Annotated in this window: 46 protein-coding genes (1 of these 46 running past the window's edge); 10 read left to right on the forward strand and 36 right to left on the reverse strand. The window is 63.4% G+C overall.

Annotated features, from left to right (window positions below):
* From D6Z24_RS20430 to D6Z24_RS20460, 7 genes are all read right to left on the reverse strand, one after another.
* Nucleotides 1–4,810, reverse strand: a 4,810-nt coding sequence (locus tag D6Z24_RS20430) for a retention module-containing protein (RefSeq protein ID WP_162605205.1), incomplete at its 3' end; no start/stop codon positions are given.
* 431 nt (nucleotides 4,811–5,241) lie between these two features.
* A complete protein-coding gene (locus tag D6Z24_RS20435; RefSeq protein WP_129127803.1) occupies nucleotides 5,242–7,239 on the reverse strand; it encodes a hypothetical protein in 1,998 nt (665 codons plus the stop codon).
* Nucleotides 7,211–8,320 carry a hypothetical protein gene (locus tag D6Z24_RS20440; RefSeq protein WP_129127804.1) on the reverse strand — a complete coding sequence of 370 codons (1,110 nt, stop codon included), beginning with the start codon at nucleotides 8,318–8,320 and terminating at the stop codon, nucleotides 7,211–7,213. The genes D6Z24_RS20435 and D6Z24_RS20440 overlap by 29 nt, the downstream gene beginning before the upstream one ends.
* Nucleotides 8,317–8,790 (reverse strand): hypothetical protein, encoded by a 474-nt coding sequence (locus tag D6Z24_RS20445; protein ID WP_129127805.1) that lies wholly within the window; start codon nucleotides 8,788–8,790, stop codon nucleotides 8,317–8,319. The genes D6Z24_RS20440 and D6Z24_RS20445 overlap by 4 nt, the downstream gene beginning before the upstream one ends.
* A gap of 9 nt (nucleotides 8,791–8,799) precedes the next feature.
* Nucleotides 8,800–9,375 carry a hypothetical protein gene (locus tag D6Z24_RS20450; RefSeq protein ID WP_129127806.1) on the reverse strand — a complete coding sequence of 192 codons (576 nt, stop codon included), beginning with the start codon at nucleotides 9,373–9,375 and terminating at the stop codon, nucleotides 8,800–8,802.
* 18 nt (nucleotides 9,376–9,393) lie between these two features.
* On the reverse strand, nucleotides 9,394–9,939 hold the full coding sequence (locus D6Z24_RS20455; RefSeq protein WP_129127807.1) for a hypothetical protein: 546 nt from the start codon (nucleotides 9,937–9,939) through the stop codon (nucleotides 9,394–9,396).
* Nucleotides 9,940–10,021: 82 nt separating this feature from the next.
* Nucleotides 10,022–12,286 carry an OmpA family protein gene (locus tag D6Z24_RS20460; RefSeq protein WP_162605161.1) on the reverse strand — a complete coding sequence of 755 codons (2,265 nt, stop codon included), beginning with the start codon at nucleotides 12,284–12,286 and terminating at the stop codon, nucleotides 10,022–10,024.
* A gap of 317 nt (nucleotides 12,287–12,603) precedes the next feature.
* Here D6Z24_RS20460 and D6Z24_RS20465 point away from each other — a divergent pair, with 317 nt between their 5' ends.
* The 3 genes from D6Z24_RS20465 (at nucleotide 12,604) to D6Z24_RS20475 (ending at nucleotide 16,674) form a co-directional block, all read left to right on the forward strand.
* Nucleotides 12,604–13,926 carry a TolC family outer membrane protein gene (locus D6Z24_RS20465; RefSeq protein ID WP_129127809.1) on the forward strand — a complete coding sequence of 441 codons (1,323 nt, stop codon included), beginning with the start codon at nucleotides 12,604–12,606 and terminating at the stop codon, nucleotides 13,924–13,926.
* 96 nt (nucleotides 13,927–14,022) lie between these two features.
* On the forward strand, nucleotides 14,023–14,697 hold the full coding sequence (locus D6Z24_RS20470; RefSeq protein WP_129127810.1) for a transglutaminase-like cysteine peptidase: 675 nt from the start codon (nucleotides 14,023–14,025) through the stop codon (nucleotides 14,695–14,697).
* A gap of 18 nt (nucleotides 14,698–14,715) precedes the next feature.
* Nucleotides 14,716–16,674, forward strand: a complete 1,959-nt coding sequence (locus D6Z24_RS20475) for a bifunctional diguanylate cyclase/phosphodiesterase (protein ID WP_129127811.1) — start codon at nucleotides 14,716–14,718, stop codon at nucleotides 16,672–16,674.
* On the opposite strand, the gene D6Z24_RS20480 is transcribed toward D6Z24_RS20475, so the two are convergent.
* Nucleotides 16,671–16,991, reverse strand: coding sequence for a hypothetical protein (locus D6Z24_RS20480; RefSeq protein WP_129127812.1), 321 nt, complete (start codon nucleotides 16,989–16,991; stop codon nucleotides 16,671–16,673). The genes D6Z24_RS20475 and D6Z24_RS20480 overlap by 4 nt on opposite strands.
* 166 nt (nucleotides 16,992–17,157) lie before the next feature.
* Here D6Z24_RS20480 and D6Z24_RS20485 point away from each other — a divergent pair, with 166 nt between their 5' ends.
* The 3 genes from D6Z24_RS20485 to D6Z24_RS20495 are packed head-to-tail and all read left to right on the forward strand — an operon-like array spanning nucleotide 17,158 to nucleotide 21,321.
* Complete coding sequence (locus D6Z24_RS20485; protein WP_129127813.1) at nucleotides 17,158–19,335, forward strand: type I secretion system permease/ATPase; 2,178 nt, start codon at nucleotides 17,158–17,160, stop codon at nucleotides 19,333–19,335.
* 12 nt (nucleotides 19,336–19,347) lie between these two features.
* Nucleotides 19,348–20,697 (forward strand): HlyD family type I secretion periplasmic adaptor subunit, encoded by a 1,350-nt coding sequence (locus tag D6Z24_RS20490; RefSeq protein ID WP_129127814.1) that lies wholly within the window; start codon nucleotides 19,348–19,350, stop codon nucleotides 20,695–20,697.
* A gap of 3 nt (nucleotides 20,698–20,700) precedes the next feature.
* Entirely contained in the window at nucleotides 20,701–21,321 is a 621-nt protein-coding gene (locus D6Z24_RS20495; RefSeq protein WP_129127815.1) for a helix-turn-helix transcriptional regulator, read from the forward strand.
* A 5-nt stretch (nucleotides 21,322–21,326) separates the two neighbouring features.
* Here D6Z24_RS20495 and D6Z24_RS20500 read toward each other — a convergent pair whose 3' ends face one another.
* The 8 genes from D6Z24_RS20500 to D6Z24_RS20535 all read right to left on the reverse strand — a co-directional run bounded on the left by D6Z24_RS20500 (nucleotide 21,327) and on the right by D6Z24_RS20535 (nucleotide 29,974).
* Nucleotides 21,327–21,971: a CAP domain-containing protein gene (locus D6Z24_RS20500; RefSeq protein ID WP_129127816.1), complete on the reverse strand. Its 645-nt coding sequence runs from the start codon at nucleotides 21,969–21,971 to the stop codon at nucleotides 21,327–21,329.
* Nucleotides 21,968–22,246 (reverse strand): hypothetical protein, encoded by a 279-nt coding sequence (locus D6Z24_RS20505; protein ID WP_129127817.1) that lies wholly within the window; start codon nucleotides 22,244–22,246, stop codon nucleotides 21,968–21,970. Before D6Z24_RS20505 ends, D6Z24_RS20500 begins: the two co-directional genes overlap by 4 nt.
* A 142-nt stretch (nucleotides 22,247–22,388) precedes the next feature.
* Nucleotides 22,389–23,090 carry an amino acid ABC transporter permease gene (locus tag D6Z24_RS20510; protein ID WP_129127818.1) on the reverse strand — a complete coding sequence of 234 codons (702 nt, stop codon included), beginning with the start codon at nucleotides 23,088–23,090 and terminating at the stop codon, nucleotides 22,389–22,391.
* A gap of 59 nt (nucleotides 23,091–23,149) precedes the next feature.
* Entirely contained in the window at nucleotides 23,150–23,854 is a 705-nt protein-coding gene (locus D6Z24_RS20515) for an amino acid ABC transporter permease (RefSeq protein WP_129127819.1), read from the reverse strand.
* A gap of 175 nt (nucleotides 23,855–24,029) precedes the next feature.
* Nucleotides 24,030–24,854, reverse strand: a complete 825-nt coding sequence (locus D6Z24_RS20520) for an ABC transporter substrate-binding protein (RefSeq protein WP_129127820.1) — start codon at nucleotides 24,852–24,854, stop codon at nucleotides 24,030–24,032.
* A gap of 66 nt (nucleotides 24,855–24,920) precedes the next feature.
* Complete coding sequence (locus D6Z24_RS20525; protein WP_129127821.1) at nucleotides 24,921–25,655, reverse strand: amino acid ABC transporter ATP-binding protein; 735 nt, start codon at nucleotides 25,653–25,655, stop codon at nucleotides 24,921–24,923.
* Nucleotides 25,656–26,489: 834 nt separating this feature from the next.
* Complete coding sequence (locus D6Z24_RS20530; RefSeq protein ID WP_129127822.1) at nucleotides 26,490–27,938, reverse strand: sigma-54-dependent transcriptional regulator; 1,449 nt, start codon at nucleotides 27,936–27,938, stop codon at nucleotides 26,490–26,492.
* Between the two features lie 302 nt (nucleotides 27,939–28,240).
* Nucleotides 28,241–29,974 carry a transporter substrate-binding domain-containing protein gene (locus tag D6Z24_RS20535; RefSeq protein ID WP_246014705.1) on the reverse strand — a complete coding sequence of 578 codons (1,734 nt, stop codon included), beginning with the start codon at nucleotides 29,972–29,974 and terminating at the stop codon, nucleotides 28,241–28,243.
* A gap of 280 nt (nucleotides 29,975–30,254) precedes the next feature.
* Between D6Z24_RS20535 and D6Z24_RS20540 the strand changes: the two genes are divergently transcribed.
* Nucleotides 30,255–30,749 (forward strand): hypothetical protein, encoded by a 495-nt coding sequence (locus D6Z24_RS20540; protein ID WP_129127823.1) that lies wholly within the window; start codon nucleotides 30,255–30,257, stop codon nucleotides 30,747–30,749.
* Here the strand turns inward: D6Z24_RS20540 and D6Z24_RS20545 are convergent.
* Together D6Z24_RS20545 and D6Z24_RS20550 are read right to left on the reverse strand one after the other, a co-directional pair.
* Nucleotides 30,746–31,045 carry a hypothetical protein gene (locus D6Z24_RS20545; RefSeq protein ID WP_129127824.1) on the reverse strand — a complete coding sequence of 100 codons (300 nt, stop codon included), beginning with the start codon at nucleotides 31,043–31,045 and terminating at the stop codon, nucleotides 30,746–30,748. The two genes, D6Z24_RS20540 and D6Z24_RS20545, sit on opposite strands and share 4 nt — an antisense overlap.
* An 18-nt stretch (nucleotides 31,046–31,063) precedes the next feature.
* On the reverse strand, nucleotides 31,064–32,344 hold the full coding sequence (locus tag D6Z24_RS20550; protein WP_129127825.1) for an NfeD family protein: 1,281 nt from the start codon (nucleotides 32,342–32,344) through the stop codon (nucleotides 31,064–31,066).
* Between the two features lie 266 nt (nucleotides 32,345–32,610).
* Here D6Z24_RS20550 and D6Z24_RS20555 point away from each other — a divergent pair, with 266 nt between their 5' ends.
* Nucleotides 32,611–33,048: a MarR family winged helix-turn-helix transcriptional regulator gene (locus D6Z24_RS20555; protein ID WP_129127826.1), complete on the forward strand. Its 438-nt coding sequence runs from the start codon at nucleotides 32,611–32,613 to the stop codon at nucleotides 33,046–33,048.
* Nucleotides 33,049–33,155: 107 nt separating this feature from the next.
* Nucleotides 33,156–33,752, forward strand: coding sequence for a YceI family protein (locus D6Z24_RS20560; protein WP_129127827.1), 597 nt, complete (start codon nucleotides 33,156–33,158; stop codon nucleotides 33,750–33,752).
* A 204-nt stretch (nucleotides 33,753–33,956) separates the two neighbouring features.
* On the opposite strand, the gene D6Z24_RS20565 is transcribed toward D6Z24_RS20560, so the two are convergent.
* The 14 genes from D6Z24_RS20565 to D6Z24_RS20630 all read right to left on the reverse strand — a co-directional run bounded on the left by D6Z24_RS20565 (nucleotide 33,957) and on the right by D6Z24_RS20630 (nucleotide 52,525).
* Nucleotides 33,957–36,194 (reverse strand): PAS domain-containing hybrid sensor histidine kinase/response regulator, encoded by a 2,238-nt coding sequence (locus D6Z24_RS20565; RefSeq protein ID WP_129127828.1) that lies wholly within the window; start codon nucleotides 36,192–36,194, stop codon nucleotides 33,957–33,959.
* Between the two features lie 50 nt (nucleotides 36,195–36,244).
* Nucleotides 36,245–36,736, reverse strand: coding sequence for a chemotaxis protein CheW (locus D6Z24_RS20570; protein WP_129127829.1), 492 nt, complete (start codon nucleotides 36,734–36,736; stop codon nucleotides 36,245–36,247).
* 16 nt (nucleotides 36,737–36,752) lie between these two features.
* Complete coding sequence (locus D6Z24_RS20575; RefSeq protein ID WP_129127830.1) at nucleotides 36,753–38,387, reverse strand: methyl-accepting chemotaxis protein; 1,635 nt, start codon at nucleotides 38,385–38,387, stop codon at nucleotides 36,753–36,755.
* A 284-nt stretch (nucleotides 38,388–38,671) separates the two neighbouring features.
* Nucleotides 38,672–40,039, reverse strand: a complete 1,368-nt coding sequence (locus D6Z24_RS20580) for a sigma-54-dependent transcriptional regulator (RefSeq protein WP_129127831.1) — start codon at nucleotides 40,037–40,039, stop codon at nucleotides 38,672–38,674.
* 78 nt (nucleotides 40,040–40,117) lie between these two features.
* The gene (locus tag D6Z24_RS20585; RefSeq protein ID WP_246014706.1) at nucleotides 40,118–41,194 is read right to left on the reverse strand and encodes a protein-glutamate methylesterase/protein-glutamine glutaminase; all 1,077 of its coding nucleotides are present in this window, start codon (nucleotides 41,192–41,194) and stop codon (nucleotides 40,118–40,120) included.
* A 4-nt stretch (nucleotides 41,195–41,198) separates the two neighbouring features.
* Entirely contained in the window at nucleotides 41,199–42,047 is an 849-nt protein-coding gene (locus tag D6Z24_RS20590) for a CheR family methyltransferase (protein WP_129127833.1), read from the reverse strand.
* Nucleotides 42,044–44,374, reverse strand: coding sequence for a HEAT repeat domain-containing protein (locus tag D6Z24_RS20595; RefSeq protein WP_162605162.1), 2,331 nt, complete (start codon nucleotides 44,372–44,374; stop codon nucleotides 42,044–42,046). Before D6Z24_RS20595 ends, D6Z24_RS20590 begins: the two co-directional genes overlap by 4 nt.
* Nucleotides 44,375–44,390: 16 nt before the next feature.
* Complete coding sequence (locus tag D6Z24_RS20600; RefSeq protein WP_129127835.1) at nucleotides 44,391–45,329, reverse strand: CheR family methyltransferase; 939 nt, start codon at nucleotides 45,327–45,329, stop codon at nucleotides 44,391–44,393.
* Between the two features lies 1 nt (nucleotide 45,330).
* Nucleotides 45,331–47,637, reverse strand: a complete 2,307-nt coding sequence (locus tag D6Z24_RS20605) for a methyl-accepting chemotaxis protein (RefSeq protein WP_129127836.1) — start codon at nucleotides 47,635–47,637, stop codon at nucleotides 45,331–45,333.
* Nucleotides 47,638–47,666: 29 nt separating this feature from the next.
* On the reverse strand, nucleotides 47,667–48,209 hold the full coding sequence (locus tag D6Z24_RS20610) for a chemotaxis protein CheW (RefSeq protein WP_129127837.1): 543 nt from the start codon (nucleotides 48,207–48,209) through the stop codon (nucleotides 47,667–47,669).
* Nucleotides 48,210–48,247: 38 nt separating this feature from the next.
* Nucleotides 48,248–49,888: a chemotaxis protein CheA gene (locus D6Z24_RS20615; RefSeq protein ID WP_129127838.1), complete on the reverse strand. Its 1,641-nt coding sequence runs from the start codon at nucleotides 49,886–49,888 to the stop codon at nucleotides 48,248–48,250.
* Complete coding sequence (locus tag D6Z24_RS20620; RefSeq protein ID WP_129127839.1) at nucleotides 49,878–50,294, reverse strand: response regulator; 417 nt, start codon at nucleotides 50,292–50,294, stop codon at nucleotides 49,878–49,880. The genes D6Z24_RS20615 and D6Z24_RS20620 overlap by 11 nt, the downstream gene beginning before the upstream one ends.
* Nucleotides 50,295–50,357: 63 nt before the next feature.
* Complete coding sequence (locus tag D6Z24_RS20625; RefSeq protein WP_129127840.1) at nucleotides 50,358–50,774, reverse strand: response regulator; 417 nt, start codon at nucleotides 50,772–50,774, stop codon at nucleotides 50,358–50,360.
* Between the two features lie 341 nt (nucleotides 50,775–51,115).
* Nucleotides 51,116–52,525 carry a sigma-54-dependent transcriptional regulator gene (locus D6Z24_RS20630; protein ID WP_246014707.1) on the reverse strand — a complete coding sequence of 470 codons (1,410 nt, stop codon included), beginning with the start codon at nucleotides 52,523–52,525 and terminating at the stop codon, nucleotides 51,116–51,118.
* Nucleotides 52,526–52,677: 152 nt separating this feature from the next.
* Between D6Z24_RS20630 and D6Z24_RS20635 the strand changes: the two genes are divergently transcribed.
* On the forward strand, nucleotides 52,678–55,299 hold the full coding sequence (locus tag D6Z24_RS20635; RefSeq protein WP_129127841.1) for a PAS domain S-box protein: 2,622 nt from the start codon (nucleotides 52,678–52,680) through the stop codon (nucleotides 55,297–55,299).
* A gap of 46 nt (nucleotides 55,300–55,345) precedes the next feature.
* Here D6Z24_RS20635 and D6Z24_RS20640 read toward each other — a convergent pair whose 3' ends face one another.
* The 4 genes in view from D6Z24_RS20640 to D6Z24_RS20655 are tightly spaced (at most 12 nt apart) and all read right to left on the reverse strand, a layout consistent with a single transcriptional unit that may run on beyond the window.
* Nucleotides 55,346–56,011, reverse strand: a complete 666-nt coding sequence (locus D6Z24_RS20640) for a HesA/MoeB/ThiF family protein (RefSeq protein ID WP_129127842.1) — start codon at nucleotides 56,009–56,011, stop codon at nucleotides 55,346–55,348.
* A 1-nt stretch (nucleotide 56,012) separates the two neighbouring features.
* Nucleotides 56,013–56,297 (reverse strand): MoaD/ThiS family protein, encoded by a 285-nt coding sequence (locus D6Z24_RS20645; RefSeq protein ID WP_129127843.1) that lies wholly within the window; start codon nucleotides 56,295–56,297, stop codon nucleotides 56,013–56,015.
* A gap of 12 nt (nucleotides 56,298–56,309) precedes the next feature.
* Nucleotides 56,310–57,536, reverse strand: a complete 1,227-nt coding sequence (locus tag D6Z24_RS20650; protein WP_246014708.1) for an NAD(P)/FAD-dependent oxidoreductase — start codon at nucleotides 57,534–57,536, stop codon at nucleotides 56,310–56,312.
* A 10-nt stretch (nucleotides 57,537–57,546) separates the two neighbouring features.
* Nucleotides 57,547–57,671: the final stretch of an aldehyde ferredoxin oxidoreductase family protein gene (locus D6Z24_RS20655; protein ID WP_129127844.1), read on the reverse strand. The gene runs 1,678 nt beyond the window's last position; only the last 125 of its 1,803 coding nucleotides appear in the window; its start codon lies beyond the right edge, outside the window; its stop codon occupies nucleotides 57,547–57,549.

Below are 57,671 nucleotides of genomic sequence, written 5' to 3' on the forward strand. Positions count from 1 at the left end.
CTTCGGTGACGTACCCGGAGTCGGCGCCACTGAAGGTCGGAATGTCGTTGGTCCCGTTGATCGTGATGACGATGTCGTGGCTGGTGCCGTCGACGCTCTGGACAGTGAAGGTTTCGACTTTGGTTTCGCCATTGCCGAGATACTGCACGTCGGCGTTGGCAACGCTGTAAGTCCAGTGACCGGCGCTGTCGATGGTGATGTGGCCCAGAGCGCCTTCGCTGGCGACAGGCGCGACCGCCGTGTTGATCGCCGACTGGTGCTGATCCGCATCGGCAACTACCAGTGTGCCATTAGTGGACAACGTAACGGTCTCAGCACTCGGGGTGTCTTCGGTGACGTACCCGGAGTCGGCGCCACTGAAGGTCGGGACGTCATTGGTGCCGTTGATCGTGATGACGATGTCGTGGCTGGTGCCGTCGACACTCTGGACAGTGAAGGTTTCGACTTTGGTTTCGCCATTTCCCAAGTACTGCACATCGGCATTGGCAACGCTGTAAGTCCAGTGGCCCGTGCTGTCGATAGTGATGTGACCGAGGGCGCCTTCGCTGGCGACAGGTGCGACGGCAGTGTTGATCGCCGACTGGTGCTGATCCGCATCGGCAACTACCAGCGTCCCGGCGGTAGTCAGATTGACAGTTTCGGCGCTCGGAGTGTCCTCGGTCACGAAGCCGGAATCGGCGCCACTGAAGGTCGGGATGTCATTCGTCCCGTTGATCGTGATGACGATGTCGTGGCTGGTGCCGTCGACACTCTGGACAGTGAAGGTTTCGACTTTGGTTTCACCATTGCCGAGGTACTGCACATCGGCATTGGCAACGCTGTAAGTCCAGTGGCCCGCGCTGTCGATAGTGATGTGACCGAGGGCGCCTTCGCTGGCGACAGGTGCGACGGCAGTGTTGATCGCCGACTGGTGCTGATCCGCATCGGCAACTACCAACGTCCCGGCGGTAGTCAGATTGACAGTTTCGGCGCTCGGAGTGTCCTCGGTCACGAAGCCCGAGTCTGCCCCGGTGAAGGTCGGGATGTCATTCGTCCCGTTGATCGTGATGACGATGTCGTGGCTGGTGCCGTCGACACTCTGCACGGTGAAAGTTTCAACTTTGGTTTCACCATTGCCGAGATACTGCACGTCGGCGTTGGCAACGCTGTAAGTCCAGTGACCGGCGCTGTCGATGGTGATGTGGCCCAAGGCGCCTTCGCTCGCAACCGGGGCAACGGCAGTATTGATTGCAGACTGATGCTGATCCGCGTCGGCAACTACCAGTGTGCCATTAGTGGACAACGTCACGGTCTCAGCACTCGGGGTGTCTTCGGTGACGTACCCGGAGTCGGCACCGCTGAAGGTCGGAATGTCGTTGGTGCCGTTGATCGTGATGACGATGTCGTGGCTGGTGCCGTCGACGCTCGGCACCGTGAAGGTTTCAACTTTGGTTTCACCATTGCCGAGATACTGCACGTCGGCGTTGGCAACGCTGTAAGTCCAGTGCCCTGCGCTGTCGATGGTGATGTGACCCAGGGCGCCTTCGCTCGCAACCGGGGCAACTGCAGTATTGATTGCAGACTGATGCTGATCCGCGTCGGCAACTACCAACGTTCCAGCGGTAGTCAGGTTGACAGTTTCGGCACTCGGAGTGTCCTCGGTCACGAAGCCGGAATCGGCGCCACTGAAGGTCGGGATGTCATTCGTACCGTTGATCGTGATGACGATGTCATGGCTGGTGCCGTCAACGCTCTGCACCGTGAAGGTTTCAACTTTGGTTTCACCATTGCCGAGATACTGCACGTCGGCGTTGGCAACGCTGTAAGTCCAGTGACCGGCGCTGTCGATGGTGATGTGGCCCAAGGCGCCTTCGCTCGCAACCGGGGCAACTGCAGTATTGATTGCAGACTGATGCTGATCCGCGTCGGCAACTACCAACGTTCCAGCGGTAGTCAGATTGACAGTTTCGGCGCTCGGAGTGTCCTCAGTCACGAAGCCGGAATCGGCGCCACTGAAGGTCGGGATGTCATTCGTACCGTTGATCGTGATGACGATGTCGTGGCTGGTGCCGTCGACGCTCTGCACCGTGAAGGTTTCAACTTTGGTTTCACCATTGCCGAGATACTGCACGTCGGCGTTGGCAACGCTGTAAGTCCAGTGACCGGCGCTGTCGATAGTGATGTGACCGAGTGCACCTTCACTGGCGACAGGTGCGACGGCAGTGTTGATGGCCGACTGGTGCTGATCCGCGTCGGCAACTACCAACGTTCCAGCGGTAGTCAGATTGACAGTTTCGGCGCTCGGAGTGTCCTCAGTCACGAAGCCGGAATCGGCGCCACTGAAGGTCGGGATGTCATTCGTCCCGTTGATCGTGATGACAATGTCGTGGCTGGTGCCGTCGACGCTCTGCACGGTGAAGGTTTCGACTTTGGTTTCACCATTGCCGAGGTACTGCACATCGGCGTTGGCAACGCTGTAAGTCCAGTGACCGGCGCTGTCGATGGTGATGTGGCCCAGGGCGCCTTCGCTGGCGACAGGTGCGACGGCCGTGTTGATGGCCGACTGATGCTGATCCGCATCGGCAACTACCAACGTTCCAGCGGTAGTCAGGTTGACAGTTTCGGCGCTCGGAGTGTCCTCGGTCACGAAGCCGGAATCGGCACCGCTGAAGGTCGGGATGTCATTCGTCCCGTTGATCGTGATGACGATGTCGTGGCTGGTGCCGTCGACACTCTGGACAGTGAAGGTTTCGACTTTGGTTTCGCCATTGCCAAGGTACTGCACATCGGCGTTGGCAACGCTGTAAGTCCAGTGACCGGCGCTGTCGATGGTGATGTGGCCCAAGGCGCCTTCGCTCGCAACCGGGGCAACGGCAGTATTGATTGCAGACTGATGCTGATCCGCGTCGGCAACTACCAACGTTCCAGCGGTAGTCAGATTGACAGTTTCGGCGCTCGGAGTGTCCTCAGTCACGAAGCCGGAATCGGCGCCACTGAAGGTCGGGATGTCATTCGTACCGTTGATCGTGATGACAATGTCGTGGCTGGTGCCGTCGACGCTCTGCACGGTGAAGGTTTCGACTTTGGTTTCGCCATTGCCAAGGTACTGCACGTCGGCGTTGGCAACGCTGTAAGTCCAGTGACCGGCGCTGTCGATGGTGATGTGACCCAGAGCGCCTTCGCTCGCAACCGGGGCAACGGCAGTATTGATTGCAGACTGGTGCTGATCCGCGTCGGCAACTACCAACGTTCCAGCGGTAGTCAGATTGACAGTTTCGGCGCTCGGAGTGTCCTCAGTCACGAAGCCGGAATCGGCACCGCTGAAGGTCGGGATGTCATTCGTCCCGTTGATCGTGATGACGATGTCGTGGCTGGTGCCGTCGACACTCTGGACAGTGAAGGTTTCGACTTTGGTTTCGCCATTGCCAAGGTACTGCACATCGGCGTTGGCAACGCTGTAAGTCCAGTGACCGGCGCTGTCGATGGTGATGTGGCCCAGGGCGCCTTCGCTGGCGACAGGTGCGACGGCCGTATTGATCGCCGACTGGTGCTGATCAGCATCGGCAACTACCAGTGTGCCATTAGTGGACAACGTAACGGTCTCAGCACTCGGGGTGTCTTCGGTGACGTACCCGGAGTCGGCACCGCTGAAGGTCGGAACGTCGTTGGTGCCGTTGATCGTTATGACGATGTCATGGGTGGTGCCGTCAACGCTCTGCACCGTGAAGGTTTCAACCCTGCTCTCGCCGCTGCCAAGGTACTGGACGTCGGCGTTGGCAACGCTGTAAGCCCAGTGGCCGGCGCTGTCGATCGTGATGTGGCCAAGAGCACCCTCGCTTGCAACAGGTGCGACTGCCGTATTGATTGCAGACTGGTGCTGGTCCGCATCAGTTACAACCAACGTCCCGGTGGTAGTCAGATTGACAGTTTGAGCGCTCGGGGTGTCTTCGGTCACGGAGCCATGGTCGGCACCGGTGAAGGTCGGGATGTCGTTGGTGCCGTTGATCGTGATGACGATTTCGTGGGTGGTGCCGTCAACGCTCTGCACCGTGAAGGTCTCGACTTTTGTCTCTCCATTGCCGAGATATTGAACGGCGGAATTGGAAACGCTGTAAGTCCAGTGCCCCGCACTGTCGATCGTGATGTGGCCCAAGGCACCCTCGCTAGCGACAGGTGCGACAGTCGTATTAACGCTGTACTGGTTACCATACACATCAGAAACGGTTAGCGTCCCAGTAGTGGAAAGATTGGGGTTCGATGCATCTTCGGAAACGGATCCGTGATCAGAACCAAGGCCAGGCCCTGTAAGAGCGGGGGACTGTACGTCTGCGGCCGCCGCCTCGATGGTTCCCGTGGCGCCGAAAGTAACGCCGGTGGTCGTCACACCACTTGTGGGGGTGACTTCCGCGCCGGTCGGCGCTACGACGAAGATCGGATGGGTACCGCCGGCGCTGGCGGGACCACCGGCTGCCGGAGCTTCGAGCTCGATGGGCTGATCGCCGGTCAGAAGGGCCTGCTGAATCTGCTCTACTTCTGACACCGCATCGGATACCTCTTCGGGGGTCACCGTCGCATATACATCATGGTCGATGGTCACATTGGTCATACGCCCCAGATCCAGATGATTCTCCTGCGCTCCGTCAAAAACGATCGAGGCGCTGCCGTCACTCTCGGTGACGATACGATCATTCGCATAGATCGGGCTGTTCGGCATGAGGAGTCTTACCGCTCCATCCGGGGATATCGCTTTCACCGTCCCGTACAGAATCACAACCTTACCAACCACCTGGTTCCCGGCGCCTGCCGTTGCTGCGTGAGTGTTCTGTGCCATGACCATTCTCCACTGTTAGATTTATTGGCTGAAGGGGGCTTGTCTAAATTCGGTTAGCGTAAACATATCTCTCAGGCAGGACTATGTCTATTGTACCTTGGTACTAGATTGACATAGTGATTAAGATTACACGGAGCTCATTCACCTTCAGTCGTCCTGTATATCTGCTGCCGTGACAACGGATAATTCGTCTGCCAGAACCGCTGCCTTTGGACTGACAAGAAAAGCCCTCCTTGAGACAGAGGGCTTTTTTTATGATTGAGGGGCAGAAGCAAATCCCCCCTGCCCCCCCTTCGCAAAGGGGGGAACGTGTGTTCGCATACGGCGCTGCGTAGATACTGTTACTGCACTTCCCCCGACATTCTTCGAAGAACCTGCGCCCAAAAGGAGATCTCTGGTTCACAAACAGCGCTTCGTAGCACAGCCTGAAATCAGAACGGCCGATCCAGTCGGTTGGGCTCCTTCACGAGTTTCGTGAAGTTCGAGTTCTTCTGGATCTCCTCCAGGTAGAAGAGCTTCAACAGGTTGTGGGTCGGATGATCGGGGTTTCTCTGCATCTCTTCGCGCATGCTCTGGAACGACGCGACGAGCTGCGTGTCGGTCGGTACGTCGGCCGGGGCCGTGCCGGCGAAGAGCTTGTCTACCGCGTTTATGTAGGCAAGGCTCGACGTCGCCGTCTCGGGACGCTGCGCGCTCACCCATTTCTTGATCGCCGGGGACTGCTTGATCCGGCTCGCCAGCGGCAGGAAGTAGTCGAGGTACAGGTTGTAACGCCCGTCCTTCTTGAGCGCCGCCGAGGTCTGGCGCACCTCGCGCAAGGAGAGCGGGAAGAGCTCGGCCGAAAGCAGGCGGTGCGTGAACCACAGGTTGTAGGCGCCGTTGTCCGTGCTGAATTCGCTCACCCTGCGGTAGGCATAGGAGACCTTGTCGGAGGCCTCGAAGGCCCCGAAGTACGCCGAATCCGGGATGACGTCGTTGAACCCCCTACCCTGCTGCGCGGTGAGGAAGTTCAGGTAGGAGTTGAGCGCCATCTGCATCGAGGTGGCGTAGCTCTGGATGCTCTGCGCGTCCTGCGTCGTGTTGAGCTTCACGAGGTAATAGTCGCCGGTCCAAAGGGAGAGCTCCATGATGGCCCGCCAGAGACGGTGCGTCGACTTGAGGTACAGCTCCCGGCTCTGGTAGCCGGCACGCTCCCACCCTCCCGCGGAGTACGGGGCGATGTCGTTGAAGATCGCCATCGACTTCAATAACGCGGTGCGCCCCTCCTGGTCGGGGAGGGTCGAGAAGAACTTGTAGGCGGCCGCGTTCTCGTTGTCGGCAAGGCGCGGAATGGCGAAACTGGTCATGTCGAGGTAGTCCACCGCCGCCATGACCACGCCGCTCGACCTGGGTCCCGCAGCCCACTTGAAGCAGAGGTCGTTGAAGGTCTTCGCCCGCTCGTAGGTCTTCTGCACCGACTCGGTCATCCCCTCGGCGTCGAGTTTGGAACTTGCCACCTGCTGCAGGCGCTTCGACTCGATCGCCGCGACGGTGAAGTTGAGCCGGTAGCGGTCCGAATCCGGAGCGCCAAGCCCGTCCACGATGCGCTGCACCAGCGTCTTCGTGTACTTCCCTTCGCTGTCCTTCTCTCCGAGGTTCCTGTCGTTCATCATGACGAACAGGGGCCCCAGCGCGTTCAGACCGTCCAGCTTGCGGGCGATGATGGCCCGGTTCACCACGAGGTTGATGAGGTTTCGATAGTAGAAGGGGGTGTTGGTCGGCACCGCGCCGCTCGTCGCCCCGGTGGCGATCTCGTTCTTCTCGATGTAGAGGATCGACCCGTTCCAGATGCCGTAGACCTGCGCCACGAAATCATCGGCGTCGTCACGCTCCAGGGCCTGCAGCGCCTTCACCATGCCGCTCCAGTAGGCGATCTCGGGCATGGAGGCCTTCCCTTTCAGGCTCTCGATGGTCTTCGCCGCGGCGGCGAGGCTCTCCGGGTTGTCGCTTTGCAGGTAATCGATGGTCTGGGCGATGGCGAGCCTCAGGTAGTCGCGGTCGCGAAAGAGCTGCGGCTGCTCCCCGTGACGCTCGGCTCCCTTTTGCCCGGGCGCCAGTTTTCCGCTCCAGGTGGCGATGTAGGAGGCGAGGGTCTCGCCGATCTCCTGGTCGCGTTTTTCACGCCAATCCTTGATCTCGTTCTTGTCCCAGTAGGTCAGCTCGTAGGCGACATCGAGATACGGCCCCCACTCCCTGATCTGCGGGGCGGCAACCGGGGCGGCGACCTTGGCCGGGGTCGTCTTGTGTTCCTTCTTGGCCGGTGCGGCGTGCCCTTTTTTCTTGGTGGCGCCCCAGGAGGGTGCGATCGCCAGCAAAAGGCAGATGGCGCAGAAGATGATGAATGACAGTATCCGTTTCGGGCTAGTTTTTCCTAAGGCAGTCGTACGCATATTCCAACTCCTCGCATCGCTGGGATGGCTCTCGTCCCCTGGAGGGGAAGATGATGAGGTTGAAGGACGATACCCGTTTGGTTCCCTTGAACTGGAACTCACCCTTGTCATTGGTGCAACTGTGGCGCGAGCCGACGACGCTCAGCACCGCCTTGATCGCTTCCTCCTGTTGTAACGCGCTGTCGCAGATCTTGAGGCTCATAAGGGACACCCCGCGCGACAACGAGACGTCGGAGCCGGCAGCGGCACTTCCCGCCGGGCTCTTGCTGCGCTCCCGGGCAGCCGGGGACGTTTTTGCCTTCGGCTCCTCGATGGTCGCCTCGGATACACTTCGTACCGCGGCGACACGCGGCGCCGGGGCGCTCGCAGCAACCTCGACCGGCCTGGTCGGGCGCTGCGGCGAGAGGGCCGGTTCGCTGGCCGAGGGGAGTGCGGCCGTGGGTCCTCCGCGCACGCGGTAGATATAGGTACTCTTCGTCGAAGGGCGCGCCCCCACCTCCGCGGTCGCCTCCTTCCTCAGCCTCGTCGCCGGGGTGCCGATGCTGCCTGCGGCGGCCGGCTCGAATCCCTCGGGGGCCTGACGCTCGCGGGTGACCACCGGGGAAACCGAGACTTCGGACCCGCTCTGGTACCCGTAGGACCGGGCGACGACCGGGTAAGGCGCCTCGGCAGGGTAATTCGCCTCGTGCCGCTTTGCGGCTTTGCCGGGTGAGGTCGCCTCCGGGCGCCTCCCCTCTTCCACCGGCGCGTTGTACTGCGGCGGCTTGGCATCCAGGGCGTACACGGTGCGCTGCCGCTGGACCTTTTCCGCGACCGGATGCTCAGGCGGCACCTGCTTTTTCGGTTGCGCCGGGGGGGCCTTCAGATCCAGTTTGCTCACGTCCATGATGGTGCGTTTCGACACCGGTACGCCCGGCATCTGGAACCGGCTCACGCAAAGCGCGACCGTTGCGAGCACGAGGGCGACGAAGAGACGCAGCCAAGACGGGACCGGGGGGCGCAGCTCATGGTCCGCGCAAACGAGGATCCGTTTCAGCCGCGTGCCGCCATAGCCGCAGGTGCTCTGGACGCGCGCGCTCATCTTTTATCACCGGTGCGCGAGGTCCGCACCACCGCAAGGCCGTCCGCACTCCAGTACTTGCTCACCACCGCCGCCGCGGACAACAGATCACTGCTGTACGATTCGGGAAGCGGCACCACCACCGGGCGCGGATGTTCCCGGTTCGTCTCCTGGAGGTTTTTCAGCGCGGAGCAGAGTTCGTCGTAGGAAAGCAGCGCGGTCCTCGCCGCCTCCTTGCCGCGCACGACGTGCACGAGGCAATAGGGCCTCGCGCCGTGCCGGTCCACGAGAAGCTGATGGTAATCGGGGTTCGACTGCATCGCCACGAGCTCGGGGCTTCGCTCCACCACCGGGGCGGGGAGGTTCATCTCGGCGACCTGGCTGCTGGAGGTGTCCATCCTCGACATCTGGGTGAAGACCAGAAGGAGCAGAAAGGCGACGTCGGTGAAGGAGATGAGCCATTGGTTCCTGGATGTTCCGACGGTGCGCATGGCGTCCCCCTAGATCTTCACCTGCAGGCCGCGGTTGATCGAGCGTTTCGCGACGACGTCGAGGCAGACGCAGATCCCCTGCAGCAGCACGTAGTACATGAGGGCGAAATAGGTGGACCAGAGCTTCGCGCCGATGGCCCCGTTGTTGATGGCGCTCCCCGGGTCGCCGGTATAGAGGAAGATGACGATCATCCCCGCCACGGTGCCCCAAAGCCCGATGGGGGGGAGCAGGTTCGCGCACATGTAGATGCGGTTCACGAAAAGGCCGTTGAAATTGTTCTGCGCCACCTCGCGGGTGGCATCGTAGAGGAACTCCTTCGGCGCCGGCTGCCCCGCGGCCCCTTCACTCTGGCTTGTCGCCCAGAGCATCTTCGCGACACTCTCGGAGAGGGTGTCCTGCGGCGAGGCATGCTTGTCCTTCACGCTGTCCAGGTGCTTGTGGTCCAGCGACTTCGCGTGGATGAACGCACGCACCGCGAGGACCATGGCGATGATGAAGATGCTGGTGGTCAAGGTGAGCGAGATCCTGAGCGACCAGATGTTGAAGCTCATGGGGTTGATGGTGATGAGGCCCAGAATGTCCATGTCGTCGGCTCCTTGGCGTTATTTCTTGGCGATGCGCGCCAGGTCGCTGTCCAACTGGCGGATGGCTTCGTCCAGCGTGGTGGTCTTGCCCTGGATCTGTACCGACATCTTCTGGTAGGGGGCGTACAGCCTCTTCATCTCGGCGAGTACGCTCCCCGCATCGTCCCGGTAGTTGAGCACGATGAGAAGGCGCGTCTTGACGAGGGCGATCTCGGCCGAGAGCTGCGTCATCTCGATGTTGGAGCCGTCCACCGCCTGCGTCACCAGATAGTCGACGTGCCTTCTCAAGTAGTCGTCAAGCGGTGCCTGGAGCTGCGCCGCGGTCTTGGTCTCGCCGCTCGCGATGAAATGCTCGGCGAAGTTGAGAAAGACAAGCAGATCCTTCTTCACCGTCTGCAGCCTGAGCTCGAGCCCTAGGTCGTTCGCCTGCTCCGAGGTCGGCTCCTGAACGGGCGCGGCAACGCCCTGCGGCTCGGCGGCGAAAAGCGCCGAGGCGTTAAGAAGTGACACCACTGCCGTCACCACGACGGCCGTTTTCCATCGTAATGCAACGCTGTGATCCATATCCGACTCCTCTCACGAATGAGCTTTTGCGAGCTCATCTATCGTGATCCACTGCCCGGAGCGGCATCGCGCCCCGCGCCGGTCAGGGTCCTATGTGATGGGTACTTCTCGGCTTGATGTTGATCCTCAACCCCGTGTCGATCTTGAAGGTGCGGTACGGGATGATTTCCTCCCGGCCGGCGTCGAGGGTGATCTGGAGATAATCGGGGAATTCGCGGAAGCGGACGTTGGTGAGGTCGAACTTGTCGACCGCAGCGCCTTGAGCCCCCATGCCGTTCACCGCACCGATGAGGTCGATGACCAGGCTGTAGGGCTCCACCATGGTGATCACGCGGAAGTCGCTGACCTTGCCGTTGGTGAAGAGGCTCAATCCGTTCTTGTCGATGGTGACCCCGGTCAGGGCGATCTTTCCCTCGGGTGTCGGCGTTGATGGGGCGCCCTTGAGGACGAAGGGTTCCTCGTCGGGGAGGGGCGGCACCGGCTCCTGCTTTCTGAGCGCGGACGAGACCGGCTCGGCTTCCGGAACGGGAACGAGCAGCGGTACCTCCGGTGCGGCTACAGCGGGGAGCGTCGGCTGCGGTGCGGCGGGAGTATCTGCGGCGGGGGCGGTCACTTCCTTTGCCCTTTGTGCAGAGGGGAGTTCAGGCGGCAGTTTCGCCGCGGCAACCTCCCCGGGGGCAGGTTCTCCCTCGGCAAGCGGGGCAGGCTGCGGTGCAAGCTGCGCCGCGGGGAGCGCCGCGGGTGCCGCGGCACCCTGCGGGGCGGCCTCTACGGGACGGTCCACGTAGGAGGAGTCGATTTCCTTCTTGCGCTGCGCCGAGGGGAGCGGAGGGGGGACGGCCCCCTCCGCTACTGCGGTTGTCGGCGCGGAGGGGAGCAAAACCGCTTCCGTCTCCCCCTTGCGCTGTGCTGCGGGCAGGTCGGCCGCGCCGGCCTGCGGTACGAACAGTTTTTCCGGTTCACCCTGGCGATAGGCCGGGGTAACGCCGCCGTCAAGCGGTGCGTTACCCTTCGCTGTCTCCAGGGCTAAGGGCTTTTTTCCGAGCGAGCTCTCCTTTTGCACGGCGGCAGGTGCCGGAGCCGTCACCGGTAGGGCTTCCCTTTTCTTGCACACGAGGTTCGCCTCGATGCGCCTGTTCTTCGCGCGTCCCACGGCGGTCTTGTTGTTCGCTATGGGGCGGCTCTTGCCGTAACCCTTGGCGGTCAACCGCTTGGGATCGATGTGGAAGTTCTTCACGATGTAGTCGCGCACCGCCTGGGCGCGCCGCTCGGAGAGCCGCTGGTTGTGGTCGACGCTGGCGGTGCCGTCGGTGTGACCGGAGATCTCACCGTACGCCTCGGGGAACTCGTTCAGGAAGTCGCCCACCGATTTGAGCTCGGCGTGGTACTGCGGCTTCACGTTCCACTTGTCGGTGTCGAAGTTGATCATGAGCACCGCGGGCTGGTTGCAGAACCTCTTTTCGGCCTTGGTCGGCTGGGCCACCATGACCGCGGCGTTGGCGGCGCCGGTCCCCCCCTTGCCCGTGCAGGTCAGGGAGTAGACGGTGTCGACCGCCGGGGTCACCGTCATCGAGCCGTTCACGGCGACATCACCCAGGTCCGGGCGCATCTCGCAGTTGTCGGCGCGCTTGCTCTTCCAGCTCAAGATGGAGCGCTCCCCCTTCTTGATCGAAGTGGGGGAGGCGGCGAGCGCCACCTCGGGAGCCGCGACCACGACCGGAGGAGGCGGAGGCGGAACGGTCAGGTTCAGCGTCGGTTGCGCCTGCGGCATGGTGCGGGGCGCCGACTGCGGCGGAGCCGGCGGCTCGGGAAGCTTGGCAACGGCAGGAGCTCCGCCGAAGGGGATGTACAGCCCCGTGGTGTACTCGACCACGTAGTCGTCGAGCTTGTTGTTGTAGAAGATGCCGCGCACGTCGCCGCGCCAGGCGACGTCCTCGGTCACGAAGTACTTGAAGCCCCCGCCAAGATCGAAGGCCCCCTTGGTGCCGGGAGGAAGCTGTACGCCCGCGTAACCTGCGGCGAGGTTCGGGACGAACTTCTCATTAGGGCGGAAGTTCCACAAAAGGTCAGCGCCGTAGCGGTTGAAGTCGTGCTCGCTGCCGTTGCGGCTGTTTCTGAGCTTCGCGTAGTCGTAGAGCGCTTCGAGCTCCAGGTTTTTCGTGAAGTTGTAGCCGGCACGCAACCCGAAGACCGGAGAGGTTTCCAGGTGTTCCTTTCCGGCGAAGGAAACACCGCCCACCATCGGTGAGATGGAGAAGGGTGAGGTCGTAGCTGCTGACACGGTCCCGGGGAGGGAGGCGGCGCATAGCAGTGCTGCAGTCATGATGGCCAATGAATTCGTTTTCAAGTCACGTCTCCGTTTCGGTTTCTGAATGAGCCCCGGAGGCGCACTGTCACTGGGATAGCGTGCCTGCCTCATAGGCTTGCCATAAGGTACTACTAAGCTACTATCAAATTCTGCCATGTCAAATGCTCCCGTTTCTTAGAAATTTTTATACTTGACTACTGGGCGCTTTGCATATAATTAACCATACAAAATTACCATTTGCAAATTTATTATTCACATATAATATGTGTGTCAACATGAGTTGCTCCATTTGTCATGCGGTTTGTGAAGCATGTGCAATGGTGGTTAGCTTGATACCACGAACAGGAAGGTAGTTTATGGCACTGAACAGGAAGGTAATGACCGTTGTGGCGCTTGGCATGTTAACCTCTGCGGCGGGCACGGCCCACGCCGAGACACTACAGGACGCCGTGAAGTACATGTTGCAATCCAACCCCGAAGTACGGGCGCAGTACTACAACAAGGTGGCGCGCGAGAAAGAAGTGCGCCAGGCCAAGGCAGGGTACCTCCCCACCATCGACGCATCCGCGTCGGCGGGCGTAGCGCGCCAGCATGAGCCCATCTTCAACACCGTCGCCCCCGCAACCGCCGTGGTGAGCGTGCGCCAGAACGTCTTCCGCTTCTTCGGCACGCAGCACGAGGTGGAGCGCCAGGAAGCGCGGGCGAGATCCCGCGAGTACCTCCTCGGGGGGACCGCCGAGAACAACGCCCTGCTCGCCTCCAGGGTGTACCTGAACGTGCTCAGAAACGAGAAACTCCTGGCGCTCGCCCAGGAGAACCTGACCAACCACCTGAGGATCCATGACCAGGTGCGGCTCAGAAGCGAGTCCGGCGTGGACCGCCGCGCCGACTTCGAGCAGGTGAAGGGGCGTCTGGCCCTGGCGCAGTCCAACGTCGCCGCAGCACAAGCGAACCTCGACGACAGCCTCGCCGATTACCAGGCCGTGGTAGGCTACCTCCCCGGCGAACTGGCCGAGCCCGCATCGGTCGCGGCGGAGCTCCCGAAGAGCAAGGAAGAGGCCGAGGAGCTCGCCGTACAGGGTAACCGGACCCTGAAGTCGGCAGGCGCCGACCTGCAGGAGAGAAAGGCACAGCACGAGGCCGCGAAGAGCCTTCTCTACCCCACCCTCGATCTCGCCCTTGATTATCGCTGGCAAAAGGATTACAACGACTTGCCGGGACGCCGCGAGGAGTTCCTCGGCACCGCCACCATCTCCTTCAACATCTTCAACGGCGGCTGGAACAAGGCGCGCCTTGGGCAGACCAGAAGCGAGGTGTACGAGGCGGAGGAGATCCTCAACAACACGAAAAGGCAGACGGTGCAGTCGATCCGTCTCTCCTGGGACGCGAACAAATCCGCGCAGGAGCGCCTGAAGTTCCTCGACGACTACGTGAAGGCCGCCGCCCAGACCGCCGACGCCTTCGCGGCCCAGTGGTCCATCGGCAGAAGGACCATGTTCGACCTTCTCGACACCCAGGCCGAGCTCATCAACGCGAAGGCAAGCCTGGTGAACGCGCAATACGACCAGAGGTACGCCGAATACCGGATTCTGAACGGGATGTCGCGCCTTCTGCCAACCCTCGGCCTGCAGGCGCCGGACGCCGGCGGGAAGGTGACCACGGCAAGCAGCGCGCCGTAGCCTCCCGCCAACAGACGTGACACAGAGTCCCGGATCGCCGCGAGTCACCGACGGTCCGGGCTTTTTTTTAACAAAAGGGGCTTTCCCTGGAGCGCCGTGGGCATCTACCTTAAACGACTACTATCGCTGTCCCTGGCCGCCTTTTTGGCGGCGCTTTGCGTTGCCGGCACCGTCTTCACCGCCGGCAACTTCAGCGTCGACCGGCAGCTATTGCAGCAGGCGGAAAAGAAGTACGGCCGGGAGGCCTACCAGCGCCTGGTCGCCTGGGAGGAGCTCATCGCACGCGACAGGAGCCGCCACGACCGGGAGAAACTCGAGAAGGTGAACCGCTTCTTCAACGAGCGGATCCGTTTCGCTTCCGACCGCGAGGTGTGGGGCGTAGAGGACTACTGGGCGACCCCGGTGGAGTTCCTGGCCAAGGGGGCCGGCGACTGCGAGGACTTCGCCATCGCCAAGTACTTTTCCCTCAAGGCGATGGGGGTCGACGACGACAAGCTGCGCATCACCTACGTCAAGGCGCTGCGCTACAACATCCATCACATGGTGCTCACCTACTACAGCGACCCCGAGGCCGAGCCGCTCGTGCTCGACAACCTGGTCGACTCCATAGACCACGCCTCCAAACGCTCCGACCTCATGCCGATCCTGAGCTTCAACGGCTCCGGGCTGTGGCTCGCGAAACAAAGGGGCAAGGGTAAACTCGCCGGCAAGTCGAACCGGCTCAGGCTCTGGCAGGATCTTTTGCAGAAGATGTCCGAGAACAAACTGTAACGGGCAAAGGAAAAACATATGACTCTGTATCGACAGCTCATCATCTTCACCGTCGTCCTTTTCCTGCTCCTCTTCACCGGGACCTGGTACGCGAAGCTCGCCAACACCCGCACCTTCCTGACCGACCAGTTGGAGTCCCACGTGCAGGATACCGCGACCTCGCTCGCCCTCTCCATCTCCCCCCACGTGGCGCAAAAGGACCTCACCACGGTGGAAGGCATGATCAACGCCCTATTCGACCGGGGCTACTACCAGAAGATCACCTACACCGGCCCGCGCGGCGAGGTGCTCATCGACAGGACGCTCCCGGTGAAAGTCGAGGACGTGCCGCAGTGGTTCGTGAAACTCGTGCCGCTCAAGACCCCCGAGGCGGAGGCCGACGTGATGGCGGGTTGGAACCAGGGGGGAACCATCCTGGTGAAGAGCCACCCGGGCTACGCCTACGAGACGCTCTGGAACGAGGTCATCTCCATGACCGTCTGGTTCGCCGGCTGCGCCGTCTTCATGCTTGCCGCGGTCGGCATAGGGCTCAAGCTCCTATTAAAGCCGCTTGCCGCCGTGGAGCGCCAGGCGGACGCCCTGGGGCGCGGCGAGTACGAGCTGCAGGATCCCCTCCCGCGCACCCGCGAATTCAAGAGCGTTGCCGAGGCGATGAACCGGATGACGGTGAAGGTGAAGGAGATGTTCGGGGAACAGGCGGCGAGGGCCGAGGGGCTGCAGGAGCGGGCCTACCACGATCCGCTGACCGGCATCGGAAACCGGCGCTTCTTCGAGACCCAGGTGGGAGCCGATCTTACCGAGGGGCAAGGGCGCGGCCTGCTCATGCTGGCCCGCGTGCATGCCCTTGAGGCGCTCAACACGGAGCGCGGACTGCAAGCGGGGGACGAGCTTTTGAAGCGGGTCGCCGTGCTTTTGCAGGAAGCGGTTTCGGGCTACGGCGAAGCGGTACTGAGCAGACTCACCGGCGGCGACTTCGGCATCTTCCTGCCGCACCACTCCTCTTCCGAAGCGGAAATCATCGCCACCGAGATTGCGAACGACTTAGGGCGCCTCGCCCGCGAGAGGCTCTCACTCTCCGACAACATCGCCAACCTGGGCGTTGCGGCCTACGAGGGGAGCATCACCCTGTCGCGGCTTCTCTCCGAGGCGGACCTGGCGCTCTCGGCGGCGCAAAGCAAAGGGGCGAACGGTTGGGAACTGCGCGCGGTGAGCGGGGAATCGGCGCTCCCCATGGGGCAGCAGCAGTGGAAGGAATCGCTCGTGCAGGCGCTCGAGGAGCGGCGCGTGACCCTGGACGCCCAGGCGGTCATCGCGAACACAAAGGAGCGCAAGGTAAAGCAGCTGGAGCTCTTCGCCCGCATAGCGCAGGAGGACGGCACGGCACTCGACGCCGCCCTCTTCCTGCCGATCGCCGAGCGCCTGAAGCTTGTTTCCGCCATCGACCGGATGGTGATCGAGGAGGCGCTGCGCTTTGACTTCCGCACCATCGGCGTCGAGCGCATCGCCGTCAACATCTCCCCCACGTCGCTCGAGGACGAGGCGTTCCGCGGCTGGCTGCACGGCTACCTGAAGGGGCTTCCCTCCGGCTCACCGCACATAAACTTCGAGTTCTCCGAGTTCGCCGCGGTGCAGCATCTGGAACTGATCAGGGAGTTCGCCGCCGCGGTGCGTGCCTGCGGACACGGCATCGGCCTCGACCACTACGGCAGGAGCTTCTCGAAACTCGGCTACCTGAAGTCGCTGCGTCCCGAGTACGTGAAGATCGACCGTGCCTACACCGGGGAGCTCTTGAGCGGGGAGAACGACAGCGGCTTCTACGTCGCCTCGCTCTGCAGCGTGGCGCACAGCATCGACATCGCCGTGGTGGCGGAAGGGGTCGAATCCGAAGAGCAGGCGGCGGTGTTGAAGGAGCTGAACCTCGACGCCATGCAGGGTTACTTCTTCGGCAGGCCGAAGCCGCTCTCTTCATTCACCTAGATGATGTCGTGCACGAGGAGGTCGCTGGCGGAGATCTTCTCGCGCAGGCTCTGGCGCGTCTTGATCCTCTGCTGCGCCTGTTCGGGAAGCTCGGTGAAGTTGATCACGTTCTTTCTGACCAAAAGGTCGACAAGGTCCTCGATGACGCGGACCGTGGCGGCGTCGGAGAAGGCGAGCGACTCGCCCCAAGCGCCGGACTCGTTCAAAAAGGCGAGCACCTCCGGGTCCATGAGCGGCTTCTGCTCCGCGGTCTGGTTGACGGGGGTCTGATGCAGGGCGACGATTTTGCCGTCCTCTCCTCTCTCTATGTAGAGCATGCGTTTTCCTCTCTGTGATCTGCGGGCGAAGGCATTAGTCGAAAATCATTGACACCGGACAACAGGCCCAAGTATAACGCAAAACGATTACCAATGTGAAATCTATTATGCTACAATAATCCACCTTTTTGTTTTTGACGGCTTGTCTGCATAAAGAGGAAACGACGTGCAAGAGACAGATAGAACCGCCCCTGAAACACAGTGGAACCTTGGCGAGGACATGGATCGTCACGACGATCCCCTTCTCGACGCGCTGATGCTGGTCGCCAAGCTGCACGGGCTGCCGGCTTCGCGTACCGGCATCGTGGCGGGACTGCCGCTCGTGCAAAATCGCGTCACGGTGGAACTTTTCCCCCGCTGCGCCGAGCGCGCCGGTCTCTCCAGCCGCGTCGTCAAGCGGCCGCTGAACCGCATAAGCCAGTTGCAGCTCCCCGCCGTCCTGCTTTTGCATAACCGTCAGGCGGTGGCGGTCGTTGAGCGCGACCTCGAGGAGGACACCTTCAAGATCCTTCTTCCCGAGGCGGGGACGGGAGAAAAGAGCATCACCCGTGCCGAGCTCGAGAAGCTCTACGCCGGTTTCGCCATCTTCGTCCGCCCCAAGTACCGCATCGGGCGGGAGGGGGGCGTCGCCCGCGAGGCCGAGGGTACGGGGCACTGGTTCTGGGGCACCCTCACCTCCTCCTGGCGCATCTACCGCGACGTCATCGTCGCCTCCTTACTCATCAACGTCTTCGGACTCGTCAGCACCTTCTACGTCCTGAACGTCTACGACCGGGTCATCCCGAACAGCGCCTTCGAGACCCTCTGGGTGCTCTCCATAGGTGTCACCGTCGTCTACCTCTTCGGGGTGCTGATGCAGGGGCTGCGCGGTTACTTCATCGACGAGGCGGGGAAAAAGGCGAACCTCAGGATCTCCTCGGTACTTTTGCAGCGCGTCCTCAACCTGCGCCTCGAGGTGAGGCCGCAGTCGGTCGGCTCCTTCTCCAACAACCTGCGGGAATTCGAGTCCATCCTCGACTTCATCACCTCATTCTCCATCACCACCCTGATCGACGTCCCCTTCATCATCCTCGGGCTCGGGGTGATCTGGTACATCGGCGGCGAGGTCATCCTCGCCATCTTCATCGCCAGCATCGTCATCATGATCGCCTACGCCGCCTGCATCCAGGCGCCCCTGCGCCGCGCGGTGGAAAACACCTTCGCCGCCTCCAGCCAGAAAAACGCCATCCTGGTCGAGGGGCTTGCCGGGCTCGAGACCGTGAAGATGCTAGGTGCCGAATCCCACGTGCAGCGCAGTTGGGAGGATGCCGTCGGCTACATCGCGACATGGAGCGCGCGCTCGCGCTTTCTCTCCTCCTCGGTGAACCAGGTCGCCTACCTCGTGCAGAACCTGGCCGTCGTCGCCCTCGTCGTCGCCGGTGTCTACGCCATCTCCGTCGGCAAGCTCACCCAGGGGGGACTCGTCGCCCTCGTGATCCTCTCGCGCCAGGTGGTGGCCCCGGTCGCCCAGGTCGCGAACCTCGCCACCCGCTTCCACCGCGCCAAGGAGGCGTACAAGACCCTCGACGACATCATGAAGCTCCCGGTGGAGCGCCCGGCAGGCAAGACCTTCCTGCACCGCACCCGCTTCCACGGAGGGATCGGCGTGCGCGGGCTCTCCTTTGCCTACCCCGGCCAGTCGGTGAACGCGCTCAACAACATCACCCTGAACATCGAGGCGGGGGAGAAGGTCGGCATCATCGGCCCGATCGGTTCCGGGAAGACCACGCTCGGCAAGCTGCTTTTGGGGCTCTTCGAGCCGGGAAGCGGCATGGTGACCATGGACGACACCGATCTCAGGCAGATCGACCCCGCCGAGCTGCGCCACTACGTGGGGTACGTTCCGCAGGACATCTCGCTCTTCAAAGGGACGGTGCGCGAGAACCTGACCCTCGGTGCGGACGACGTCGACGACCATTCCATCATGCGGGCCGCGGAGCTTGCCGGGGTCGGCGAGTTCGTGAAGAAACACCCGCTCGGCTTCGACATGGAGGTTGCGGAGTTCGGCCGCGGGCTCTCCGGCGGGCAGCGCCAGTGCGTCGCCATCGCCCGGGCGCTCCTTCTCGACCCGCCGGTCCTCGTCCTCGACGAGCCGACCAGCAACATGGACAGCCGTTCCGAGTTGAGGCTCAAGAACAACCTCGCCGAAGGGGCGAAGGAAAAGACCATGATCCTGATCACGCACCGCGCCTCGCTGCTCGAGCTCGTGGACCGCATCATCGTCATCGACAACGGCACCGTGGTGGCCGACGGCCCGAAAGGGGCGGTCCTCGAAGCGCTGCAACGCGGGCATCTGAACATCTAGCGGAGAACTGTCGTGGAGATAAACAAGAACAAGGCGAACGGGGTGTTCCGCAGGATGCCCGAAGAAGAAGTCGATTTCGTGACCGACATCAAGACCTCGATCCTGGTGCAGTCCCCGCGCGGGGGGCGCGCCATCCTCTGGTCGACCCTGCTCCTCTTCGTCATTTTCCTCGTCTGGGCCGGCTATTCCGAGGTGGAGCAGACCACGCGGGGCGAAGGAAAGGTGATCCCGGCAAGCCAGGTGCAGGTGATCCAGAACCTGGAGGGGGGCATCCTCTCGGAACTGCACGTGAAGGTGGGCGACACGGTTAAGAAGGGGCAGCTCCTTTTGAAGATCGACGAGACCCGCTTTGTCTCCTCGCTCGAGCAAAGCCAGGCGAAATCCGGTGCCAACAAGGCGAAGGCCGCCCGTCTGCGCGCCGAGGCGGCGGGAAGTACCAGCTTCACCCCGCCCGCCGACGCCCCCCCGGCCATCGCCGCCAGCGAGCGCGCCCTGTTCGAATCGCGCCGCGCCGAACTGAAGAACTCCCTCGACGTGAAACAGTCGCAGATCGACCAGCGCCAGGGGGAATTGAGGGAGCTGAACACGAGGCTCAAGGAGCTCAGCCAGACCTACTCCCTTTATCAGAAGGAGATCAACATCACGAGGCCGCTGGTCGCCAAGGGTGCCGTCTCCGACATGGAACTTTTGCAGCTCGAGCGCAAGGCGAGCGAGATGAAGGGGGAGATCGAGACCATAAAGCAGTCGATCCCGCGCATCCAGTCGAAGATCAGCGAGAGCTATTCCGCGATGCGGGAGCTGAAGCTCAATTTCGCGAACAAGGCGAAGACCGAGTACAACGAGGTCGCGGCACAGCTGGGCGAGGAGGCCGCCTCCTCGATGGCGCTCAAGGACCGCCTGGACCGCACCCTGGTGCGCTCTCCGGTGAACGGCACGGTGAACCGCATCCTCGTCAACACGATAGGGGGCGTGATCCAGCCCGGCATGAACATCGTGGAGATCGTCCCGACCGAGGGGACCCTCCTCATCGAGGCGAAGATAAAGCCGGCCGACATCGGCTTTTTGAAGCCGAACCAGAAGGCGATGGTGAAGTTCTCGGCCTACGACTACACCATCTACGGCGGGCTCGATGCGCGGCTGGAACAGATCGGGGCCGACAGCATCACCGACGAAAAGAAGGAGAGCTACTACCTGGTGACGCTCAGGACGGACCGCAACTACCTGGGCACCAAGGAGAAGCCGCTCCCCATCATACCGGGCATGGTCGCCACGGTCGACATCCTGGCCGGTAAACGCACCATCCTCTCGTACATCCTCAAACCGATCCTGAAGGCGAAGTACAGCGCACTGCGCGAGAGGTAACGCATGATCATCCTGCTGGCAAGCGCAAGCGGAACCGTCCTCACCCGTTGGCAGGGACTGCTTGCCGATGGAAACGAGATCTTACAGGTCCGCACTCTCGATGAGCTGAGGCGGACGGTCCCTTCGGCAAGGCCCGACCTGGTCATGCTGCACCGCGACCTGGTGGACCAGGCGGAGTGCGCCGCCCTGCGCACCGCGTCGCCTGCGACCAGGCTCTTTCTCCTCTCCGACCGGCCGGAACCGGACGAGGGTCTCGCCTTTTTGAAGGTGGGGATCGTGGGATACGCCAACACGTACATCTCGGCGGAGCGCCTGAAGGAAGCGCTGAACGTGATCGACGGGGGCGGGGTGTGGCTCGGGCAGCAGGTGATCCAGCAACTGATCCTGGAGGCGGCGCAAAACGCCGCGGCGGGAAGGGAGAGGCGGCTCGACGAACTCCTGGCGCCGCTTAGCCCCATGGAGCGCAAGGTGGCCGAACTGATCGCCGGGGGGAGGACCAACCTCGAAATAGCAGCCGAACTCGGCATCGTGGAGCGCACCGTGAAGGCGCACCTCACCTCGATCTACGGCAAGCTGCCGGCCGGAAACCGGCTGAGCCTGGCACTCCTCATCAACCGGGGGTAGCGCGGCTAGCGCTCCTTGAAGGCGCCGGCGAAGTCCATGACGCAGACGGTGCGGTACACCGGATGCGGCCCGCATGCGGCGCCCGCCGTGGCGAAGGCGCGGTTGAAGATGTTTTTGCGGTGTCCCCGGTTCGGGACCCCGTCGTCTATGATGAGCCCCATCACCACCATGCGTGCGGTGTCGGGGCCGTAGCTTATGTTCTCCCCAATGGTCGAGGTCCAGGAACCGTGCCCCTCGATCCTCCCCTTTAGTCCTCCCGCTTCCCCGTGCCCCGTCTCACCCGACTCGGTCTGCACCCGCACCAGGTCGGCTGCGGCCTCGGCAAGCCCGGACGACCAGGAAAGCGCCGGCACCGGGCGCTGCCGCGCTAAATAACGCAGCGCCTCGTCCAGGGCCTTCGTCCCCTCCGAGGTCATCACCATGTTGTAGGTCCCCGGCACCCGGTACGCCTTCCCGACGAAACTCTTCCGGAACTCCCGTATGTAGTTCGCGTAGCGCTGCGGAGCGGTGCGCGCGAGGTTGGTCTCGGCGAGCACCTGACGCGCGAGGTCCGCTTCTCCCGCCTGCGCGCCGAAAGCGACGCCGCCTCCGACCGGGAAAATTGCGGTCATGCAAAAAAGGAAGATGACACCCTGCAGTATCCTTCTCATCGTCTTTTCCCCTCCAAAAGCGCGAGTCTCTCCTCGAAAACCTTCAGGGCATCGGCGAGGGTCGCCTCGATGTCGTCGCCGTAGACGGTGAAGTAGAGGTAGTCCCCGGAGTAGTGGTGCCAGTTCAGGTCCTCGACGAGGAGCGGCTCCAGGTAGCGCTCCATCTTCTCGTACGGGTAAAACGGATCGCCGTTGGGCCAGGTGCGCCTGAGTTTCTCCGCCTGCACCTCGGTAAGCGGGATGCGGTAGCGCACCGAAACGACCTCAGCCTTCATGATCTCCCCTCCCCTGCCCTCACATTAGCCGATATCGGCCAGCCAAAGGATAAGACAGACCGTCCAGCTTGGCAAGGGTCCACGAAAAACGCCCCCCTTGGCGGACCAAGGGGGGCGTTCGGAAACGTTGCGGCAAAGAGGACTAGATCGACTTTCTCCAGGCGAGCCTTCCCTCGAGCCAGCGCGAGAAGCTGGTGAAGGCGAAGCAGAGCACGAAGTAGACCGCGGCGATGAAGATGAAGATCTCGGTCGGATACGCCATGGTGCGGTTGTTGATCTGGGTGCCGACGTGGGTGAGCTCGGAGACCCCGACGATGAAGGCGAGCGAAGTGTCCTTGATGAGCGAGACGAACTGGTTCACGAAGGACGGGATCATATTCCTCAACCCCTGCGGCAGGATGATGTAGAGCATCGCCTGCCAGGGCTTGAGCCCCGTGGAGATGGCCGCCTCGGTCTGCCCCTTCGGTATCCCCTGGATGCCGGCGCGCACGATCTGCGACATGTAGGCCGAGGTGAAGATGGTGAGTCCCATGATGACCGTGGTCGCCTCGGGCACCGTCTTGCCCATCAGGGCCGGGAGCAGGAAGTACATCCAGAAGATGACCATCAAAAGCGGGATGCCGCGCACCGCGTTGATGAAGAGGTTCACCGGGTGCCGGATCCAGGCGTGGCGCGACAGGCTCAAAAGGCCCAAGATGAGTCCCCCGAAGAAGGAGAGGACGCAGGAGACCACCGCGAGGTACATGGTGAGCCCAAGCCCCCCGAGCGGGCCGTTGGGGTAGCGCCCGATCATGAAGTAGGTCAAGTTGTCGATGATTACCTGAAAGTTAAGTGCTTCTTCCATTTATGTTCTCCATTTCCCGCAGGAAAATCTGCCGTTTTCGATCCCGAAGCGAGCGCGTCCTAGGCGCGGTGCGGGTTGAGCACCTTCTTGTTGTAGAGGTCCATGAGCGCCGTGATGACCACGGAGAGCGCCAGGTACACCACGGTGGCCGCGGTGAAGGCCTCGAACCCCTTGAAGGTGTAGCTTTCCACCTGGCGCGCCTGGTAGGTGAGTTCCATGACGCCGATGCTCATGGCGAGCGAGGAGTTCTTGGCGAGGTTCAGGAACTGGTTCACCAGGGGAGGCACGGTGATGCGCACGGCCTGCGGCAGGATGATGTACTGCATGGAGCGCAGATAGGAGAACCCGGCGCTTCTCGCCGCCTCCATCTGCTCCTTGGGAATGGAGAGGATGCCGGACCGGATGTCCTCGGCGATGAAGGCCGAGGTGTAGATGGTGAGCGCGATGGCTGCCGCCGCGAACTCGAAGTTCGTGCTGTTCAGCCAGTCGTTCACCACCGCCGGAAGCACCTTATAGGAGCCGAAGTACCAGAAGAAGATCTGGACCAGAAGCGGCGTGTTCCGGAAGAACTCGAGGTACGCGGTGGCGATCCAGCGCACGGGACGGAAGTGGCTCATCCTTAAGACCGCGATGATCAGCCCCAGGATGAAGGCGCAGACGATACCGACGGCGGAGAGCTCCAGGGTGACCTTGAGCCCGGATACCAGCCATTCGAAATACTTGCCGGAAGTGACGATGGACCAGTCAAATGAGTACTTTAGCACGTAAAACCCCTTGAAGGCAGGTTGCGGTTAAGGTCAAGTTGAGAGAAAGGCTGACAACTAAATCCCCTTCTCTCGACTAAAGCTCAGCGACAACCTGGTTTACTGTTAAACGACAGGTCAAGGTTGAGAGCCGTGTGATTTTTCTCGACCCCGACCTCAACCTTGACCTGTTTTTTTACTTGTCAGCCACGATCTTGAAGGTTCTCTTCAGCGCGAACGGGGTCCCTTTGCCGAACCACTTCTCGAAGATGCGCTTCGCTTCGCCGCTCTTCTCCATCTCGAGGATGGTCTTGTTCACGAAGGCGATGAATTTGGCGTCTTCCTTCCTCATGCCGAGGCCGTACGGCTCGTTGGAGATCTGGACGTTCGGGATCTCGAACTTCGCCTTGTTCGGGGCCTTGGCGAGGATGCCGGCCAGGATCGCCTCGTCGGTGGTCACCGCGGCGACCTTGCCCTGCTGCAGCGCGAGGAACGCCTGCGGATAGTCGTCGAAGGAGAGCACGGTGGCGGTCGGGATGGCGGTCTTCACGTTCTGCTCGGAGGTGGAACCTTTGGCGGTGCCGATCTTCTTGCCCGCGAGGTCCTTCAGGCTCTTGACCTTACCCTTCACGGTGATGAACTTCTGGCCGGTGGCGAAGTAGGTGTGGCTGAAGCCTATCTGCTTCGCGCGCTCCGGGTTCTTGGTCATGGTGGCGGCGATGATGTCGATGTTCCCTTCCATGAGTTGCGGCATGCGGGAAGCGGAGGTTACCGGCTTCAGCTCGACCTTGACGCCCAGCTTCTTGGCGATCGCCTTCACGAAGTCCACGTCGTAACCTACGATCTCGCGGCTTTTCTCATCGACATAACCAAAAGGAGGGAGGGAATCCTTAACGCCCGCCACGAGAACGCCTTTCTTCTTTACCTCGGCGAGGGTGTCGGCCGGAGCCGCGGCGATCGCCTTTCCGAAAGTCCCCATGAGCGCAGCCAGACCAATAACAACAGCAGCCAATCTTTTCACAGTGAATCTCCTTTTGATGTTCGGTATTTAACAAGCGCCTCCGGCAGGTCCGAAGACAGGCAAGTTCTAGTGCATCGGCGACAGCAGCTGCTTCAAGAACTGCTTGGCGCGGTCGTGCTGCGGGTTGCGGAAGAATTCTTCCGGCTGGGCCTCCTCGAGGATCACGCCGTGGTCCATGAAGACGACGCGGTCGGAGACCTCGCGGGCAAAGCCCATCTCGTGGGTCACACAGACCATGGTCATGCCGGAAGATGCCAGGTCCTGCATGACGGAGAGCACCTCCCCGATCATCTCGGGGTCGAGGGCGGAGGTCGGTTCGTCGAAGAGCATGATGCGCGGCTTCATGGCGAGCGCGCGTGCGATGGCGACGCGCTGCTGCTGACCGCCGGAGAGCTGGGTCGGGTAGGCGTCGCGTTTCACGGCGAGACCAACGCGCTCGAGAAGCTCCATCGCCTGCTCCTGTGCTTCCTTCTTCGAACTCTTACGGATCTTGATCGGAGCCAGCGTGATGTTGTCGATCACCGAGAGGTGCGGGTAGAGGTTGAACTGCTGGAACACGAAGCCGACCTCGGCGCGCAGCTTGTTGATATCGGTCTTCTTGCTCCTGAGGTCCATGCCGTCAACGATGAGGCCTCCCTCCTGGATGGGTTCCAGCTGGTTGATGGTGCGGATCAGGGTGGATTTGCCGGACCCCGACGGACCGCAGACAACGACCACCTCCCCCTGCTTGACGTGGAGGTCAATCCCGTTGAGCACGTGAAGCTTTTTGAACCACTTGTGGACCCCTTCAAACTTGATCATCTGCTGCTCCTTTTCTATTTGTTGCCAATCGAGTCAGTCGAAGCTGCTGCACAGGATATGGGCAGTTCCGCCTTTAACGCCCGGCGCGAACCACCGTTTCACCGCCGGCCTCGGCAGTATGCTAATGAAGCGACCTCATATATAGCAAGGGGGGTGCCAACGCGGGCGTAAACGGCTAAGAACTCGGATTAATATCCGAATACAGGACTTTGAAACGTCGCATTAGAAACAAAGGGGTATAACCGTTAGCAGAAAGACGTTTCAGAGAAAAGGGAAAGGGACCAAGAAAGGGCGGTTTAGCAGGGGTATAACAATTCTCATAGAGTTAACAAAAGTTATACCCCATGCAGACGACGGTAAGGCGGGAGGTTCATACGGTGCCGCGGCGGCCCGGGAGGGGTTGCTGAAAAAGGAGGCAAAAACAGCGCTTGCCCCTCGGCAAGGGAGAACGACACGGGGAAGGACGCTGCCTGCAAGTTAGGCAGATCGGCCGCAGCACAACGCACAGGGGCCGGCGCCAGTCCCTCTCCCTCCGGGAGAGGGTGCCCGGAGGGAGGGTGAGGGCGTTGCCACGAAAAGACCAGATTGCAGCTGCCGGTGCCCTCACCCCGCCCCTCTCCCGGGGGGAGAGGGAGGATGGACCGTCAAAAGGAAGTAATGCCACGGCCGCCAAAAGGTTGGAGGGGGCGCGAAGCGGCTCGATCCGGCTTCCCCCCTCCCGACCGCCCCCCTCCGGGGGGAGGAGAATGTGCCCCTTGCGGGTAAAGAGACGGACGCGTCAATCGTCAATCGTCAATCGTCAATCGTCAATCGTCAATCGTCAATCGTCAATCGTCAATCGTCCTTATCCCTTCCGCTTCTTTGCAGCTTGAGCCGTTTGCTCAGCGCAGGCTGGGAAATGCCGAGCATGCGGGAGGCCATGCTCTGGTTGTTGTCGGCGCGTCGCATCGCTTCGATCACCAGCTGTTCAACCGCGGAACTGAGCGTGGGGATCTCACACAGGGAGGCGAAGACGTTTTGTTCACCGCTCACGGCACCACGATCCGGCACCGTCGTCTCACCATGCTCCCCCCCTTTCACCTCCATCGCCTGCCTGAAGCTGTTCATCGAAAGCATGCGCGAGGAGTGGACGCTCATCGCGTCAAAGACCATGGAGCGCAATTCGCGCAGGTTGCCCGGGAAACCGTAGTTGGCGAGGAGGGTCAGAAGTTCCTTCGGGTAGCTCGGCACCTTCTTCCCGAAGACCTCCGCACTTTCCTTCAGGAAGTGATCGAGCAAAAGCGGGATGTCGTCCTTTCGCTCGCGCAAAGGGGGTATGTGCACGTGGTGCGCCCGCAGACGGAAATAGAGGTCCTTACGGAAGCTTCCCGCGTCCTTTTTCCGCGAGAGGTCGTGGTGCGTAGCCACCACGATGCGGGCACGCAGCTGCTTGGGCTGGTCGCTCCCAAGCGGGTAGTACTCCCCCTCCTGCAAGAGCCTCAGGAGCTTCACCTGGCAGGCAAGCGAGAGGTCGCCGATCTCGTCGAGGAAAAGGGTCCCCTCGGCGGCCTGCTCCACCATGCCGCTGCGGCTCTCGTCGGCGCCGGTGAAGGCCCCTTTCTTGTGCCCGAAAAGCGTGTCGGTGAATACGTTGTCCTCGAGCCCGGCCACGTTCACCGGGACGAGCGGCCCGTCGCCGCGGCTCAAGGTGTGCACGGCGCGTGCGATGAGCTCCTTTCCGACGCCGCTCTCGCCGGTGATCAGGATCGGCTGCGTGCTCTTCGCGACCGCCTCGATGTATTGGAAGATGGAGCGCATCGCCTTGTTGTTCGTCACAAGCGGCGCGAACGCCTCGGGGCACTCGAGCCGGTCGTTCAAAAAGCGGCGCCGCATCTCCTTGTTTTCCAGCTGCAGCTCCTGCATCCGGATCGCGCGCCGCACCGAGTCGAGGATCCGGTCCTCCTCGTCGGTCTTCACGAGGTAGTCGAAGGCGCCGAGCCTCATGCAGGAAACCGCCGTCTCGATCTGGTTCAGACCGGAGAGGATGACCACTGTCACCTCGGGGTGTTCCTCGGCGATGCGCGCCAGGAGCTCCTGCCCCGAGAGGTACGGCATGGTGAGGTCGAGGAGCACGAGGCCGATGTGCCCCTTGTCCAGCACCCCCATCACCTCGCGGCTGTCGGTGAGCGTCATGATGTTGCTGATCGCCCCCGGCCCCTCCAGGGTCATGCGCAGGCTGCGCAGCCACGGCGCCTCATCGTCAACTAAAAGCACGCCGAAGGCCGGATAAAGTGCTTCGCTCATTGCAACTCCTCGCGGAAAGAAATCGTTCCCACGCTCCAGCGTGGGAATGCAATCGGGAGACGCTCCCGCGTCTCGTACTGCGGACGCTGGAGCGTCCGGGGCTTTCGTTCCCACGGTGGACCGTAGGAACGATGCCCCACTGCAGATCCGGCTGGACCGTGCATAGGAGCCCCTCCCCCCGGAGGGGGGAGGATGGGAGGGGGGAAGCCCGACAAGACGCTGCGCGCCCCCTCCCAGCCCTCCCCCTCCAGGGGAGGGGACGTTTGCATCCGACGCGCTAAAGGCTAGCGGGAAGTCCGCCATTACCCCTCGCCCCGTCCCCTAAGCGCCGGCAGCTCCATGGTCACCGTGGTGCCGAAGCCCGGCTGCGAGTCGAAGATCAGCGTCCCGCCGTGCTGCTTCACGATCCCCGCCGAGATGGAGAGGCCGAGCCCGCACCCCCCTTCCTCGCGCTTGGTGGTGAAGAAGGGATCGGTAAGCCGCGCCAGGTGCTCCGGCTCCACCCCCCTCCCCTCGTCCCGCACGCTCAAGAGCACGAGGTCGCGGAAACGGTCGTGCCTCGTGGCGACGTGGACGCTCTTGCCGCTCCCTTGAAGCGACTGGCTCGCGTTCAAAAGCAGATTCACGATCACCTGCTCGATGCGCTGGCTGTTCCCTTTCACCGGCGGCAGCGCGTCGGAGAGGTTCACGACGATGTCGTGCGCGCTCTTCACCACGGTGTTCTCCACCAGCCGCAACGCCGCCTGGGCACACTGGTTCAGATCCACAAGCTCGGTGAGATCGGCGCTGTCGCGGCGCGCGAAATCCTTCAGCTCGGTGACGATACGCTTGATCCTCTTCGCCGCGTCCTGCGTCTCCGACAGCATGTGCGGCAACTCTTCGCGCAGCCGGTCGTAGCTGTGCCGCCCGAGCTTGAAGTCGCCGTGCCGCTCGCGGTATTCGTCGAGGATCGGCTGCGAGCCGCGGAACACCTCCTCGAACCGGGGAAGGTTCAACAGGATCAGGCCGTTCGGGTTGTTGATCTCGTGGGCGACCCCGGCGACCAGCACGCCCAGCGAGGCCATCTTGTCCGCCTGCACCAGTTGGTCCTGGTGCATCCTCAGTTTCTCCAGGGCCGCCTGCTTCTCGGCCACCTCGCGCGCGAGCTCCTCGGTGCGCTGCGCCACCTTCTTCTGCAGGGTCCGCGACCAGACCACGGTCCCCAAAAGGATGATGAGAAGCGGCGCCGCGACGAGGGTCACGTAGCGCACCACGCGCGCCCACGACACCGGCTGCGACTCCATAACGCCGAGCCACTTGTTGTGGATCTCCTGGAACTGTCCGGAGCGCTTCAGGATGGCTAGCCCCTCGTTGAAGCGGGCGAGCACCTCGGCGTTTCCCTTCTTCACCGCGTAGCCGTAGGCCTGGGTCATGATCGGCTCGGCCACCGGGATGATCCTCTTCAGCCCCAGTTCCTTCTCCAGGTACATGCCGGTCAGCCGCGAGACGAGCGCACAGTCCCCCCGCCCCTGGTTCAAAAGTCTCAGCGCCTCGGCAAGGGTGTCGGTCAGGATGAGCTTCGAGGTGGGGGCGTAACTCGTCATGAAATCATGCATGATGCTGTTCTTCATCACGATGACCTCTTTGCCGCGCACGTCCTCGATCGACCTGATCTTCCGGCTGTCACGCCTGATCCAGATGGACTGGAACAAAAGCGCGTGAGGCGTGGAGAAGTCCACCTCGTTCGTGCGCTCCTGAGAGAAGGCCATTCCCTGCAGGATGTCGACGTCCCCACGGTCCAGGGCACGGCGCATGCCGTCCCAGGGCCCCAGGGTGATCTCCACCTTGAAACCCATCACCTCGGCGATGGCCTTGGTCAATTCCACGTTGAAGCCGGTCGGCTTCCCTTCGTGATCGACAAACTCGTAGGGGGGGTAGTTGTAATCGCCGCCGACTACGACCACGCCCTTGCCTCCCCCACCGGGTCCCGCAGTGTCGGCGTGCAGCGCGGGGGCGAAACCGAGCAGCAGGAAGAGCAGCGAAGCCCAGATGGCCACGACTGCGCCGGGGCGCTTCGCACCGCCTGTGGAGGGCTTTTCCCTATGGAAGGTAAAAAAAGGCAAGGACAGGGCACCTTTACTGGGGATTAACCGGAGCGGACAATGGGAAATTAATGACATAGACCGGGCAGCGCTGTCAATCGACTTCGCCTGAAACACTGCCGGCAAAACCTCCGAAAGAGGCCGGGATAATTGCGGTCGGTCACTTGCTTTTTACGGAGTGTCGGTATTATTTTTATTGTGTGGTTCGTTGAACTTCCTACTCACAGGTGACCATATGCGGCTCTCACTATACCTCGAACACGGCGAACAGTTTTCACGGGCGGCACTCAAACTGCCGGTACAGACACCTATCGATATCGAATCGACACTGCTCAACTGCTACATCGAAGTGCTGCCGGTGGCGTCTTCTTATTACATGGGCCCTGACCACCTTCCCGGCATCGAATTCCCCCACCCCGACATCCGTGTGGTGTTCCAGCTTAAAGAACACCCGCAGGTGGTGGCGATCTACTCCATCGATGTCTTCGTCACCGACGCCATGCTGAGCCTGGTAAGCCACGCCCAGGGGCACACCCACGTGGACATCAACCGCAGGGCGGCGCACATCGAGCGCCTCGTCGCGAACAAACAAAACGGGCTCCTGGAGCTGGTCGGCTGCAGCAACACGGCCCTCATCGACCGGCTCACCCAGGCCTTCGTCCAGCTGCGCACAACGTACCTGAACGCGCTGAGCGAAGAGGGGTGCCTCCCGGTGCCTAAGCACTTCTAGCTTTCCGTCCCACAAAACAGCTCGAGGCACGGCCGGCACAGGCCGTCCTCGGGCTGCCATCCGGGAAACCTCTCCTGCACGCGCCCGACCAAGCCCGTATTTCCAGGCATGCTTTCTTCAATGACGAGTTCGTCCGCTTCCATGCCGCACACCGGACAGGTCTCGCCGTGCAGCGCCTCCCAGGTCTCCCGCAGCCCGCCGGTGAGGTTCGCCCGCTGCCGCTGCAGGCAGGGAAGCCCTAAAAGGGCGTCACCGAGCCTCACGTCCCCGGATTGCCGCCTGCTACCGCCCGCCATGGCCCCTCTCCTTCCGCCTCAACGTTTCAACTCCTCCTTTTCCACCGTGACCAGCAGGCCGCTCACCCCGACCACGCGCACCTTTTCTCCACGCAGCACCGGCTCGGCGCAGGTCGCATTCCAGTACTCCCCATGCACCACCACCTTCCCGTCCGGATCGAGGTCGGTGTCGGCCACCCCGACGGCTCCGATCATCCCCTCGACGCCGGTGATGGGAGGCTCCCGGTGCGCCTGGATCACCTTCACGATCACCACGGTGAAAAAGAGCGCGGTGATGCCGACGGTCAGTGCGATCACCTTAAGGGACAGGCGCAGGTAGGGCTCGGGAGACGGGAAGAGTATCAGAGATCCCATGACCATGGCAACCACCCCGCCCACCGCCAGCATCCCGTGGGAGACCACCTTGATCTCGGCGATGAACAGGACGATGCCGAGCAGGATGAGGGCGAATCCCGCGTAATTGACCGGCAGGGTCTGCAGGGCGAAAAAGGAGAGCAGCAGCGAAATGCCGCCGATCACCCCGGGGAGGATGACGCCCGGGTTGGAGAGTTCGAAGAAAAGCCCCAGGATCCCCAGGAGCATCAGCATGTAGGCCACGTCGGGGTTACTGATCGCGTCGAGGATGCGGTCCCGCGTCCCCATCTCGTGGTGCACCACGCGGGCGCCTAAGAGATGCAGCACGCTCTCCTTGCCGCCGCGCAAAAGGGTGCGCCCCTCCAACCGGGTGAGGAGCTCTTCCCTGCTCGGGGCGACCAGATCGATCACCTTTTCCTTGAGCGCCGCCTCGGCCGTGAGCGATATGCTCTCCCGCACCATCTTCCCGGCGAGCTGGACGTTTCTCCCCCGCTTCCCGGCGATTCCCTCCACGTAGGCCTCGGCGTCGTTCACGATCTTAGCTTCCATAACCGGATCGGGTTTGCCTGAAAGTGACACCGGGTGTGCCGCGCCGATGTTGGTGCCGGGCGCCATGGCGAGAACGTCCGCGGCAAGGCCGATGACCGCTCCGGCTGATGCGGCGCGCGCCCCGGACGGAGTGACGTAGACCACCACGGGAACCGGCGCGGCGAAGATCGCCTGCACAGCCTCACGCATGGCGAGATCGAGCCCTCCCGGGGTATCCAGCTCAACGAGGACGAGTCGCTCCCCCCGCGCAGCCGCCTGGGTCAGGTTGTCCTTCAAGAAGGAGGTGGTCACCGGGTTGATCGGCCCGCGCAGCGAGATAAGCCCGACCTGCGGCTCCTGCGCCGTTAGGCTGAACGGCAGGGCAAGCATCAACATGACCAGTAAAAACCGTTTCATCTGTGCACCTCCCGTGGAAGCCCAGGCACGGCTCCGCAATAACCGGCTCAAATTTCTTAACGCTTTCGCCTTCCTTTTTCATTGGGACACCCGCGCTATTCTTCCATTAAAAGCCGGCGTTGGCAAGTACCGCCACGCCGGTTACCCTTGCCTGACGATGACTTACCGTTTTTTCGCATACCCGTAAAAAAATAGTTTGACATTTAATCGTTTCAGTTATAGCTTTACATCATCGACAAGATGTTGAGAGCAAACGGAGAGAGATCATGAAAAAGGACGGCACTTCCAAACTCGCGTTGAACACCTACACGAAGCTGATGCGTGGCGCCGAATCCGTGACCGGAAGAGTCGGACGCAAGATGTCGGAAGCCGGTCTCACCATAAGCCAGTTCGGCGTGCTCGAGGCCCTCCTGCACAAGGGTCCCCTGTGCCAGCGCGACGTCGCGTCGAAGATACTGAAAAGCACCGGCAACATCACCCTCGTCATCGACAACCTGGAAAAGCAGGGGCTCGTCCTGCGCGAGCGTTCCCTGGAAGACCGCCGCTTCTGCACCGTCATCCTCACCCAGAAGGGACGCACGCTGATCGAGGCCACCTTCGCCGAGGTCGAGGCGGCCATCGTCGCCGAGATGGGGGTGCTGACCGATGAAGAACAACAAACCCTGGGCAGGATCTGCAAAAAACTCGGATTACGGGAGGGATGACGGGCAGGAATAAAGAGGCTTTTTTTTGAGATAATAGTTCAACATCAAAAGACAACAATTCAAACCAAACAAAAAGAAAACTCGTACAGAGAAAAAGGAGAAACGCCATGAAAAGAACCATCGCAACCATCGCCGCAGTAGCAGCTTTCGCCCTTCCCGCCCTTGCCTCCGCATCGACCTGGAACATCGACCCGGACCACTCAAACGTCGGCTTCAAGGTCCGTCACCTTATGGTAAGCAACGTGAAGGGGAGCTTCGAAAAGCACAAGGGGACCGTCGAAATCAACGACAAGGACATCACCAAGTCGAAGGTTGCCGTCACCATCGAGACCGCCTCGGTGAACACCAACGTAGCCAAGCGTGACGAGCACTTAAGAAGCGCGGACTTCTTCGACGCCGCCAAGTACCCGACCATGACCTTCGTATCGAAGAGTGTCGCCAAGGCCGGCAAGGGAAAACTCAGGGTGACCGGCGACCTGACGCTGCACGGGGTGACCAAGCAGGTGGTGCTGAACGTCGAAGGGCCGGCGAAGGAGAGCAAGGACCCGTGGGGCAACATCAGAAGCGGCGTCGTGGCTAGCACCAAGATCAACCGCAAGGACTTCGGCCTGGTCTACAACGCGGCCCTCGAGACCGGCGGCGTGGCGGTAGGCGAGGAAGTGGACATCAACCTCGAGATCGAGATGATCAAGGCGAAACAGTAATTTCAGCTTTTGAAAATCCCCCCTGCCCCCCCTTCGCCAAGGGGGGGACGTCGGGGCTCAGGCTGCGCTTAGTGAGGAGCTTCCGCCCAGCCGAGAACACTTACCCCTTCGCTGGAACATGGTTGGAAACAAAAAAGGTGCGCCCTCCCACGAGGACGCACCTTTTCTTTTATGGCCATCAAAGAGCCCGCCAGCTGCACGTTTTCAGGCGCTCGACCGCTCCTCGACCACCTCCCCCGCGCCGCCGCGCTCGCCGCTTTCGGTGAGCGGCCTCGCTTCGGCACGCAGGGCGGCGATGGTGAGCTTCAACTCCAGTCGGAAATCGGCCAGCGCCTGCGCCGACTCACCATCCCCCTTGAGTGCGCTTTCGAGCCTCTGCGCCGCCCGTTGCAGCGGCTGGGCCGCCAGTACCCCCGCGATCCCCTTCACCGAGTGGGCAAGCCGCGCCGCCTCATCCAGCCTTCCTGCGGCCACCTCCCGCTCGATCTCCTCGCCCCGGTCGCGGTACTCGAGCTCGAACTGTCTTAACAGGTCCAGGTACAGGCGCCGGTCACCGCCGGTCTGCCGCACGCCGGTCGCGAAATCCAGCCGCGGCAGCATCGGTCCGGCCGTCGACGCTTCCGCCACATCGTTTGACGCCCCCCTCGTCGGCACGGCCCCGCTGTCATCGAGCCAGACCGCGATGGCGCCGTAAAGCGTCTCGGGGGTGAATGGCTTCGCGATGTGCGCGTTCATCCCGGCGGCGAGGCTTGCCTCAACATCTCGTTCCATGGCGTTCGCGGAGATGGCAAGGATGGGAAGCGAGGCGGCTCCGGGGGTGTTGAGGGCCCGTATGTGCCGGGCCGCCGTGAGCCCGTCCATGACCGGCATCTGGATGTCCATCAACACCAGGTCGAAAGCGTTGCGCTTCACCTGCTCCACCGCATCCGCACCGTTACCGGCCACCGATACCTGCAACCCGGCCCGCTCCAAAAGCGCCAGAGCCACCTTCTGGTTGAACTGGTTATCCTCGACGAGGAGCACGCGCTGCTGCCGGAACATGGCGACCGAGGGTTCCCTGCGTTGCGGCGCCTGCCCCCTTACGCTCGCGATGCCGAACGGCAGGCGGAAGGAGAAGGTGCTCCCGAGACCGGCTATGCTTTCGCACCAGATCTCCCCCTTCATCACGGCGCAAAGGCGCCTGCATATGGCGAGACCGAGCCCGGTTCCGCCGTAGGTGCGGGTGATGGAGCCGTCGACCTGGGTGAAGGCCTGGAAGAGCTGCGCCTGCTCCTCCGCCAGCATGCCGATGCCGGAGTCGCGTACCGCGAAGAGGAGTTCCGCCGAGGCGCCGTCGCGGTTTGCGAGCCGTACCGATATACGGATGTAGCCGTGCCGGGTGAATTTGAGGGCGTTGCTCAGCAGGTTGTTGAGGATCTGGGAGAGACGCATAGGGTCGCCGATAAGCGACGGGGGGATCTCAGGGTCGAGTTCGACGGATAGATCCAGCCCCTGCTGCCGGGCCCGCGCCGAGTAGACGGAGAGGAGCTCTTCCACCACGTCGCGTACCGAAAATTCCACCCGTTCGACCTCGAGCTTGCCCGCCTCGATCTTTGAAAAGTCGAGGATATCGTTGATCACCTTCAGGAGCAGGTCCGCCGAGATCATCAGGGTCTGCAGGTAATCGCTCTGCTGCGGCGTGAGCTCGGTCCCGGACAGGAGGTGGCTTGCCCCTACGATGGCGTTCATCGGCGTGCGGATCTCGTGGCTCATGTTGGCCAGAAACTCGCTCTTCGCCGCGGAGGCGCGGTCCGCCTTCACGGCGAGTTCGTTCGCGTGCTGCACCGTCCGCAGCAGTTGGCGGTTCGCCTCCTCCTGCGCCCGGGTGCTCTGCCTGAGCGCCTCCTCGGCCTCCCTGCGCTTGGTTACGTCCCGGAAGGAGAGCACCGCGCCGCGATGCGCGCCCCCGCCAAGCGAGCTGCAACTCAAGTCGGCATGAAAGGAGGTCCCGTCCTTGCGCCACATGAGCTCGTCGAAGGAGCGCCGGCGGCTGCCGCCGAAGGCCGGGTTCATCAGGCAGTTCGTCTTGCCGCACTCGGCGCAGCGTGCGGCGCCCCCTTCGTGCAGCACCGTGCGCAGGTCCCGCCCCTCCAGCTCACCGTCGCCGTAGCCCAGGAGCTCGAGGGCGGCACGGTTGGCAAAGACCACCGTGCCGGCGCCGTCCACCGCCACCACCCCTTCCTCCACCGATTCCAGAAGGAGGCTCGCCCGTTCCCCGGCCTCCCCCTCCGGGCACTTCCGTCCCGGCGCCCAGCACCAGGCGAGGAACCACGCGAGCACGCCGCAGGAGATGAGCAGGGCGTACAGCCGCAGGTCGGGCATCCTGCTGCCGTGCGCCGCCAGCAGGACCACCGCCAGCAGGGTCCCCCCCGCCGTTATCTTAAGCCCACGTTCCACGCTCATCACGGTTCCCTCTGACTTCTTCCATCCTCACCGTCGGTGCTCTGCCGCGGCTAGGCGGCGTGCGCCTCCCAGTCCAGCTCGCTCAGCAGCAGGAGCTGCTCCGGATCGAGGACGATCAGGAGGCGTTCGCCGCGTTCGATGACGCCTGTGACGCACTGGCGCCCGCCGCCTGCGGCGACAAGCGGCGGCGGAGGCTGGAGCTGTCCCTGCGGGACCCGGATCACCTCGGAGACCGCGTCCACCCGGAACCCCACCACCTTTTCCCCCACGGTCATCACCATGATGCGCGTGTGGCTGTCGTTTTCCACGGCGCAGAGGCCGAAGCGCTCGCGCAGGGAGATGATCGGGATCACCCCGCCGCGCAGGTTGATGATGCCGTCGACGTATGACGGGGCGTTCGGGAGGCTCGTGATGACGGGAAGCCGCATGATCTCCCTGACACTCGCCACCTCCACCGCGAACCCTTCGCCCCCGACGTGAAAGGTGACCAATTGGAGCAGCTGCTGCGCATCACCCCTTACTATCTGAAGATCGTTTGCCATGACCGTTCTCCTTTTCCTAGGCCGCGAGCTTGAAGCGGCTCACCAGTTGCTGCAGTTCCTCGGCCTGCCGGGCGAGTTGCGCCGCCGCCATCGCCGTCTCTTCGGCGCCGCGCGCCGTGTGGTGCACTACGTCCGTGATCTGCTGGATGTTGCTGGTCACCTCGGTGGTGGTTGCGGTCTGCTCTTCCGCCGCGGTCGCGATCTGGCTCACCTGCATGGAAACCTCGCTGATGCACCTGAGGATATCTTCCAGGGCCTCTCCGGAGCGCTGCGACGACACCGCCCCCTTCTCGGCCTCCTGCACCCCCTCGTCCATGGCACGCACCGCCTCGCGCGTCTCGCCCTGGATCGCCTTGATCATGGCGCCGATCTCCTTGGTCGCCTTGCTGGTGCGCTCGGCGAGCGCCCGGACCTCGTCGGCCACCACCGCGAAACCGCGCCCCTGCTCGCCGGCCCTGGCCGCCTCGATGGCGGCGTTTAGCGCCAGCAGGTTCGTCTGGTCGGCGATGTCCTCGATGGTCCCGACGATGTCCCCTATCTCTTCGGAGCGAACCCCCAGTGCCTCGACGGTCTTCGAGGTGTTGCGCACACGGGCTGCGATCTCGCCCATGCCGACGATGGTTTCCTGCACCACCTTGGCGCCCCCCTGGGCCGACTCGGTCGACTGACGCGACGCCTCGGCGGCCAGCACGCAATTGCGGGCGATGTCCGCGCTCGTCGCCGCCATCTCCTCGCTGCCGGTCGCCACGGTGCCGGTCTGCGAGGCGACCTCTTCGGCGCCGGTGGCGATCTGTGCCGAAGTTCCCTGCAGCTGCGTCGAGGCGGAGGCTATGCTGCTCGAGATGTGCACCGTCTGGGAAACCAGTTCCCTCAAGTTCGCCACCATGTGCCCCATGGCCGCCTGAAGTTGCCCGGTCTCGTCCTTGGAATCGACCACCACCTCGACGGTGAGGTCCCCCTCGGCGAGCCGGTTCGCCACCTTGACCGCCTTGTCCAGGGGGCGGGTGATCATGCGGGTGATCGTGACACCCAGGACCAGAGCGAGGATAAGCCCCAGGACCAGCAGCGCACCGATGGTGCGGCCGGCTGCCACGGCGGCTAGTTCGTTGTTGTGCGCCGTCACTTTCCCCTGCTCCTCCTTGACCGACATCATCTTGTCGAGGAGCGCCTGCTGATCGAGGGCGGCCTGCTTCGCCACGCCGTGCAGGATCTCCCTGGCCTCCGCCTTTTGGCCCGACTCGTCCAGGGCGAGGATCTTGTCGACGTACCCCAGGTAGCTCACCCGGGCCTTGCTGAAGTCGGCAAAGAGACGGCGCCCATCCTCACTACCGATGCTCTTCTCGTACTGGCCGGCCAGATCGGTTATCTTCCGGCGCAGGCTCACCACGGTGTCGACGTAGAGTTTTCGCTGTGCCGGGTCGGTCGCCTCGACCGCATCCCGCACGTTGATCCTTACCCGCTGGAAGCTGACCGACATCCCGGCCAGCTGCCCGAGCGGGACGGTCACTCTCTCGTAGGTCCTTTTCCCTTCCGCGTTGAGGTTGTTGGTCACCCTTATCCCGATGAAGCCGATCACCGCCGCTATGACCGCAACGCAGGCGAACCCGGCCGCCAGCTTCGTTCCTACCTTGAGATCCCTTATCGTTCTCATTGTGAATCCTCCCTTGACTGCTTAGTGGCCGCGAAGCCTTGAAGGCTGCCTCTCCGGCCGGTCGGTTTGCCCCTGTTCCCTGCGGAACAGTGCGGCGTCTGTACTGCAGTAAGTAGCACGACTGGTGCCAAGAATGTTTTTTCGTGTTTTCGAGGACTTACCTCAAGAAGAGGAGCACCGGAGTGTCCCCCGAAGGGACACCCTGTACGGATTGGGGACGGGAATATGACAAGGCGCTAGAGCTGGGGAGGGACGGCGACGGCATTGCTGCGGACCGAGTCCCGTCAGGAGCGGTAGAAGGCCTTGCGGTTCACCTTGAGAAGCTGTGCCGCTTTCGACTTGTTGCCGCCGCAGCGCTGCAGGGTGACGTCGAGGATCTGCTCGGTGAGGGCATCGAGAGAGAGCTGGTCCGGTGGAAGCGAGAGGTGGTAGCTGACACGGTCTCCCTCCGCTGCCGGTTCCGCGGCCCCGGGGGAGGCACCGGCCAGGGCCAGGTGCGCGGGACGGATCAGTTCGTTGTCGGTGAGGATCGCCGCCCGCTCAAGGCAGTTGCGCAGTTCGCGCACGTTTCCCGGCCAGCGGTAGTTGAGCATCACCTCCATAGCCTGCGGCGAGATCCCAGGCAAAGGCTTCCCCAGGTGCTGGCGCAGCTGTTCGAGGATGTGGTCGCACAGGATCGGGATGTCGTCCTTTCTTTCGCAAAGAGGCGGAATGGTGAGCGGGAAGACGTTGATACGGTGGTACAGGTCCTCACGGAAGCGGCCGGCGGCGACCAGTTCGGCGAGACTTCTGTTGGTGGCGACGATGACGCGGCAGGAAACGGGGATGGGGGTGTTGCTGCCGATCTTCTCGAAGACGCGCTCCTGCAGGACGCGCAGAAGCTTCGCCTGCAGTGCGAGCGGCATGTCGCCGATCTCATCTAAGAGGATGGTTCCCTTGCGGGCGAGGCTGAACTTCCCCTCGCGGTCCCGGTCCGCTCCGGTGAAGGCGCCGCGCACGTGTCCGAAGAGCTCGCTCTCCATCAGGTGCTCGGGAATTGCCGCGCAGTTCACCGCCACGAACTCGGCGGGAAGCCCCTTCCCCGCGAAGTGGATGGCGCGCGCCAGCACCTCTTTGCCCGAACCGCTCTCGCCGTAGATCGCCACCGTGGTCTGTCGCGCCGCCGCGACGCGCGCGGCGAGTTCCAGCACCTGCTTCATGGCGGCATTCACGGTGACGACGCTCTGGAAGGTGTACCGGTCCGAGAGCAGCCCCTTGATCTGCTCGTTTTCCCGGACGATGTGCTGGTAATCGATGGCGCGCTTGATGGTGATGCGCAGGTCGTCGGGCTGGTAGGGTTTTTCCAGGTAGTCGTAGGCGCCGCGCCGCATCGCCTCCACGGCGCTCTCGACGCTGCCGTGGGCCGTGATGACGATGATGGGAGGGGCCGCTTTGCGCTTTTGCACCTCCTCGATCAGGGCGAGCCCGTCCATCCTCGGCATGACCAGGTCGGAGAGGATCAGGTCGATCGGCTGCTGGTCCAGCAGCTCCAGCGCCTGCAGGCCGTCAACCGCGGTGTGGACGGTATAGCCTATGTCGCGCAGCTGCTTTTCCAGTAGGAAACGGAAGACCGGTTCATCGTCGACGGCGAGTATTCTGGTGGTGTTGGGCATGTGGCGTTGGCTCCCGAGTGCGGATGTCTTTACCCTTATCGGCAGCCGGCCGGGAAATTTAAGCTCCTGCCCCTTTAATTACGAACGCTTTGCCCGTGCCGTCCCCTGGACCATGCCCGCTATGGTATCGGCGACCTGGTAGAGCGGGACCGCGGCGTCGACGCAGACCGTTTCCGCCACCGCCTTCGGCATCCCGTAGACTATCGCGGTCTCCTCCGACTCGACGACGACCCGCCCCCCGACCTTTTTGATGGCGCGGGCGCCGGCCGCCCCGTCCTTGCCCATGCCGGTCAGGACGACCCCCAGGGAGCGGCTGCCGCAGACCTCGGCAGCCGACTCGAAGAGCGCGTCGACGGACGGGCAATGCAGGTGTCCTCCGGACTCCGGATCGAGCCATACCTGGAGGGCGCCCTCCTTGCGCCGAAGCCGCATGTGCCAGCCGGCCGGCGCGACGTAGACGTTGCCCGCGAGCACCGTCTCCCCGTCGCTCGCCTCCCGCACCGTGAGGGTGCTGCAACGGTCCAACCGCGCGGCGAGCGAGGTGGTGAACCCCGGCGGCATGTGCTGGACGATGAGGATCGGGCAGGGTGTGGGCTCGAGCCGGCTCAAGACCTGTTGCAGTGCCGGGGGGCCGCCGGTCGAGGTCCCGATGACCACGACGTCGGTCCCTGCGCTGCGCGCTTTACCCGGCGAGGCGGGCGCGGCTTCCCGCTTGCGCGCAGCACCGTGCAGCTTTTCCAGGTCGACGCAGGCCGCCACCTTGATCTTGCCGGCCAGCTCCCTCGCCAGGGCGCCGATGTCCATGGCGCCCCCCGCCGAGCTCTTGTCGATGAAGTCCACCGCCCCGATCTCCAGCGCTTTGAGGGTCTTCTCCCCCCCCTTGCCGGTCAGGCTGCTGAACATGATCACAGGCGCGGGGCACTCGTTCATGATCGCTTCCAGCGCGGAAAGGCCGTCAAGGACCGGCATCTGCACGTCGAGGGTGATCACGTCCGGGCGCAGGCACCTCGCCAGTTCCACCGCCCTCTCGCCGTTGGCCGCGACACCGACCACCTCGATCTCCGGGCTCTCCTCGAACATCCGCATGATGGCGCGCCGCACGAAGGCGGAGTCATCGACCACCAGCACCCTTATTTTCCCGTTCAAGTCCCCCAAAGCGTCACGTCCTTTTCTGATAGATGATGGCACCCGGAAAACGAAGCGGCACATAGGAGGCGCCCGTCCTGGAAAGGGATTCCGAATGCCCGAGGAACAGGTAATCTCCGGACGCCTGCAGCGCCGTGAAGTTGTCCACCACCCGTTTGACGGTTTCCTCCGCGAAATAGATCAGGACGTTGCGGCACAGGATGACGTCGAAGCGCTCCCCGGCCAGCCGCTCCCTAAGGTCGAGCAGGTTCCCTTCCGCGAAGCAGGTCCATTTCCGCAGGATCGGCCTGACGGCGAGTTTGTCCCCATGGGGGGTCAGGTACCTGCGCACGAGCTCCGGGTCGGCGGCCCAGAAGGCCCGCTGGGCGTAGAGCCCCTGCCGCGCCGCGTCGAGGACCCGCGTGTCGATATCGACGCCGGTGATGCGCACGTCCCAGTCCCAGGAGAAACACCCCGACTCCAAAAGAAGCATCGCCAGGGTGTAGACCTCCTCGCCGCTCGAGCAGCCGGCGGAGAGGATGCGGATGGCGCGCTCGCCCCGGGCCGTCTTCCTCTCCTTGAGCGCCGGCAGCACCTCCTGCGCGAGGACCGACAACTGGGCCGCTTCCCGATAGAAGTAGGTCTCGTTGTTGGTGAGCAGCGGAACCAGGCGCTGCCACTCGGCCTCTCTTCCCGGCGAGAACTTCAGGTAGCAGTAGTACTCGGTGAAGCTTTTCAGCCGCAGCTCTTCCAGCCGCGGCCAAAGCTTCGCCGCCAGGTTCCTCCGGCTACCCTCCTCCAGCACGAGCCCCAGGGATTCGGCCACATGCTCCTTGAACAGCCTGAACTCCTCAGCCTGCATGGCGGTCTTCTCCGCCGTCATCCGAGCAATTCCCGCTGTGCGAAACTCATCAGGGCCAATTCCGCCCTCGCCCGCACTTCGGCGCTCTGATCCTCCTTTCTCACCTGGATCAGCCGCTTCAAGGGGAGGGTGTCGTAGCAGTGGCACATCGCGTCGATGCAGGCGAGCCTGACGATCTCGCTTTCGTCGTCGAGCAGTTCCAGGAGCGGCTCCACGCTCTTGCCGTCGGCTATCTTGCCGATGACGTCGATGACCCGCTCGCGCAGCTCCGCGCCGTCGTTCTTCTTCATGAGACGATGCAGCCAGGGGAGCCCGCCGCGCCCGAACGCCACGAGCGCCTCGAAGGCGTCTTTCCCCACCTCCGGGTCCTCAAGCAGCGCAACCAGTTCCGGGACGGAGACGGGGTTGCGCAGCTCCCCGAGGACCGTGATGGCGTGCTTGCGCACCATGGCATCGGCATCGTTCACCCCCTTGAGCAGCAAAGGGAGCTCGCGACCGCCGCCGATCTTGCCCAGGACGCGCAGGGCCGCGATGCGCACGCTCCAGTGGGGGTCGCCTACCGCGTCCTCCACCGCCTTGAGCGAGTCCCGGTCGGCCAGCTCGCCCAGGGTATAGACCGCCAGGCGCCTGATGTCGGGATCATCATGCTGCAGGTAACGCCCGGTGACCAGATCGGACGCCTCCCGGTAGGCCAGTTTGCCCAGGGTTTCCACGATGGCGTACTCCAACTGACGCGACACGCCCCGGGAAAGGTACTCCACCAGGAAGGCGCCCGCCTCACGCGCCCCGATGTCGCCCAAGGCCCGGATCACGCAGTAGTCGAGATCCTCGCGTCCGCTCCCCAAAAGTGCCAGGAGCTCATCCACGAGCATCGGCTCCCCCAGTTCCGCCGCGGCCAGGACCGCAGCCTCGCGCACCAGCTCCTCCGGATCGCACAGCGCGCGGCACAAAAGCGGCACGGCCTGCAATACCCGCTGTTTCCCTATGGAACGCGCGAGCTCCCCCCGCACTTCGGCATCGTCGTCGAGGCTTAGCAGGCGCAGGTTCTCGATGCCCCCCCCCTTGTCGAGGCACCCAAGGAGCATGGCGGCGCGGCGGCGCGACTGCGGCTCGGGAGAATGCGCGAGCTTCGCGAAAAGATCCAGCACGGGACCTACGCGATGGTGCGCCATGGCGAGGGCCGCCCGGCGCGCCAGTGCATCGCTCCCCTTTGCCAGCAGGAGTTGCAGCTGCGGCAGGAACGACTCATCCGGGAAGGATTGCAGCGTCTCCAACACCTCGAGTTGTCCCTGCTCGTCCTCCTTGGCGAGCAGGCGCGCCAGTTCTCCGGGGTGGCAGGGAAGGCCGAGCGAGCGCAACGCGCGCAGCGCGACCAGTCGGACGGCGGCGCTGTCATGATCAAGCGCCGCCAGCAGCTCCCCCTCGGCCCGCCTCCCGATGGCGAGGACCGCGTTCTCCACGACCTCGTGGTTGCGCTCGTCGGCAAGCAGCGTGAAGAGTCCCTCCAGGGCCGAGAGTTCCCCCATCCACCCAAGCAGCATCGCAGCCGCCTGCGACGCTTGCAGATCATCCTGTTCCCGGAGCATCGACTTCAGCCGTTCCACCCCGCGCGGGGAGACCAGCCGGAGCAGCCGTTCCTCCCGGGTCCCCACCTCGATGCGGTTTTTGTAGCTCTCCAGCTCGTTCAGGATGTTGATGATGGAGACCATGGCGCACGCCACGCTGCGCGCCAACTCCTGTTCCACGAAGGGAAGGATGCCGGCCAGGGCGTAGAGTGCGCGTTGGTCGCCGACCTTCCCCAGGGCCTCGACCACCGCGCCGCGCAGCATTTCGTCGCCGAGCAGCGGCAAGAGGTGGGGGACGGCGCGATAGTCTCTGAGTTCACCGATGGCGCAGACGGCGGGATACTGCAGCCAGAAATCCCCCTTCAACAGTTCCAATAGCGGCACGAGCGCGCTGCGGTCGCCGATCTTGCCCAGCGCCTCGGCCGCCGAATGACTCACGTTGCTGTCGGGGTCGGTGAGCGCCGCGATCAGGTCTTTCACCGCGTCGCGGCTGCCGATGTCGCCCAACATGACCGCGCTGAAGTTGCGGATCTCCTCATCGCCGTCGGAAAGAAGCCGGCTAAGGCACGGCACCGCCTCCCCGCCGAACTTGACCAGCACCTCCATGGCGCCGTTTCTCAGGTCGGCGTTGTCGTTGTCGCGCACCGCCGCTTCCAGCGCGGGATAGATCCCTTCCAGGCCGCGGCCGATGATGATGTCCAGCGCCTCGCTCTTGCGCCCGCGCTCGCCGTCACCGACGAACGCGAGGAGCTCCGATAGCGAACGTTCCTGCAAGCGGGTCAATTCCTCTCCAACGGGCTCATAAGGATGAAGCATGTTCTATGTTCTCCACTTTGCGGTACACGAGACAGCCGGCTTTGGGGACCGCGACGAGGTCGTGGTCGAAAAGGTGCAGGGGCTCGGCGTCGCCGGTGAAAAGGTGCCCTCCCGGCGCCAGCAGCCGGGAGAGGGTTTCCACGAGGAGCTGCTGGCAGGCGGGCGAGAAGTAGATCATCACGTTGCGGCAGAAGACGAGGTCGAACTCCCCCCAGCCTGCATCGATCCCGGCGGGAAGCTCCCCCTTCATGAGGTCGTTCAGGTTGAGCGGGATGACCCGCACGAGCGACTTGAGTTCCTCCCCCACGAAGGCCCCGCCGGCCGTGGCGGTGAAGTACTTACGGATCAGTTGGGGCGGGATGTTGTGCAGCCGCTCGATCTCGTAGAACCCCTCCCGCGCGGCGTTGAGGCAGCTCTTGCTGATGTCGCCGGCGACGACCTCGATGTCCCAGGCCCTGGGATAACGCAGCCCCTCCAAAAGGGTCATCGCGACCGAGTAGGGTTCCTCGCCGGTGGAACAGCCGGCGCAGAGGATGCGCAGCTTCATGATCCCCTGCCCCCCCTCCCCGCTCCCCCCCCACGAGCGCATCATCTCCCGCCCCCGGACAAGCTCCAGTTCCGGCAGCACCACCTGGCGCAGGTGGGTGAACTGGTCCGGGTTTCGGAAGAAGAAGGTCTCGTTGATGGTCAAGAGGTCGAGCAGGGTGGCGTACTCGCCGGGGGTCCGCTCCAGGTGGTCCAGGTAGCCGCAGCAGTCGGCAAACCCGAGCTGCGCGAGCCTGCTTTCCACACGCTGCCGGAACAGGGAGAGCTTGCGGGGGGCGAAGTAGAGCCTGCTCAGCTGGAAGACCCGCTCCCTGATCCGGTCCAGACAGGGGTCGGGGAGCTCGTCCCCGTATGCCCGGCTTGCCGCCGTTTCCATGTCAGGCCACCTTGAAGGTCCCCACCAGGGCCGTCATTTCCTCGGCCTGCTGGGTGAGGTTCTGGGCCGCACGCGAGAGCTGCTCGACGGCGGAGAGGTTCTCCCGGGTGATGTCGCTTATGTTGTCCATGGCGACCACCACCATCTCGCCCCCCTTCTTCTGCTCGGCGGTGGCGTTGGCCACCGCCTGGGTCATGGCGGTCATGCTGTTCACCGCGGAGACGATCTGGCGCGCGGAGAGGGACTGTTCGCGGGTGGCGACGGTCACCTGGCTCGTCACCTGGTTCATGTTCTCGACCGCGATGCGGATCTGGCGGCTCCCGAGCGCCTGCTCCTTGGCCGAGCCGGTCACCTCCTGGGTCAACTGGTTCATCCGCTCCACGGCGATGCGGATCTGCCTGCCGCCGGTCGCCTGCTCGCGGGCGGCGTTGGCCACCACGTCGGAGGCCCCGCTCATCTGCTCCACCGCGCGCATCACCTGGTTGGAGGCGTTGGACTGCTCGGCGGTCATGCGGGCGATGTCGGACATGAGGGTGCTGGTGCGGTCGATGCTGGTGACGATGTTATCAAGCGCGGTGCCCGCAAGCGTGATGAGCTCCATGGAGTTCTTCGCCTCCTGCGAGGCGACCTCGCCGAACTTCACCGACTCGCCGGTATCCGCCTGCACCTGGCGGATCACCATGGCGATCTCCTTGGTGGCCGACATGCTCCGCTCGGCGAGTTTTCTCACCTCGTCGGCCACCACGGCGAAGCCGCGCCCGGCGTCGCCGGCGCGCGCCGCCTCGATGGCGGCGTTCAGCGCGAGGAGGTTGGTCTGGTCGGCGATCTCGCCGATCACCTTGACGATGTTGCCGATCTCCTCGGAGCGACGCCCGAGGTTCAGGATGGAGTCGGAGGTCTTCTCGATCACCTGGGCCACGCGCCCCATGGCGGCGACCGCCTGCTGCCCGGCCTCGAGGCCCGCCTCACCCTCCTTGGCCGCCCCCTTGGCCACGCGGTCCGCCTCCTCCACGTTCTTCGCCACCTGGCGGATCGATGCGGCCATCTCCTCGATGGTTGCGGAGGAGTCGGCCATCACCTTCTGCAGCTCCTGGGAGTTGCCGGCCACCTGGTCGATGGAGACGGTGATCTGCTCGATGGTGGCCGAGGTTTCGGCGACCGAGGACATGAGCTCTTCGGCGTTTTGCGCCACGTTCTCGATGGATATGGTCATCTGCTCGATGGTGGCCGAGGTCTCGGCGACCGCGCTCGCCATCACGTCGGCGCTCTTCGCCACCTGCTCGCTGGAGGCGCCGAGCTCCTCGATGGAGGAGGAGACCTCATCCGCGTTGGCGGCGAGGGAATCGGCGTTGCCGGCCACGGTCTGGATGGAGGCGGCCATCTGCACCATGGTGGCCGAGGTTTCCTCGGTGGCCGAGGCCTGGCCGTGGGCGGACTTGGTGAGCTGCTGGGTGTTGGCCGAGATCTGCCCGGCGGCCGAGGCGACCTCGCCCGAGGTGCCGCGGATCTTGCCGATCATGGCCAGAAGGCTCTGCACCATGGTCTGCATGGCGGCCAAAAGCTCGCCCACCTCGTCCTTCGAGTTCACCACTACCGCCACGGTGAGGTCGCCCCTTGCCACGGTCTTCGCCACCTCGACCGCCGCGTTGATCGGCACGGTGATGCTGCGGGTGATCAAAAAGCTCACCAGGATCCCCACGATGAGGCTCACCAGGATGCTCGCCACCACCAGGAGCGACACGTGCCGGGCGAGGTCGTTCATGACCTTCTCCTTGCTGTCCATGCGCTGGTTGCTCTCGTCGGCGATATCCTTGGAGACCTCCTCGAACTTGTGGATCCCCGCCTTGTACGGATCGATGGCCGCGTTCGCCTGTGCCGGGCTCTTGATGCGCCCCGACTCGATCCCCTGGTAGATCTTGTTGAAACCGGCCTCGTAGGCGGCGAGTTCCTCCCGCATCGCCTTGATTTCGTCCTTTTCCTTCTGCAGCACCACGATCTTCTCGAGGTCCTTCAGGCGGTTCAAGAGGTGGTCGCGCTGCTCGCTCCACTTGCCGAGGTACTCCTTCTCCTTGCCCCGGTCACCGATGTTCAGGTAGAGGTCCTTCTCGTAGCGCCGCATCCCCACCACGTTGGCCCGCGCCCTCGAGGCGTGTTCCGAGATGCTGGCGTCCCCCTGGAGCATGGCGATGGTGGTCTGGGTGCTCTCCCTCACCCCCCAGTAGCCGGTACCGCCGACGGCGATGACGATGAGCAGCATGATGCCGAAACCAAGGCCGAGCCGGCCCCCTATGCGAACGTTCTTTAACATCTCCTTCTCCTTTACTGGTAGTGCCCGTACTAGAGCAGCAGTGCCCGGTTGAGGTTCAAAATGATGATGAGGCGGCCGTCGAGTTTCCCCATGCCGCGGATGTAGCTCGCCTCGGCCGTGGTGGCGTCCTCGGGCATCTCCTCGACGAGGGAGGTCGAGAACCGGATCACCTGGCGCACCGAGTCGACGAGCATCCCAAGGCGCTTCTCGCCAAGTTCCACCACCACTATGCGCTGTTCCTCGTTCGCCTCGATTTCGGGGCGCGAGAAGCGCCGGCGCAGATCCACCACCGGGATGATCTTGCCGCGCAGGTTGATGACGCCGCTCACGTGGGGTGGAGCCCCCGGGACAGCGGTGATCCCCCCCCCGCGGATGATCTCCTGGACGCTGTTGATGTCGACCCCGTACTCCTCCTTGCCGAGCCTGAAGGTGACCAACTGCAGCGTCGCCTCCCCCTCTGCGCCGGAAGAGACCGTCACGTCCCGGTCCACCTCCAGCTGGGCCTGTTCGATGAACCGGGCCAGCACGTCCTCGGCGAGCCCGGAGCTTGGTAGGGAAAATTGCTCTGCCATGCCTTTCTCCTTTTTGAAAACTCTGACGCCTTTCGGGGTCACGTCCCCAGAATCGAGGGGATGTCCACGATGAGCGAGACCCGGCCGTCACCCAGCACGGTGCCGCCCGAGATCCCCGGGAGTTCGCCCAGGTAATCGTCCAGGCCCTTGATGACGATCTCCTGCTGGCCGACCAGCCGGTCCACCACGAGCCCTCCCCTTTTGTCGCCGCTTGCCACCACCACCACGTATTCCTGCTCCCTTTGCGCCTCGCCTTCCCGACCGAAGAAGCGGTCCAGCCGGTAAAGCGGGAGTACCCGGTCACGCAGCACGATCACCTCGCCGTTTCCCGTGTCGTGGCAATCTCCCGCCTGCACCTGGACGCTTTCGAGGACCCCGGAGAGCGGCACCGCGTAGGTCTCGCCCGCCACTTCCACCATGAGGGCGGTGATGATCGCCAGGGTCAGGGGAAGCATCATGGTGAAGGTGGTGCCGCGCCCCCCCCTTGAATCGATCTCGATGATGCCGTTTAGGGAGGTGACGATCTTTTTGACCACGTCGAGCCCGATCCCCCGCCCGGAGGTCTCGGTCACCTCGCTTCTCGTCGAGAAACCGGGGAGAAACACGAGCTGCCGCAGCTCGGCCTCCCCCATAGCGCGGGCCGCCTCCGGCTCCAGCACGCCGCGGGCCACCGCCTTGCCGCGGATCTCCTCATGGTCCATCCCCCGTCCGTCGTCGCAGACCTGGATGACGATGTGGTTGCTTTCATGGCGTGCCCTGAGCGTCAGGGTGCCGCATTCATCCTTGCCGCAGCCGCGCCGCTCGGCGGGGGTCTCGAGACCGTGGTCGACGGCGTTTCTGATCAGGTGCAAAAGGGGCTCGCCGATCTCGTCGAGGACCGTCTTGTCCAGTTCGGTATCCTCCCCTTCGAACATCAGGCGCACCCTCTTGCCGTGGGCGAGCGAGAGGTCGCGCACCAGGCGCTGGAAGCGCTGGAACACGCTCTTCACCGGCAGCATGCGCACCTTCATGATGGACTGGCGCAGGTCGTCGGTGCTCTTCACGATCAGCTGGCTCGTCTCGCTGAAGGCGCTCAAAAGCTCCCGGTCGGACACCTGCTCGCGCAGGCGCTTTTCCATGGCGGCAAGGGCGGTGCGCTGGACGACGAGCTCGCCCATGAGGTTCAAAAGCTCGTCGAGCTTTTCGAAATCGACCTTCAGGGTGCTGCTTTTCCTGGTGATGTAGCCGAACTCCGCTGCGGGCGCGGGTTGGGATGCAAGGGGGGCGGCCGCGGGCCCGGGAGCGGAGCGCAGCAGCTCGAGCGCGGTCTCTTCGCCGGTGAAATCGAAGCCGGTGTCGGGGGACTCGGCGAAGCGGGAGAGGGCAAAGCGGAGCGCGTTGACGCCGCCGTAGAGAGCGGAGAAGAAGGCGGGGCCGAGAGGCAAAAGCCCCGCCCCGAGCTCCTTCATCACTTCCTCAAGCCGGTGCACGTACTGCTGCACGGGGGAAAGCCCCATCATCCCGGAGTTCCCCTTGAGGGTATGGAGGTGCCCCTGGATCGTGGTGACCAGCTCGGGGTCGCACCCGCCCGAGGCGCGCCGCTCCAGTTCGAGGAGGCATTCCTCGACCGCGTCCAGGTGTCCCCCCGCGTCCTCGACGAAATCCCGGGCCAGGGCTGAAAAATCGCACTCACCGTTCAAAGGCCATCTCCTCCGGCTCCGGACAGGCCCCGCCCGCCTGAAGCACCCTTACGATCACCTCATGCAGCTGGCTCGGGGTGAACGGCTTGGTGAGGTACCCGCTCGCGCCGCACCTAAGCCCCTGGACGGTGTCCGCTTCGCTCCCCTCGGTGCTGACGATGATCACCGGGGTCCTCTGCGCGAGCCCCAGAAGCGAGGCCTTTTCCAGAAACTTCACCCCGTTCATGACCGGCATGTTGATGTCCAAAAGCACGAGCTGCACGTCGTCCTGCCGCACCAGGATGTCGAGCGCCTCCTGCCCGTTTCCGGCGTCCAGGATCTGGCAGCGGTAGCGCGCCAGGACCAGGTGGTACATCTGGCGGATCAGGGGAGAATCATCCACTACGAGGACTTTTTTCAGTTTCATCTGCTTTTCCCTTTCAGTGCCTCGGCAGGGCACCGGCGCAAGCCATGCCCCTTCCGGCGATGGTTAAAGGGTGGCGCAGCAGCGCTCTTCGAACCGGGGGGGCGCGGGCGAAGGGAGCACGAGTTTCCCGATCAGGTCGTGCAAAAGGGTGGGATTGAAGGGCTTCTTCACGTACCCCTTGGCGCCCAACTGCAGGCCGCGGATCGTGTCGCTTTCCTTCCCTTCGGTGCTGATGATGATGACCGGAACCCTTGCGGTGATCCCCAGCGCACCCGCCTTCTCCAGAAACTGCACCCCGTTCATGACCGGCATGTTGATGTCGAGCAGGATGAGCCCGGTGTCCCGGTGCAGGTCCAGCAGGTTGAGCGCCTCCTGACCGTTCATGGCGTCGAGGATCTCGCACTCGTAACGGTTCAGAACCAGGCGGTACATCTTGTGGATCATCTCGGAATCATCAACCACCAGCACTTTTTTAAGCATCACGCACCTCGTCGTATCCTTGTTCTTGCGCGAAACGGCGCCCTTTCCAGAAGGCACGGCACCGCAGCTTCCTCATTAAGGCAAAGGGCGTGCCATCCGGCGTAGGAAGAATTCCGTCACTGTATACGGCTAGTTGCGCCGACGGATGCGATCCGGCGGCGAGAGAAGCGGAGCAAGCTTTCTTGACAAAGGGGGGATCGGAGAGGTTTGTCCCGCGTATTACCGGGGTTTATCGAGACGAGCAAGAAAAGTTGACAGTGACAAGGTTTCTTGCCGCCGGAGGTGGTCAGGCGGGGGGCGAAACCTCCTGCGGTGGGCGAATCGTGGGGGAAAAAGGGGAATTATTTCCTGCTAATGCGCTGGTTGAGGGCCTGCCGGGTGATCCCCAGCAGCTCGGCGGCCGCACGCTGGTTGCCGCCGGAACGGCTCAAGGCGGCCCGGATCAGGCTCTGGGTGATCTCGGCCAGGGTGGGAAAACCTGCGGAGAGATCCAGCCATTCTCCCCCCTCTTCCAGGCCCGGGGCAGGCGTCGGAAGCTTCGCCCCGGTGGCGTCGCGGAAGGCGGCAACCGAAAGCGTCCCCCCCTGCTGCCGCGTCACCGCGTCGAACACCATGGCGCGCAACTCCCTCACGTTTCCCGGAAAGGAGTAGCCGGCCAGGAGGCTCGCGAGTTCGTACGGGTATCCCGGCGCCTCCCTGTGCAGCGTGCGCGCCGCCTCCTCCACGAAGGTCTCCAGAAGAAGCGGGATGTCTTCGGTGCGCTCGCGCAGGGGCGGCACGTTCACCTGGTGGGCGCAGAGACGGTAGTACAGATCGCGGCGGAAGCTCCCCTCGGAGATGGCTGCGGGTAGATCGCGGTTGGTCGCCACCACCACGCGGGCCTGGTTGGCGGCGGGGAGATCGGAGCCGAGCGGGTAGTACTCCCCTTCCTGCAGAAGCCGCAAAAGCTTCACCTGGGTGGCCGGGGAGGTCTCGCCGATCTCGTCCAGAAAGAGCGTCCCCCCGGCGGCCCGAACGATCATGCCGTCGCGCGCGTGGTCGGCGCCGGTGAAGGCCCCCTTCCTGTGCCCGAAGAGGGTGTCCGAGAAGACGTGGTCGTCCACCCCGGCGCTGTTGACCGGGACGAAGGCCCCCCGGCGTCCGCTAAGCTCATGCAGGGCGCGGGCGATCAGCTCCTTGCCGACCCCGGTCTCTCCCGTGATGAGGACCGGCTGCTCCGTGGGAGCCACCGCCTCCAGGTAGCTGAAGATCGCCTTCATGCGTGGACTTCTGGTCTTGATGGCGGAAAAGGCCTTCTCGTTCGCCGGGGCTCCGCCCAAAAGCGACTCGCGCAGCGACTCTATCTCGCGCTGCATGGCGTTTCGGTCCAGCGCCTTCCTGACGCTCGTCACGAAGCGGGTGGCGTCCACCGGCTTCACGATGTAGTCGAAGGCGCCGAGCTTCATGCAGTCGATGGCCGTTTCCAGCTCGTTCGCCGCGGTGACGATGATAACCGGGATGGCCGGGTAACTGCAGTTGAGCTCGCCGAGCATCTCCTTGCCGGATATGTGCGGCATCTGCAGGTCGAGGACGATCACCCCGGGCTCTTCCTCCATGAGCATCGGCAGCAGCTGGCGGATGTCGTCCAGGGTCTTCACCCGCGCAAAGCCTGCCTGCCGCAGCATGACCGAGGACCCGAACAGGATGTGGGGCTCGTCGTCCACCAGCAGTATCTGGTCCGCCATCCCCTTGTTTTTTCCCTGTGCTGACATGTGTGCTCCGTCGCGGCTTACTATCGGCTAATGCACATAGTCAAATGACCGTTTGCCACCTTATCGTCAAAATGTTAATAAGTAAAAGAATTTTTTATGACCATTCCCATGGCCGGTGCCCCGCGCTGGGGCGTTAGACGGCAAGGAGTACCGTGACTACGCACCGTTTTCGCAGGATACTGTCGCTGCAGTCCACCCTTCTGGCCGCCATCCCCTTCCTGCTGGTCGCCGTTTTGAACGTATTCCTGCTGCTCCCGCACATAAAGGAGGACGTGGAGTCGGGGCAACGGGAACTGGCGCGCGCCTTCGGCGTGGCCATGGACCACTACCTCTCCGCCGCGCTCACCGACGTCAAGGCGGTGGCCGCCCTCCCACTGCGCAAACCGGACTATTTCGGAGACCTCCAGGAGATCCTCGACGCCGAGGTCGAGGCGTCCGCATCGCTCAACGTGCTTTACACCGTCCTCCCGGACGGAACGATCAAGGCGGCAGGCATCCGCAAGGACCACCGCCATACCGAACGGGACCACCGCGCCCTGGAGCGGACGAGCCTCGCCCGGGACCGGCTCTTCCGCGACACCCGCCACTATGCTGGGATCGTCTGGTCCAACACCTTTTTTTCGGCACCCGGCAGGGGCGTGTCGGTCGCGGTCGGGGTCCCGAGCGGGGACCTCGTGGTGATCGGCGAGATCGACCTCGCGAAGCTGATCGGTTCCCTGCGCGACATCGCCGGGAGCACCGGGCAGGAGATCGTGCTGATCGACCACAACGGCCAGGTGATCGCCGCCAAGGATGGGACCGCCCCCTCTCCTCCCCGCTTTCTGGGCGACATCCCGCTGGTGCGCCGCGGACTCCTCTCGGAAAAGCCGGTGAGCGGCGAGTTCACCCTCAAGGGGCGCACCCTGGTGGGAACCATGATGAAGTCCACGCACATGGGGTGGTACGTCCTGGTGACCCAGCCGGTGCAGACCGCCTACCGTTCCGTGGTCATCACCACGCGCAACGTGGCCGCCGGGGCGCTTGCCGCCCTGCTCCTCGCCCTTTCCGCCTCGCTCTTTCTTGCCCGCCGCCTCTCGCGCCGCCTGGAGGAACTGGCCGCCTTCGCCCGCAGGGTGGCCGGCGGCGAGAGGTCTCCCCGCTGGCAAAAGGGGGATATCGCCGAGGTCGAGCAGTTGGCGGAAGACCTGCAGAGCATGGCGAACGAGATCCAGCACCGGGAACAGCAGCTCATGGAAAGCGAGAGGCTCCTGCGCTCCATCACCGACCACGCCTTCCACTACCAGGGGCTTCTCACCCCCGACGGGACCCTGGTCGACGCGAACCGCACCGCGCTCGCCCTCATCGGAGCCGAGAAGGAGGCGGTCTTGGGCCTCCCCTACTGGGACACCCCGTGGTGGAACCACGACGCCGAACTGCGCAAGCGGCTGCGCACCTCGATATCGATCGGCGCGCAGGGGGTCCCGGCCCGCTTCGGGGCCACACACCTGGACCAGGAGGGGGGGGTACACCACATCGACTTCTCACTCTCCCCGATCCGCGACGAGGAGGGGGCGGTGATCTACCTGATCGCCGAGGGGCGCGACATCACCGACTTCGCCCAGGCGAAGAGCGAACTGAAGGAGAGCGAGGAGCGCTTCTACCAGGTCTTCGTGCAGAACGACGACCCCGTCATCCTCATGAAGCTTGAGACCCTGCAGGTGATCGACGCAAACCCCGCGGCACTGGCGCTCTACGGGCTGCGCCACGAAGAACTGCCGCGCCTCGACGTGAAGTCGCTGATCGAAGCGGGGGACCTGGAGAGAATCAGGGGGGCGCTCGCCCACCACGACGGCTCGCAGGGGGTCCTGCAGCGGGCGGTGAGCTACAAGGCGGGGGGCGAAAAGATCGTGATCTCCTTCAGGGGAACACGGATCAGGCTCAAAGACGAGGAGCTCGTGCTCTGCTCCATCCGCGACATCTCCGAAAAGCTCCGGCTCGAGGATGAGATCCGGGCCACCCAGGCGAAGCTGATCCAGACCAACAAGATGAGCTCGCTTGGGATGCTCGTCTCCAGCGTGGCGCACGAGATCAACAACCCGAACCATTGCATCTCCATAAACAACACCGTGCTCACCCAGATCGTGAGGGACGCCCTGGTCCGCCTGCTGGCGCTGAGGGAGGAGGAGGGGAACTTCAGCCTCGGCGGCTTCCCCTACGACGAGGTACTGGAGATGGTCCCCAAGCTGCATGACGGCATCAGGGAAGGGTCGCTGCAGATCGACAAGATCGTGCGGGACATGAAGAACTTCAGCAAGCCCGCCGAGCTGGACATGCAGGGGACCATCGAGGTGAACCGCTCGGTGGAGAATGCCGCCTCGATCCTGTGGCACCATATCCAGCGCCACACGGACAACTGCCGCCTGGAGCTCGCACGGGACCTTCCCGCGGTGCAGGGGAGCCAGCAGCAGATCGACCAGGTGGTGATCAACCTGGTCATGAACGCGCTGCAGTCGCTGCCCGACAAGAACAGCGGTGTGCTGATCCGGACATGGTGCGACCTTGAGCGGACGACGGTGAACCTGAGTGTCGAGGATCAGGGGAGCGGCATGTCGGAGGAGGTGCTCGCGCGGTTGACCGAGCCGTTTTTCACCATGAGAATCGATAAAGGGGGGACCGGGCTCGGACTGTACATCTCTTCCTCCATCGTCAAAGAGCATGGCGGCAGCCTGGAATTCGAATCAACACCGGGGAGAGGCACGAGGGTCACCATGCGCCTCCCCATCCTGAAGGATTAGGCGAGAGACCTGTAAGCGGCCATCAAAATAATGGCTTCGGTGAAAATCAGACGTCGAGGAAGGATAGGGAAAGGTCGACGAGATCGACCACCAGGAAGCGGTCGAGAAGCTTGGCTGAGCCCCCGATGACGTGGCAAAGCTCACTGCACATGAGCCCCGCTATGACGAAGACGCTGTAAGGGCTCACCTCTATCGCCCCCGCCGGCTGCACGCTCCCCGCGTAGATCTCGTTCAGCGGCTGCGACTCCCCTTTCACCAGGGTCAGCACCTGCCCGCGGTCCCCCTGCACACCACCGTGGACCAAGCGGCATCCGGCAGGCAGCGCGTCCCAGAGCGCGAAACGACCCTCGTAGTTGTCGAGACAGTCGGCGACGAGCGGGACACCGCCGGGAACGGCGAAACCGCAGCCGATCCTCTCCTCGCGAACCACGATTTCCACGGTCGAATTGATCGCCTGAAGACGCTCCCGCGCCACGAGCACCTTTTTCCTGCCGAGATCGCACTCCCCGTAGAGGCTCTGGCGGTGCAGGTCCTCAAGGGCCACCGCACCATCGTCAACGAGAAGCAGGCGCCCCACCCCCGCGCGCGCCATGATCTGGCACACCGTGGCTCCAAGCCCGCCTACGCCTGCAACGAGGAGCTCGCTCTCCCCTATCAGGCGCTGCCGCTCATCACCCCAGAAAAGCCGCTGCCTCGCGTAACGCTCCTCCATGCTACCCTCCGGCACCGGGTGGAAAGAGCGCCAGGACGTCCCCGTCCCGCACCGGCGTCTCAAGCCTGTCCAGGTGCAGGATGTTGCGCCGGTTCAAAAGGATGATGGTTCCCGTGTGCAGCATGCAGCGGTCGTCGACGAGTTTGTGGGTCACCGGAATCCGCTCGCCGGCCTGGAAGCGCGCGAGAAGCGCCCCCACGGTATCCCCCTCGCGCCAGGGGAGTTCCACGGACTCCCTTCCCCCAAGCATCATGCGCAACGTTCCGTAAATGCGAAGAAGCACCATGAGCGCGGCCCCTCAGGCGATCTGCCGCATGAAGCCCGCGTACCGGTTCTCCCCCTGCAGCGCCCGCTTCCCCGGAAACGGCAGTCGCGCGCGCACCATCTGGTAGTAGAGCCCGGAATCGTTGGTCTCCCCGACCACCACGGCGCCGATCACCCGGTCCCTCTCGTCGAGAAACACCTTGCGGAACCGCCCCGCGGCTGGCGAGCCGTGCACGATAGAGCGCGGCGCCTCGTCGGAACAGAACCCGATGGCCGCCACCTCGAGGCCGAAGACCTCGGTGATGTTGTTTTTCATGCTCCCTTCATAGACGTGCTCCAGCCCGAGCATGTTGCAGGCCGCCACCTCCCCCTGCTCGACGGCGGTGATCCAGTTACCCTGCACCGTCGTCTCCCCGGTGACGAAGTCCTTCCCTTCGGCCGCGTCCCCGGCTGCGTACACGTTGGGGATCGAGGTGCGGCACCGCGCGTCGATGAGGATGCCGTCTTTCACGGCAAGCCCCGCCCCGGCGGCGAGCCTGGTGTTCGGGATCACCCCCTTCCCCACGACGAGGGCATCGGTAGCGAGCGTCCCTCCCGAGGCTAGGGTTAGTTGCAGCCGCTCCCCTTCCCGAACCTCTGCGATCTCGTCGTGTTTGTGCAGGGTTACACCGGCGGTACCGAAGTGCTCCTCCAAAAGCGCCGCCGACTCCGCGTCGAGCAGACGGCTGAAGATGCGCCCCGAGGCGACGATCAGGTGCCGTTCAACGTCCCGGGAGAGATGGGAAAGCACCGGCACGCTCACGAGCCCCGCGCCGAGCGCGGTGACGCTCCTGGCCGGTTGCAAAAGGGACGCGAGCTTCTCCGCGTCCGCCATGTGCCTGAGCGTACTGATGCGCCGGGAACCGGTTTTGAAGGGGCGCGCCTCGCTCCCCATGGCAAGCAGGAGCGAGCCGAACCTGAGCGTCGTGCCGTCCGAAAGGCCGAGCTCGCGGCGCTCGGGGTCGAGGGAGACGGCGCTTTTGCCGAAGAACGTCGTCACCCCCATCCCGTCGTAGAAGGGGAGATCCACGATGTAGAGGTTCTCCCGGGGCGTCTTCCCCCCGATGAAATACGGGGTGAGCACCCGGGAGTAGGCGGGACAAGCCTCCCGGTCCACGAGCGCTACGCGCACCGTGCGGTTGTGGCGGCGTATTGTCCTTATCGCCTGGAGTCCCGCCGCGCTGTTGCCGACGATCACGATGTCGAACTGCAACATGGTCATCCCTTGCCCCCTATGCAAGCCCCAGCGACTTCACCTTCTCCGCCGTCGGAATCCCCTTCTCCCATCCACGCACGTCGTAGTATTCCGCCAGCATCTCAGGCAGGTGCGACACCGCCCCCTTCATCGGGCCGTCCG

This window comes from Geomonas oryzae, from assembly GCF_004117875.1.
Classification (GTDB): domain Bacteria; phylum Desulfobacterota; class Desulfuromonadia; order Geobacterales; family Geobacteraceae; genus Geomonas; species Geomonas oryzae.

Bases quoted from the DNA above. Each gene is read 5' to 3' on its own strand.
- D6Z24_RS20510 (WP_129127818.1), bottom strand. From the start codon at position 23,090: ATGGAAGAAGCACTTAACTTTCAGGTAATCATCGACAACTTGACCTAC.
- D6Z24_RS20445 (WP_129127805.1), bottom strand. From the start codon at position 8,790: ATGCGCACCGTCGGAACATCCAGGAACCAATGGCTCATCTCCTTCACC.
- D6Z24_RS20590 (WP_129127833.1), bottom strand. From the start codon at position 42,047: ATGACGGCGGAGAAGACCGCCATGCAGGCTGAGGAGTTCAGGCTGTTC.
- D6Z24_RS20495 (WP_129127815.1), top strand. From the start codon at position 20,701: ATGATCATCCTGCTGGCAAGCGCAAGCGGAACCGTCCTCACCCGTTGG.
- D6Z24_RS20465 (WP_129127809.1), top strand. From the start codon at position 12,604: ATGGCACTGAACAGGAAGGTAATGACCGTTGTGGCGCTTGGCATGTTA.
- D6Z24_RS20600 (WP_129127835.1), bottom strand. From the start codon at position 45,329: ATGGAAACGGCGGCAAGCCGGGCATACGGGGACGAGCTCCCCGACCCC.
- D6Z24_RS20555 (WP_129127826.1), top strand. From the start codon at position 32,611: ATGAAAAAGGACGGCACTTCCAAACTCGCGTTGAACACCTACACGAAG.
- D6Z24_RS20565 (WP_129127828.1), bottom strand. From the start codon at position 36,194: ATGAGCGTGGAACGTGGGCTTAAGATAACGGCGGGGGGGACCCTGCTG.
- D6Z24_RS20570 (WP_129127829.1), bottom strand. From the start codon at position 36,736: ATGGCAAACGATCTTCAGATAGTAAGGGGTGATGCGCAGCAGCTGCTC.
- D6Z24_RS20575 (WP_129127830.1), bottom strand. From the start codon at position 38,387: ATGAGAACGATAAGGGATCTCAAGGTAGGAACGAAGCTGGCGGCCGGG.
- D6Z24_RS20630 (WP_246014707.1), bottom strand. From the start codon at position 52,525: ATGTCAGCACAGGGAAAAAACAAGGGGATGGCGGACCAGATACTGCTG.
- D6Z24_RS20645 (WP_129127843.1), bottom strand. From the start codon at position 56,297: ATGGTGCTTCTTCGCATTTACGGAACGTTGCGCATGATGCTTGGGGGA.
- D6Z24_RS20540 (WP_129127823.1), top strand. From the start codon at position 30,255: ATGCGGCTCTCACTATACCTCGAACACGGCGAACAGTTTTCACGGGCG.
- D6Z24_RS20525 (WP_129127821.1), bottom strand. From the start codon at position 25,655: ATGATCAAGTTTGAAGGGGTCCACAAGTGGTTCAAAAAGCTTCACGTG.
- D6Z24_RS20505 (WP_129127817.1), bottom strand. From the start codon at position 22,246: ATGAAGGCTGAGGTCGTTTCGGTGCGCTACCGCATCCCGCTTACCGAG.
- D6Z24_RS20455 (WP_129127807.1), bottom strand. From the start codon at position 9,939: ATGGATCACAGCGTTGCATTACGATGGAAAACGGCCGTCGTGGTGACG.
- D6Z24_RS20560 (WP_129127827.1), top strand. From the start codon at position 33,156: ATGAAAAGAACCATCGCAACCATCGCCGCAGTAGCAGCTTTCGCCCTT.
- D6Z24_RS20610 (WP_129127837.1), bottom strand. From the start codon at position 48,209: ATGGCAGAGCAATTTTCCCTACCAAGCTCCGGGCTCGCCGAGGACGTG.
- D6Z24_RS20640 (WP_129127842.1), bottom strand. From the start codon at position 56,011: ATGGAGGAGCGTTACGCGAGGCAGCGGCTTTTCTGGGGTGATGAGCGG.
- D6Z24_RS20580 (WP_129127831.1), bottom strand. From the start codon at position 40,039: ATGCCCAACACCACCAGAATACTCGCCGTCGACGATGAACCGGTCTTC.
- D6Z24_RS20650 (WP_246014708.1), bottom strand. From the start codon at position 57,536: ATGACCATGTTGCAGTTCGACATCGTGATCGTCGGCAACAGCGCGGCG.
- D6Z24_RS20605 (WP_129127836.1), bottom strand. From the start codon at position 47,637: ATGTTAAAGAACGTTCGCATAGGGGGCCGGCTCGGCCTTGGTTTCGGC.
- D6Z24_RS20475 (WP_129127811.1), top strand. From the start codon at position 14,716: ATGACTCTGTATCGACAGCTCATCATCTTCACCGTCGTCCTTTTCCTG.
- D6Z24_RS20480 (WP_129127812.1), bottom strand. From the start codon at position 16,991: ATGCTCTACATAGAGAGAGGAGAGGACGGCAAAATCGTCGCCCTGCAT.
- D6Z24_RS20625 (WP_129127840.1), bottom strand. From the start codon at position 50,774: ATGCTTAAAAAAGTGCTGGTGGTTGATGATTCCGAGATGATCCACAAG.
- D6Z24_RS20450 (WP_129127806.1), bottom strand. From the start codon at position 9,375: ATGGACATTCTGGGCCTCATCACCATCAACCCCATGAGCTTCAACATC.
- D6Z24_RS20550 (WP_129127825.1), bottom strand. From the start codon at position 32,344: ATGAAACGGTTTTTACTGGTCATGTTGATGCTTGCCCTGCCGTTCAGC.
- D6Z24_RS20440 (WP_129127804.1), bottom strand. From the start codon at position 8,320: ATGAGCGCGCGCGTCCAGAGCACCTGCGGCTATGGCGGCACGCGGCTG.
- D6Z24_RS20435 (WP_129127803.1), bottom strand. From the start codon at position 7,239: ATGCGTACGACTGCCTTAGGAAAAACTAGCCCGAAACGGATACTGTCA.
- D6Z24_RS20620 (WP_129127839.1), bottom strand. From the start codon at position 50,294: ATGAAACTGAAAAAAGTCCTCGTAGTGGATGATTCTCCCCTGATCCGC.
- D6Z24_RS20500 (WP_129127816.1), bottom strand. From the start codon at position 21,971: ATGAGAAGGATACTGCAGGGTGTCATCTTCCTTTTTTGCATGACCGCA.
- D6Z24_RS20530 (WP_129127822.1), bottom strand. From the start codon at position 27,938: ATGAGCGAAGCACTTTATCCGGCCTTCGGCGTGCTTTTAGTTGACGAT.
- D6Z24_RS20545 (WP_129127824.1), bottom strand. From the start codon at position 31,045: ATGGCGGGCGGTAGCAGGCGGCAATCCGGGGACGTGAGGCTCGGTGAC.